Below are 57671 nucleotides of genomic sequence, written 5' to 3' on the forward strand. Positions count from 1 at the left end.
ATTTTAAACCATAAATTCAATATATTTAAATATGTTTCTTTTTTCTTATATCGCTATCCTAAGAATTAGTGAGATATAAAGAGAATATTAAAGAATAAAGAGGAAGTTGTTCTGTTCATGCGGGTTTGAGGGCTTTTGTTAATTTTTTAAGTAAAATAAAGGTAAGATTTAATACTTGAAAGGTTGTTAAGTATGATGAAATAGAATATGGTGTGAACAGTATTTATATAATGTTATGATAAGGGTGATTATGATGGTTTATTTAAGTGTTTTTACATTTCCAAATGATGATATAGAATTTGATTTTTTACTAGAGGAAAAAAGAACGTGCTACGACTCATTTTATCCATTTAAGATATTATCAAAACATAGTTTTGAAAGAATTGATTTTGAACCAGTTACGATTTTATATGGTGGAAATGGTTCGGGAAAATCAACGGCATTAAATGTGATAGCAGAAAAAACAGGGATCAATAGAGATTCTATCTATAATAAATCTAATTTCTATCCTGACTATGTCAATATGTGTGAGATGCAACTTGAAGATGACATCCCTAAAAATAGCAGAATTATAACAAGTGATGATGTATTTGATTATATGTTGAATATCCGAAACCTTAACGAAGGAATTGATCATAAACGGGAAAAACTTTTTGAAGAATACTTAGATGCAAAATATTCTCATTTCCAAATGAAGTCTATAGAAGAATATGAGCAACTAAAAAAAGTAAATACTGCTAGAAGTAAAACCCAGTCAAAGTTTGTGAGAAATGAAGTTATGGATAATGTAAGAGAGTATTCAAATGGAGAAAGTGCATTTCGATATTTTATTGAAAAAATTGGAGAAAACGGATTATACATATTGGATGAGCCTGAAAACAGCCTTTCTCCCAAACGTCAGATGGAATTAATGAAATTTATCGAGGACTCTGCACGGTTTTTAGGATGTCAATTTATTATATCAACACATTCACCTTTTCTCCTTGCTATGGGTGGAGCAAAAATATATGATCTTGATGAAAATCCAGTTGATGTGAAAAAGTGGACGGAATTAGAAAATGTGCGTTCATATTACGAATTTTTCAAAAGATATGAAAAGGAGTTTTGATGATGTAGAAGAGTAGATAGATGATTAGTATTCTATAGCCAATTTAATAAAAGGAAGGATTTCATAGTAAAAATCAGGGTGATTACGAAAATTTATGGTATACAGAAGAAAGAAAAGTTAGTGACGTCTAATAACTAATAGGAATTGCTTTTCAATTCTAGAGCAGGATAATAAAAAATATCCCGCAATAAAAAGCGGGATAAATTCTATTGGAAAATCATATTTGGTTTTTATGGCAATTAGACAAAATAAGTTTATCTTTTGCTCTATTTATGATATTTTCCTGTACACTCTACCATATCAAGCTCAATCACAGCTGTACCCTTAATCATTTTATCAGGAAGCTCTTTTCCAGCAAACTGCGGAGTGTACTTTTCAACTAGCTTATTTAACACTTCATGTTTATAATCCAAGTCCTCAAGTAGTGAAGCGTTTCCAAGAATTACGACGCTATTGTACTCTGCCTCGGTGTCACAGGCATTCTCGATATTGTCAGTCAAGAGACCAAATAATTCATCAACCTCAAAGCATACTTTGGGGTTTCTATTTATATTATCGATTTTTTGTCCCTTTGGTAGACCATGCATATAAATTTTGTTATTGTAATAAACAAAGTGCATGGCAACCACATATGGATAACCATTCTCATTGATAGTAGCGAATCGTCCGGTATCCGCACGATGAAGGAGCTCATCAATCTGCTCCAACGTTAATTGAAATTTCTTCATTCTATATTGCATAACTTAATTATCCTCCTAATCATGTAAACTTGATTTCTATTCAAGATATATATGTACTTGATATAGAATTAAACATATTATAGCATGGAAGTGAACCTGTTAAAAGTTACACTTATATGATATAATATAGGATACACTTTGGTATAAGGATGGTTATAATTATATGATTTATATTCAAGAAAATTCAAACGATCCAATGTATCTTCAAATTTATAATCAGGTGAAAAAAGATATTGAACAAGGAAATATTGAACATGGAGAACGGCTTCCAGGTATTCGTACACTAGCCCAAACATTAGGTATTGCACGCAATACTGTTAGTCAGGCTTATACCCAGCTTGCAGTGGAGGGATATATTCAAGCAAGACATGGGTCAGGATTTTTTGTTATGGATACTTCAAGTGAATTTACGGAGAAAAATTATGTTCCGCAAGATATAAATGCCTTATCTACCCAAAAATCAGAGCTGAAGAAACCTGTAATTCTATATGATTTTCAGTACGGTACACTTCCTTATGAGCAATTTCCTTTCAAGCTATGGCGAAAATACACATCTCAAGTTCTCCTATCATCGCAAAAGGAAGTAGTTAATCATTATCCAGATAAACAGGGTGATCTGTTTTTAAGAGAAGAAATCGGAAGACACCTGTACAAATCAAGAGGTATGGTTTGTAGTAAGGAACAAATTATCATCGGTTGTGGGCTACAATATTCCTTAAATATTTTGTGCACTCTTCTGCGTAAAGAAAATAACATCATTGCAATGGAGGAACCAGGATATAATGGAGCAAGGGATGTATTTATAAACAACAATTATAATGTGCATGCAATCCCAGCTAGTAAAGATGGACTTATCCTTTCATCAATTCACTGCTCTAATGCATGTGCTGCTTATGTAACACCTTCCCATCAATTCCCTTATGGAACTGTAATGTCAATTGTTCAGCGTAAGGAGCTCCTTAATTGGGCAAATGTTAACGATGCTTATATCATTGAGGATGATTATGACAGCGAACTCAGATATGATGCCAATCCAGTGCCAGCACTTCACTCTTTAGATGCCGAAGATCGTACTATTTATATCGGAACTTTTTCAAAGTCTCTTTCCCCTTCTCTGAGGGTGAACTATATGGTGTTGCCAGTACGCTTGCTAAAGAGGTATCATAGTTTATTCTGTTCTCATAGTTCTCCTGTATCATGGTTAACGCAACGTGTTTTAGCTACATATATGAGAGAGGGAAATTATGAGCGTCATATTCGAAAAATGTGCATCGCCTACAAAAGGTGTCATGATATATTTATGCAGGAAGCGACGAAAATGTTTGGCAAAAAAGTAATATTACATGGTCGTGGGTCAGGGGTGCATTTCGTTTTGGAGTTCCCGGGTGGTGAAGAACAAGATTGGCTTATTAAACAGGCAGAAAAAGTCGGAGTCAAAGTATATTCTATGATTCCATTTTGGAATGATAGGAATGATTGCCCCCGAAACATTATATTTGTAGGATACAGTTTACTGAATGAACAACAGATACGAGAAGGTATCGCATTGCTACACACTGCATGGTTCAATACATTAACATAATGAAAATTCAATGGTGAAATTTCGGAAGACATGGTAGGTAAAATAAAGGTACACTAAATATATAATATGGCAAGGCTGTTATTCATAAATAAATAGAAAAAGAAACTGAGGGTTTATTTGATAAAACATGGATAAAAATGCTTTTGATTAATTATATTGACATAATAATAAACCAATGCTATTCTTATAAAGAATTTAAAAATATAATATAGTATCTTATCAAGAGAGGCAGAGGGACTGGCCCTATGAAGCCCGGCAACCAAAGGTAGTTATTTTAAACTTTATGGTGCTAAATCCAGCAGGATTAACCTGGAAGATAAGAATTGGAAGAACATAACTTCTTGCATTATCTTTTAGGTAAGGCAAGAAGTTTTTTATTTTCAGATGCCTAAGATCACTAAATCTTATACAAAAAATTAAAACATTAATTAACTAAGGAGGAAAAAATGAAAGATAACTTGAAAAAGGGCAGTGCTATTGCTTTGTTACCATTATTTATTTTTATAGCAGTTTTTATGGGGATATCATTAGTTACAAAGGACTTTTATGCTATGCCTGTAACTGTACCATTTTTATTAGCAGCATTAGTAGCATTATTTATGAATAGAAAAGTATCACTAGATAAAAAGTTAGATGTATTTTGCAAGGGAGCAGGAGAACCAAACATCATTTTAATGTGTCTGATATTTATATTGGCAGGGGCTTTTGCAGAGGTTGCTAAAACTATGGGAGCTGTAGAATCTACTGTTAATTTAGGGCTAACATTTTTACCAAGTAACATACTAGTAGCTGGAGTTTTTATAATTGCATGTTTTATAGCAATATCTATAGGTACATCCATGGGAACAATAGTAGCCTTAGTTCCTATAGCTACTGGAATTGCGGCTAAGACAGGTATACCTATAGCTTTAGTGGTTGGAGCTGTTGTTGGTGGATCAATGTTTGGGGACAACCTTTCTATGATTTCTGATACAACTATAGCAGCTACAAGGACTCAAGGCTGTGAGATGAGAGATAAATTTAGAATGAATTTTACAGTTGTATTGCCAGCAGCAATAATAACAACTTTAATATTTACTTTTATAACATTGGGGCAAGATTCTAAGGTAGTAGGGGATTATTCATATAGTTTAGTTAAAGTTTTACCTTATGTAGGAGTATTACTTGCGGCACTTTTAGGGGTTAATGTGCTATTGGTGCTAGTTGGTGGAATCTTATTTGCAGGAAGCATAGGAATATTTACGGGAGCCTTTGATATAATAGGTCTACTGCAGGCCATAGGTAAAGGAATTGGGGGAATGTCTGAGCTTGTAATAATTTCAGTGATAATTGGTGGAATGGTTGAAATTATAAAATTCAATGGAGGAATTGAGTTTATACTAGGATTTATTACAAAAAGAGTTAACAGTAAAATAGGAGCTGAATTTGGAATTGCCACATTAGTTAGTTTAGTTGATATATGTACAGCTAACAACACTATAGCTATAGTTACTGTAGGACCTATAGCTAAAGATATATCTAATCAATATGATATTGAACCTAAAAGAGTAGCGGGTATATTAGATATGTTTTCTTGTGTGTCCCAAGGAATTATTCCTTATGGTGCACAACTTTTATCAGCATCAGCATTAGCTAAATTGTCACCATTTATCATAATGAAATATCTTTATTATCCATATTTAATGGGGATAAGTGCCCTTATAGCAATTGTATTTATACCTTATTTAAAACTAAAAATCAAAGAGAAGCTATAACATTATTCACTTGAAATCATATTTTATTATAAATACTTAGCAAAACAGGAACAGTTTTCTTTAAAGGTTGTTGTTATAATAAGATTAACTTATTAGAACGGGGCAGTTAGAGGTGACATTGAATTATAGTAAGGAATCGAAAATATTATTAGTACAAGGTCATTGTATAGTATGTCCCCAAATAAGTATTTATGATAAATCAAGGAAGAAAGGTGATAAATGATGTTAAGTTATTATGGTAGATTATCTTCAGAAGTATATGATATGGATAAGCCTATAGGGCATTCTTTTGGAGATGTAGAATTTTACATGAATAGATTAGAGTCTTGCAAAGGACCTATTCTTGAACCTGCAACAGGAACGGGGCGTATATTAATTCCGCTTTTAGAAAAAGGATTAAATGTGGATGCATTTGATATTTCAAAAGATATGTTAAATATATGTGAGCATAATTGTAAAGAAAGAGGTTTGAATCCTAAACTTTTTAAAGGTAAGATGGAGTCTTTTTCACAAGATACAAAATATGATGCTATTATAGTGCCAACGGGAACATTCCTTCTACTACATAATAGAGAAGATTCAATAAAAGCATTACAAAACTTTTATAGGCATTTGTCTAATGGTGGTAGACTAATTGTTGATATATTTTTGCAAACAGATATTTCAACAGGTACAGTTTCCACAAAAACTTGGGACTGCACTAATGGAGATATAATCACATTAGAAAATAAAATTGTAGAGGTTGACTATATAAATCAATATACCATTTCCCATGGGAGATATGAAAAGTGGCGTGAAGGGGTACTTTTACAAACTGAATTAGAGCGTTTCCCATTGAGATGGTATGGAGTAGAAGAGTTTAGATTAATACTTGAAAGTATAGGATTTAAAAATATTGTGATTTCTTCAGATTATAAATTTGGTCAGTATCCATCAAATTCTGAGCAAGTCGTTACATTTGAAGCTGTTGCTGTTAAATAGAAGTATCTTAATGTTCCCTCAGACTACGGTCTGAGGGATTTTTCCTTTAGGGAGTGATCAAATACGAAAAAGTAATAGCTTTGTGTAGTAGATATAAAAAATTATATTTAAATTTTTGATTAATTATAAATGTTAACGTAGATAAAAATTTACAAATAATATAATATTAATATATAATATTCTCGTATGAAGGTGAAATTTATGAAATGGTTACTAGAAAAATATAATGTGAAGACTATAAAACCATATTTATGGATATTTTCCATAGGAATAATTAGTATATGCTATTTTTTTATAAATAATTATCAAAATCCCAAATTACATTCCGTATATACAGATATAGATGATTTAATTCCTTTTGTAAGTGTATTCATTATTCCATATATGATGTATATGCCAAATTTAATAATCTCACTTATAATAATGTGTTATTGTGATGAGGAAAGATATTTCATTTCACTTTTGACTTTAAATATAGTTAATTGTATTTGTCTTATAATTTATCTAAATTTTCAAACCTATGTTCCAAGGCCAATAATAATCCATGATGATTTGCTATGCAATTTTGTAAAGTTTATATATAGTAGGGACAACCCCTATAATTGTTTTCCTAGTATTCATGTAGCAGCAACTTTTTCAGTTTTAAAGGGAATAAATAAGCTTAAAAATATGCCAACAAAATATAAGATTGGATTTAATATAGTTGGATGGTTAATTATAATCTCAACTCAATTTGTAAAACAACATGTGATTATAGATTTGTTGGCTGGATTAGTTTTAGTGGAGGCAGTTTATAAGATTATAGAATATTTATATTACAATAAAAACTACCTAAAGGGATTTATTAAAAATAAAAAGAAAGATGATGAAAAGGGTATGGCACAATAACTATGAAGTTGTGATATTGTCCCCTCTCAGGCTTATGTTTGAGAGGGGGCTTTTTATGGTGTCATTTTTCTTGTTCTTTTGTAAACATATTTTTAATTTTGTACTGGATAACCACAATATATCAAAGAAATCCATGTGATTAATTCCCATATTAAAGTTACAACTGGAAATATAATGAAATTTAATGTATAGGTAAATTCAATTAAATGGCAACTTTCTATTTGAAATTCAAATTAGACTGCCTTAAGTGTAAAAGCTATAATTAAGAGTATTGATGTATGGAGGGGAATTATGGGTACTAACATAAATATTATTTCGGGATTTTTAGGGTGTGGAAAGACAACCTTTTTAAATAAAGTAATTCCAAATATGCAAGGAAGCAATGCTTTAATTGAAAACGAATTTGGCAATATTGGCATTGATGGGGATTTAATACAACATAGTCTTCCAATTAAGGAGATTTATTCTGGGTGTATTTGTTGTACTGTTACAGAAAATTTTAATAAAGCCTTAGAAGAGTTAGTCTTAGAGTATAAACCAGATAATATATTTATTGAGCCTTCTGGTGTAGGTAGTTTATCAGATATACTAAAGGTTTGTAATAGAGTTTCCTTAAATTCAACCTTAAATATAAAGATTAGGGATGTTATTACCATTGTAGATGTAGATTCCTTCAATGATTACAGTGAGAACTTTGGAAGTTTTTATTTAGATCAAATAGAAAATGCTCAGATGATTTTTTTAAGTCATTTTGAGAATCTAGTGGATAGTGAAGTTGAAGAGATTATTGGGAAAATAAGTTTAATAAATCCCAAGGCTACAATTTTTAAAGAGCCATGGATTTCTTTATCAGGGGAAGAAATTGTTGAAACAATAAACAGTATGGAATCCTATGAGATTGAGTTAAAGGATAGGCCTGCCTTTTTGGCAGCTAATAAGATGTTTCAAACTTTTTCTATAGATAAGCTAAGGGCTTTTTCAGAGGAAGAAATAGATAAAATATTACTTTCTTTAAATCAACAGGAGGATGGTTTTATTGTAAGAGCTAAGGGAATTGTTCAGCTTTCTACAAAGAAACTGGTTTACTTTGATTATACCCCACACCATTATCATTGGGAGTATTTAGAAACGGTAAAAACTACAAAGGTAACCGTAATTGGCAGTAACTTAGATAAGAAAAAAATAGTAGGAATTTTTTATTAATAAATTAGGGGGTACCATGGGAAAAATAATTGATTATAAATGTACATATGGTAATGAACAGGGAATTAGTAAAGAAATTATTGAAAAAACCAATTTGAAATTTCCTGATGCTTATAAAAATTGGGATAGTATGGTGACACTTGCCAAGGAGCTTAAGGAATACTATAAGGCCAATGTTTGTACACTACCCTTCTGTCATACTGTGGAAGGGGAGGCACTAGGGGGAAAAGTTAATCTTGGGGATGAGAATATAGGACCAAGAGCCAAAGAATATATTTGTACAACCATAGAAGAACTGTTGTCTTTACCTAAAATTGATTTTTCAAAGGGAAGAATTTCCGAAGTATTAAAAGCCTGTAAGTCTTTGAGAGAACAAGGTGAAAATGTGGTTTTAAATGTTTCGGGACCATTTACAATAATGAATGTTTTAATTGAACCAAGAGTTGTTTTCAAAACCTTTAGAAAGAATCCAGAGTTAATTAGGGAAGTTTTTAATAAATTTCAACATGAAATAATTGAATTTATAGAAGAAGCACAAAAAGTAGGGGTGAACATCATTAGCTATGCAGACTCTTCTGGGGGAGTTAATATTCTTGGACCTAAGTTTGCAGAACAAGTAGTGGAAATGTTTACTTATCCTTTATTAAAAACAATGGATAAAATCATAAATGAAGAAATAATAATAGTACTTTGTCCGAAAACTACTTTTTCTTTACTAGGAACAGATAAAGCAGTGTGGAAGGATGTTTCCTTAGGAGGACCTTTAAACTATGAAGAAGGCTTCATAAAGGCTATAGGACTAGCAAAGTTTGTTGGACAAACATGCATGAAAAATAAAGATTTTCAGTTAAAAGATGGGGTTATTAAAACCCTTGAATTACTATAAATAAATAGCACCTTAAAAAAAGGAGATGGTTGTATATGCACAAGGATGATAAAATGACCCCAATTGAAAGGTTAAATGCCTTCATGACAGGAAAACCTATGGACAGAATACTTGCAATGCCTGTAGCTTGCTCTATGTCTGGACTAGCATTAGGAATGACCCACAAAGAGAAAAGAAGTAGTGCGTTAAATGAAGCTAAAGCACAGATAGCTTGTTATGAAAGGTTTGGAAACGATTTATTAGTGGTTGAATATGGATTACATGGTGTAGGTATTGCATTAGGTAGTAAGATGAATGATCCAGAGGAATCTGTACCAGCAATTATGAGTTATGTTTTAGAGGATTTAAATGATATAGATAAACTTGATATGTCAAAGTTAGAATTAAAAAATGATAAACTTTTCCAATTACATATTGAGGCTGCAGAAATATTAATTGATAAGTTAGGAAACGAGGTTCCAACAGGGGTTTTAATATCTGGACCTTTTACTGCAGCAGCAAGTATTTATAAAACAGAAAATTTTTTAAGAGCAACTAGAAAAAATCCCGAAAAAGTACATGAGTTAGTTAAGTTTTGTACAGAAGCATTAAAGATGATATGTAGAGAATTTATAAAACGAGGTGTTCTTATATTGCTATGTGACCCAATTGCTTCAGGAACAATTCTTAATAGAAAACAATATTTAGAATTTGTATTACCTTACACTATAGATTTAATGAAGGATATTCATGAGGCAAAAGGCTTAGTTTGTTACCATATTTGTGGAGACACAACATCAATAGTAGGGGACATGGTAAAGTCCGGTTGCGACATGTTAAGTATAGATAATAGAGTTGATTTAGCTTATACAAAACAAGTAGCAGGGGATAAAGTTCCAATTCTAGGTAATGTAGACCCAGTAGAAGTTCTAATTTTAGGAAGTACACAGGAGGTAGATTCTGCAGTAAAAACTTGCATGCAAAAGGCTTATGATAGTCCTTGTGGCTATATTTTAGCATCGGGTTGCGACCTTTCAGGAAATGTTCCTTTAGAGAATATTGATCAATTTATGGCATCTGCAAGAAAATATGGAAAGTGGCCAATAGATCCGAAAAATTTCATGTAAAAATATTTGTTTGAAAAATTTTGCAATTAAAATGGAGGAATAATAATGACAGCATCTAAGGAACAATTATTAAAAAGATTATCCGATGGCGTATTAGAGATGGAAGAAGAAGAGGTAATAGAAGCCTGTGAGGAATATGTAGAGGCAAAGTATAAAGCCTTTGATGGTATTATGGAAGGACTTGTAGATGGTATGAACCGTGCAAGTCAATTATATGAAGAGGAAGAATATTTCGTAACAGATGTATTACTATGCTCAGATGCAATGTATGAAGGGCTATCAATATTAAGACCTCATCTTCCTATAGAAGAAGAAGGAAATAGCAAGCCAAAGGGAGTTATTGGAGTTGTAGAAGGAGATACCCATGACATAGGAAAGAATTTAGTAAAAATTATGATGGAAACTGCTGGTTTTGAAATGATTGATTTAGGAAGGGATGTTTCGCTTAAAAGTTTTGTAGACAAAGCTAAAGAAGTTAACGCTTCTTTTGTATGCATGTCAACCTTAATGACAACAACTATGTCAGGAATGGGAAAAGTTATTGAATTATTAAAGGAAGCAGGAATTAGAGATCAAGTTAAAGTCCTTATAGGTGGAGGACCAATTTCTCAAAAATTTGCAGATACCATTGGTGCAGATGGGTACAGTTCCAATGCTGTGGAGGCAGTAAAATTAGCAAAAAAAATGCTTAATATAGCTTAGAAAGAAGGATGTAATATGATATCTCCAAGAGAACGATTAAATATGGTTTTCAACAGAGAACAGGTTGATAGAGTTCCATGTATTTGTCCTGGTGGCATGATGAACATGGTTACAACAGAAGTAATTGAAGACCTTGGAATAGATTTTTCAAAGGCTCATAGTAATGCGGAAACTATGGCTGATTTGGCTACTGCAGTATATGAAAAGGGCTGTTTTGAAAATTATGGAGTTCCTTTTTGTATGACCATTGAGTCTGAAGAGTTTGGAGCAACGGTGAATATGGGGTCAAACATATATGAACCTCATGTTGTGGAGTATGCGATAGATTCAGTAAAGGAATGGACGAAACTCCATGAGATTAATTTTCAGGAGGGAAGAACTAAAGTAGTTATTGATGCAATTAAATTATTAAAAGCAAAGGGAAGTAATGTTCCTATAATAGGGAATTTAACAGGGCCAATAAGCACTGCTAGTTCTGTTATGGAACCTGTAGTATTTTATAAAGAGCTGAGAAAAAATAATGAAGAAGCTCATAAATATGTTGATTATGTTACCGATCAATTAATTTTATTTGCAAAGAAACAAATAGAAGCAGGGGCAGATATAATTGCTATTTCTGACCCTAGTGGAACTGGTGAAATTTTAGGACCAAAGTTATTTGAAGAATTTGCTGTAAAATATATCAATAAGCTAGTGGATGCTATTCAAGAAGTACAGGGAAAAACTATTGTGCACATATGTGGCCAAATGAAAAATGTGTATAAAGAGGTAAATAAAATAAAAAGTGATGTTCTAAGCTTTGACTCTATTGTTAGTATGAGTGAGGCACGAAAGAATTTAGGAGATAGATTACTTATGGGTAATGTAAGTACCTATACAATTGAATTTGGAGAGCCTAAGAAAGTTTCAGAGTTGACTAAGAAATGTGTTAAAGATGGAGTGAACATAATTTCACCTGCCTGTGGACTTGGAATGAAATCTCCTCTTACAAATGTCAAAGCAATCCTTGAGACTTTAAAAAAGGAGATGCTATAGAAATGCCTAAGATTTTTATTAAACAGTTAGGTAAGGACTTTGAGTATATTCCAAAGAAAAACTTACTACAGCTTTTATTAGAAAATGATATTTTTGTAGACAATCCTTGTAATGGAAATGGTTCTTGTGGGAAATGTAAGGTCAGGGTGTTGGAAGGAAATCTTCCTCCACTTTCGCCAACGGAAAGAAAGCTATTGAAAGAAGATGAAATAAATGCAGACATAAGACTTTCCTGCTTGGTAGTACCAAAAGAAGATATTACAATTGAAATTCTGCAAAAGGAAAGAAAGCATAAAATACTTACTAATGGGTATGTACCTGAATTTGAGTTTAATCCTACAATTTCTAAAAAAATCTTTGAAATAAAAATGCCTACTTTAGAAACTCAAAGTCCTTTTGAAGATTCTTTATGTGAGGCCCTTGGGTCTAAAAAGGTCAACTGGAAGTTACTAAGGGACTATGAAAGCAGCTATGGAACTGTAACTGGAGTATTTAATGACAGCGAGTTAATTGCCCTTGAAGCAGGGGATACAACTGAGTTTCTTTATGGTGTTGCCATTGATATCGGAACTACAACGGTGGTTGCAGCATTAATTGATATGAACAATGGTGAGGAATTAGCTACAGCTTCAAGAATTAATCCCCAAAAGAAGTTTGGGCTAGATGTTTTAACTAGAATAACCTATGAATTAGAACATCCAGAGGGGTCAAAAGAAGAGTTACAGAAAACTATTGTACAGGCTATCAATGAAATGGTTGAAGAGTTATGTAGTGAGGGAAAAATAAAGAAAGAAAATATTTATGAAATTTCTATTGCTGCAAACTGTACCATGATGCATTTCCTTTTAGGTGTAGATGCAACATCAATTGGAAAATCTCCCTACGCTCCTGTATTTACAACGGCAAAAAACATATCAGCAAGTGACCTTGGTATAAAGGCTGCTAAGTGTGCAAGAGTATATTGCCTTCCTTCTGTATCCTCTTACATTGGAGCTGATATAGTGGCAGGTGCCTATGTTTGTGAATTACATAAAGCTGAGGAAAATATACTATTTATAGATATTGGAACCAATGGAGAGATAGTTTTATCTAAGGGTGGAAGATTACTTTCCTGTTCCTGTGCAGCAGGACCAGCATTAGAAGGAATGAATATAAGTTCAGGGATGAGAGCAGCAGAGGGCGCTGTTGAAGATGTGGAAATCACTGAAAATGGAATAGACCTTAAGGTTATAGGAGAGGAAGACCCTATAGGGATATGTGGAAGTGGGATACTAGCAGCAGTGAAAGAGCTTCTTAGAACAGGAATTATAAAAAACAATGGAGCATTTATAAAAAAAGAACAATTAGAGGAATCTGATTATCGATATAAGATGATACAATTAAATGGGAATAAAAGAGAATTTATTTTAAAAAGTACTCCAGAACAGCTACTAATAACTCAAGGAGATGTTCGTCAGGTACAATTAGCAAAAGGAGCTCTGCTTTCAGGATTTTATGCCTTGTTAAAACAGGCTACGATTGATATGAGTGAATTAGATAAGGTGATGATAGCTGGACAATTTGGCGCTCACCTACCAGCAGATAGCCTTGTAGGAACAGGAATTTTGCCAGAAGAGGTAAAGAATAAACTAGTATATGTAGGGAATTCTTCTAAAACTGGAGCATATATGGCACTTATGTCTGTTAGAGTTAAGAAAGAAATTGAAGATTTAGCAGGTGAAATGGAGTACATGGAACTTGGAGCCTCAGAGGGATATGAAAAATTATTTTCACAGTGTCTTATATTTGGAGATAAATAATAGATTTTATAAAACATATAAATAGAAGACATATGGAATAAAACATAGGTCACAAAATAAAAATATATGAATTATCTTTGGAAAAGCATAGGTAATTCATATATTTTTTTATTCTCATTTAAGTAGAGAACCCAAATCTATGATTTGGTGTGAATCACTTACTCAGCGAACGCAGTGAGTCGAGTTTCAATTATTAAGTTGTTAGCCCTCTATTTGCTGTGAAATAAATTGCTTAATTTTAGATAAGCCTCCATGTTTAAATTTTAAAGTATAGTAATCCTTTGAAATATTAATAAGTTCAATATCAATTATATCTAAATTTAACAGTGCTTCCTCTATTTTTTCTAAAGTTCCATCTTGGGAATTTTCAATAACTGCTTGCTTTGTTTTTAATCTTATCCATTCCATAAGCAGAGTATTATAGTTGTTTTTTATAAAATCCATATCCAAGCCTCCTTAAAGTAAAATTATAAAATATAAGAATGATCGATATTACTCCTTATATTTTATAAAACTGTGTTTTATACCTTTGGGAATAAATTTAATTGTATTTGGGTATAAATATAATTAAATATAATCATTTATATTTTAACATAATAATATGAAATATAATATAACTAATCAAAGTATAGTTTAACCTAACTTGATTAATTATAACTATATATATATAATGATATATAAGTGATAATAATTGAATAAGTCAAGGGTAAGTAGAAAGCTTAACTTGTGAATTAACATATTTAGATTTTAAATTAAAAGCAAATAGAAAGATCCTAAACATAAATGGGGGTAAATTTTAATGAATGATAATATGAGTGATAATGAGATTATGACTGTTAGTGAGGTGGCAGAATATTTCAAAATAAGTGAAGTTACTACATATAAACTAGTGCAAGAAGGGAAAATTCCAGCCTTTAAAATTGGTAGGCATTGGAGAGTAAAAAGAAGTGATTTAACTGAGTTTATTGAAAAGTTAAAACGAGGAGAAAGAATATAAACTTAGTTTATAATAGGAGGATATGTTTTGAAAAGTAAGATTAAAAATAAAATTAGGGTTATATCTCTAGGGGGACTAGGAGAAATTGGTAAAAATATAACAGCCATAGAATATAAGGATGAAATTATTGTAATAGATTGTGGAATTTCATTTCCAGAGCCAGATATGTATGGGGTTGATCTAGTTATTCCAGACGTAACTTATTTGCTAGAAAATAAGGATAAAGTAAAAGGTTTTTTCTTGACTCATGGACATGAGGATCATATAGGTGCATTACCTTATGTGTTAAAACAACTTAATGTTCCAGTGTATGGAACCCGTCTAACTTTAGGATTGGTGGAAAGTAAATTAGAAGAGCATAATATACTAAAAGATTGTGACCTTAATGTTGTAAAAGCTGGAAATACTATTAAATTAGAAAATATAAGTGTAGAATTTATAAGAAATAGTCATAGCATTGCAGATTCCTGTGCTATTGCAGTGCATACACCTATTGGTAGAGTTGTTCACACTGGAGACTTTAAAGTAGATTATACTCCAATTGATGGAGAGGTTATGGATTTACAAAGACTTTCAACTTTGGGCAAGCAAGGGGTATTATTGCTACTTGCTGATAGTACTAATGTGGAACGTCAAGGGTATACCATATCAGAAAAGGTAATTGGAGAATCCCTTAATAGGATTTTTGGTAAAGCAACAGGAAGAGTAATAGTGGCAACCTTCGCATCAAATATTCATAGGCTACAACAGATTGTAAATGCATCTATTTTCTATGAAAGGAAAATAGCCTTTAGTGGAAGAAGTATGGAAAAAATATCTCAAGTAGCAATGAATCTTGGGTATTTAAACATTCCTGAAGAGAGTATTGTTGGTATAAATGACATTGGTAAGTATGATAGTGAAAACATTACAATAATCACAACTGGTAGCCAAGGTGAGCCGATGTCTGCGCTTACAAGAATTGCTGCAGGAATACACCGAAGTGTACAAGTAGAAAAAGGTGATTTGGTTATTATATCTGCATCTCCAATACCAGGAAATGAAAAGTGTATATCCAATGTAATAAATGATTTATTTAAAAGGGGTGCTGAAGTTATATATAATTCCTTAGAAGAAATCCATGTTTCAGGGCATGCTTGTCAAGAGGAATTAAAGCTAATCCACTCTTTAGTTAAACCAAAATATTTTATGCCGGTTCATGGAGAGTATCGTCATTTAATGCAGCATGGATTACTCGCTGAGAAGTTAGGCATGGATAAGTCTAATATATTTGTATCCCAAGTTGGTGATGTATTGGAAGTGCACAGCAAAGCTGCTACCATATCAGGTAAAGTAAAAACAGGAGCAATAATGGTAGATGGACTAGGTGTAGGAGACGTTGGAAGTAGTGTATTACATGATAGAAAATTATTAGCACAAGATGGAATTCTAACGGTAGTAATTACAATTAAAAAAGATTCGTATACTATAGTAGCAGGACCAGATATAATAACTAGAGGTTTTGTTTATGTTAGGGAATCAGAAAACATCATTAATGATGCAAGAGACATTGTATTAAAAGAAGTTGAAAAGAAATTAGCAGCTAAAGATATGAGTAGAAGAAATATAAAATTTGCAGTTAAAAATTCTCTATCACAATTCATATATATGAAGATTAAAAGACGACCAATAATTATGCCAATAATTATGGAAGTTTAAGATTTAAAAACAATAATAAACAGAATTTTTTATTAAAAAACTTTAAGAAGATAATATAATAGAAATTAAATAAGCTTTGAATCTTGTGAATAAGATTCAAAGCTTATTTTAGTTTTGTATTTTATACGATTTGTTTTCACTAATTGTAAGTTGTCTTATTTAATTTAACTTCAAAAATAATAATTGCAAACATATTGACAGTTATCTATGTGTAGTCATATAATGGATATAGACAGTTATCTATATAGATTTTAAAATGAGTTAAGTAAAATAAAGTTCACTTTGTAATATTGGAATTAATTAAAGTTAAAAAATATAATTTAAGGAGATGGGAATGTGTTTGTATTTGAATGGTTAAATAATCAACTATTGAAAATGGAATGGCTTAGTAATTTAGTTACACTTATAGTAAAAAATTTATTTGGCCTAGATGTTAGCAGCAGAATTGGAGGAAGTATTCACTTCTTTATATATGATGTTATAAAGATATTCATACTACTTTCAGTATTAATATTCTTAATTTCATATATACAAAGTTTCTTTCCACCAGAGAGAACTAAGAAAATTTTAGGAAGATTTAATGGTATTTGGGCCAATATATTGGGTGCCTTACTTGGAACTGTTACACCTTTTTGTTCCTGCTCATCCATTCCTTTGTTTATAGGATTTACTAGTGCGGGTCTACCAATTGGGGTTACATTTTCATTCTTAATATCTTCACCTCTTGTAGATTTAGCTTCCGTTATTTTGCTTGCAAGCATATTTAACTGGAAGATTGCAATTGCTTATGTTGTTGTAGGTCTTATTCTTGCAGTTATTGGAGGTTCAATTATTAGCAAGTTGAAACTTGAAAAATATGTAGAGTCCTTCGTTTTTAACAATAAGATGATTGAAGTAGAGCAAGAAGATTTGACTAAAAAAGATAGGATGATTTTTGCTAAAAATCAGGTTTTGGACATTATAAAAAAAGTATGGCTATATATTTTAATCGGTGTAGGAATAGGAGCTGCAATTCATAACTGGATTCCAGAGAATGTAATTACTGCTGTTCTTGGTCAGGATAAATGGTATTCTGTTCTGATAGCAACTTTTGTAGGAGTTCCTATGTATGCTGATATTTTTGGAACTCTACCAATTGCAGAAGCATTGGTACTTAAAGGAGTAGGAATTGGTACAGCCTTATCATTTATGATGGGTGTAACTGCACTTTCCCTTCCATCTATGATTATGCTAAAGAAAGTAGTGAAACCAAAACTATTAGGTATATTCGTAGGAATTGTTACTATAGGAATCATTATCATAGGTTATGTCTTTAATGCCTTTGGGTATCTTCTACTATAAGATTACTTATTAAGATATTTTATAATTTTAATAGAATATATTTTATTTAGGTTTTAAAAAATAATATTTAAGGAGTGATATGTATGATAATTAAGATTCTAGGATCGGGATGTAAAAAATGTGTTACATTAAAAGAAAATACTGAAATAGCATTAAAAGAAACAGGTATGGAAGCTGAGATAATTAAAGTTATGGACTTTAAGGACATTATGGCTTTTGGAGTAATGACAACTCCGGCACTAGTTATTAATGAAAAAGTTGTTTCCTTTGGAAAGGTATTAAAACCAAAAGAAATTATAAAGATTCTTGAAAGTTCTAAATAAAAATTTCTTATGTCTTCATTGGAAAAAATTTATAGTTTATCTTAAGGAATAGTCTTGAAATAATAAATTAATATATTGGAGTGTATATAACACTAATAAAAGCTTCTGAGCAAGTTTTTAAGGACCTATGGGTTGCATACCTATTACCATTCTTCGTAATACATGTGATATGGTAGTTAGGTAACCTATAGGTCTTAGTTTGTTTGTTTATATTGGTTCATTTCTAATATAAATAAAGTTCTAAAAAACTTAATTGTAAAAAGAATTGTTAATTCAAGAAAATTGTAAGAACCATAAGATAAGACAATATATTTGAGTATAGCAGAGTATTTTATTATATTAATGATTTTATAATTAATGGATATTATGACATAATGTAAATTAGAGTAATAATGGAATAAATTGAAAAATATATGGATAATTCTCTTTAGCTTTTAGATTTTTTTAAAATTAATGTAAGATAATCAAATCAAAGGCGTCTTATATGTGAGGAGGTGATAAAGTGACGGAGTTTGAGGATATATATAAAAATTATTTTAAAGATATTTTTTTGTATATATATAGTTTATCTGGAGATAGGCATATAGCAGAGGATATTACAGCTGAAACATTTATGAAGGCAATAAAATCTATTGAAAGATTTAAGGGTAACTGTGATATACGAGTATGGTTATGTCAAATTGCAAAAAATTGCTACTTTTCTTTTCTGAGAAAGAAGAAAAAAACTGTACATTTAGATGAACTTTCTGAACAAAAAGATAATTTTAATTTTGAACAAATAATATCTTCAACAGAAGAATCTATGAAAATTCACGAAATTCTTCATAATCTTGACGAACCATATAAAGAAGTATTTTCACTGCGAGTTTTTGGAGAATTGAGCTTCAAACAGATTGCATGTTTGTTTGGAAAAAGTGATAACTGGGCTTGCGTTACGTATCACCGAGCTAGAAATAAGATCAAAGAGCGAATGGAGGATTATAAATGAAAGTAACTTGTAATGTGATTAGAGACCTTTTGCCTTTATATTTAGAAAATATTGCCAGTGATGATACTTGCATTATTGTGGAACAGCATATTAGTTTTTGTGAAGATTGTAGAAAGCAGCTTGATGAGATGAAATTATATAATAATCCACCTATAGATACAGATGTAGCCCCACTGAGAAATCTAAAGGCTACTTTGCGTAAGAAAAAACTCCAAACAATTATTTTTTCTGTTATGTTGACCATAGTTATTGCTTCAATTACAATTGCTTTTTTTACTGCGCCAAAGTATATTCCTTATAGTGAAGGCACAGTATCCTTAATAGAAAAGGATAATGGGTCGGTACTTGCTTTATTCAGTGATAAAGTATCAGGATATGATATAAGTAGTTTTCCTAATGATGACAACACAGGTTATGTTTACAATATAACTGCATGGGATAGTATTTGGAACAGAAGTATTGCTAAAAATCCTGCAAATAATACTATTTTGAATCCAAATGGTGAAGTGGTAGATTCCGTGTACTATTATATGACTAATGGAAGTGAAGATAGATTAATATATGGTAATGACCAAAATCCTGGTGGAGGTGTTTTCACATTGCCAAGACTTGTTTTGGCATATTATTTAATTATTGACTTAGCATTGGTAATGCTTTGTGGAATAATTATGTTTGTATTCCGGGGATATGAAAAAGTAAAAAATGTGACAATAAAAATTCTCTTTTTGCCTATATCATATTTTTTAGGTCATCTTTGTATTAAAGGATTTACAACGTCATCATATTCTGCAGCAAGGGATTTTTTTGCAATCTTGCTAGTGATGATTCCACTATACATTGGATTCCTATCTGCTATCAGTTTAATGAGAGAATATAGAAATGGTAAAAGGGACTAATATTTAAGTAGGTTTTTAAAAATTTAATTTACTGGTAACAGAAACGCACGATATATCTTCTATTACAAAATTTCGAGGGTCTAATTAATATTGGGAAATTAAATATTATGTGGTATAATAAGAAATAGTAGGAATGGATTGTGAAAAAATAAATAAATAAAATTTCAAATAAAGAATTTAAAATTAGGGGGAATAAAAAAATGGTAAGATATCGTTGTTCAGTATGTGGCTATATTCATGAAGGGGAGTTGCCAGAAGGTTTTAGATGTCCTAAATGTAAACAACCAGCCTCAGTATTTGTTAAAATTGAAGAAGAAAAAGAGATTAAAAATATTTACGCAGGAACAAAGACAGAAAAGAATTTGATGGAAGCTTTCTCAGGCGAAAGCCAGGCGAGAAACAAATACACATACTTCGCCAATATTGCACAAAGAGAAGGATACGATCAGTTAGCTGAAATTTTTCTAATGACAGCTAGAAATGAACAAGAGCATGCTCGTATATGGTATGAAGAGTTGGGTAATTTGGGAAATACTGCTGAGAATCTTTTACATGCAGCTGAAGGTGAAAACTATGAGTGGACAGACATGTATGATGGTTTTGCAAAGGATGCAGAAGCGGAAGGATTTAAGGAGTTAGCTGAAAGATTCCGTAGAGTGGCTGCTATTGAAAAATCCCATGAAGAGCGTTATCGTAAATTACTAAAAAATATTGAAATGCAACAGGTATTTGAAAAAGGTGAAGAAACTATGTGGGAATGTCGTGTTTGTGGACATCTTGTAATGGGAAAAAAAGCTCCTAAAGTTTGTCCTGTATGTAAATATTCTCAAAGTTATTTCGAAGTTAGAAAAGAAAATTATTAATTTTAAGCCGTCACTTATTGTGGCGGTTTTTTTATTTTGCATATTAATATCGATGGATAGTTCTTTATATAATTCAAAGTAATAGTTTATAAATATGTAAACATTATAATTTTTATTGACAATGGATAATATTTTTGTTATTGTTTAAAAGTATGAAATTTGTGTGAACTTATATTAGGAGGATATTATGCAAGAAACAAAGGTTAAAGTAGTAGTAGCTGATCCGTCGGCAATAGGTTTATTTGGACTAGCAATGGTAACATTAGTAGCATCATCTCAAAAGTTAGGATTAACAGAGGGAGTATCTTTAGTATTACCATGGGCAATATTTTTAGGAGCAACAGCACAATTGTTGGCTTGTTTAAATGATTTTAAGCATAACAACACTTTTGGAGCAACTGCTTTTGGTGCTTATGCATTCTTTTGGTATGGTGTTGGTTTTACTTGGTTAATTCAAAATGGAGTGTTTGGACCAGCCCTAGCAGCTAAAGCTGACATAAATCAATTAGGAGTTGCTTATTTAGGGTATTTAATTTTTACAATATTTATGACTATAGGTGCTATGGAAACTCATAAGGTGTTATTTACAATATTCCTATTGATAGATTTCCTATTCTTAGGATTAACACTAACAACTTTTGGAATAATGGAGCATGGAACGCATATGCTAGCTGCTTATTCTGAGTTAGCAATAGCTTTAGTATCTTTCTATGGTTCAGCAGCAGCAGTATTAAATACTCACTTTGGAAGAGTATTTTTACCTGTTGGAAAACCTTTTGGAATATTTAAGAAGTAATATTTAGGTGATGAATTTTTTCATCACCTTTTGTATATTCATGATATACAAAATTAGATTCTAATTTTTATAGTGGTTATAAAGGTTTAAAGCCTCCAAGGATAGTTTATAAGCTATCTAAGGAGGCTTTTATATTTATATAAGAATTACACTAGTATTTAATTTCTATTTAGAAATATTTATTTTTTTACCTTCTTTACGCCACTTACTAAATTCAGCTGTTGCTGTGAAAAGTGCATCTGTGGATGAGTTAAGTGCAGTTTCAGCAGAATCTTGAATAACACCTACGATAAAACCTACACCAACTACCTGCATAGCAATGTCACTTGGGACTCCAAATAAGCTACATGCTAGAGGGACAAGTAATAGTGAACCTCCGGCTACTCCAGAAGCTCCACAAGCACTTACCGCAGAAAGTACACTAAGAATTATTGCTGTACCAATATCTACTTGGATACCAAGAGTATGAACAGCTGCAAGAGTTAAAACAGAAATAGTAATAGCTGCACCAGCCATGTTAATTGTGGCACCTAAAGGAATTGATACTGAATAAGTATCTTTATCTAAACCAAGTTCTTCACATAAACTCATATTTACCGGAATATTAGCAGCAGAACTACGTGTAAAGAATGCTGTGATTCCACTTTCTTTTAAGCATTTAAATACAAGTGGGTATGGATTTTGACGAATAGCTACGTACACCATAATTGGATTTACAACTAGGGCTACAAAAATCATACTTCCAAGTAGAAGTAAAAGTAATTTTCCATAGCTAAGAAGTGAAGCTATTCCACTTGTAACGATAGTATCAACTACAAGTCCCATGATTCCTAAGGGTGCAAAATTTATTACCCATACAACCATTTGAGATAATGCATCAGAAACATTGGAAATTATTAATTTTGTAGAACTTGCAGCATTTTTTAAGGCAAAACCAAGAATTACTGCCCAAGCTAATATACCAATGTAGTTAGCATTGAAAAGAGCCTTTACTGGATTATCAACTAGGTTTAATAGTAATGCTTTAAGAACTTCTACTACACCGCCAGGAGGAGTAATGTTTTCTACCCCAGCTACAAGGGTTAGGCTTACCGGGAACATAAAGCTTGCAATAACAGCTACAAGTCCGGCTAAGAATGTTCCTAAAAGATAAAGAATAATAACGGTTTTCATATTGGTTTCATGACCACTTTTGTGTTGGGAAATAGCACTGGTTACCAAAAATAAGACTAGGATAGGTGCAATGGCTTTTAAAGCACCTACAAATAAAGATCCAAAGATTGATAATGGTTTTGCTACATTAGGAATGGTTACGGCTAATATAATACCTATGATTAAACCTATGATTATACGTTTTACTAAACTTAATCCATTCCATTTCTTCATTAGATTCTTCATAATATTTTCCTCCTATAACGTTAAATAAAAAAAAGTGAGTTTCTGTGGCTTTAAATTTGTTACTAGGAAATTCTTTGGTAAAAATAAGTTTATCATGAATCTTCACTAATGTGAAGTGGAAAAGCATAATGAATTTTCAATTAATTAATGGTCACCTTTACATAAATAACCTATATAATAAACAATTTGAAAATAAAATTTGTTTTGAAATTATGTCTTAAAGCCTATAAATACTTAAATTATGGGGTGTATAAATTAAAATTAAAATATTTATAAAGTCGATTCAATTGCAAGAAAAAAAATTTTTCAAGCATTATGAAAAGATGCCAAGACATATCTCTATACTATTTTGGGATAACAGTTCTATAATTATTCACTGAAAATAAAATTTTAATTGAGAATACAGATTTTACTGAAGTTAGAGTTATTGGATTTTTACTAGAATATGTGTATTATGTAAATAGTAAATATAAAAGTGAAGTTACTGTAAAAATTAGTGGCAAGAGAAAATTTCTAAGGAGTTCAAAGTGTTATAGAATAGGATTATTTTGCATGAGTATTTGGAGGTAGAAGTATGGGAAATGTTATATATAGAAAATTAGAATTAGAGGAATGTGAGTATATAAACAAAATGAATCCATCTCAATATATAGGAAAAGCATGGAGAGATGTGGATGGTAAACGTAAATTAGTGGAAATAAATTACCGAGATTGTGATTGGCCAAACGGCTATGAATACCATCTCAGAAATTTGAAAAAAACTATCTTAAGTGGTGGAAGTGCCATTGCTGCTTTTGATGATAATAATAAATTACTGGGGTTTTCAACAATTAATCGTGAATTTTTTGGTGAAAAATTTAATTATGTTTTATTAGATCAACTTTTCATAACCTTAGAATGTAGAAATAAAGGAATAGGAAAAAATTTATTCATACTTTCTGCAAATGTTGCAAGAGAGTGGAAAGCAGATAAAATTTATATTTGTGCAGGTTCTGCTGAAGAAACAATTGCTTTTTATTTTTCAATAGGCTGTAAAGAAGCAGAGGAAATAAATAAAGAACTATATGAAAATGACCCAAGAGATTACCAATTAGAGTTTTCATTATAAAAATAACACATATATAAACCAATAAAGGATTAACTAACTAACCAATAAAAGTATAACTTTGAAAATTAAGATAAATAACTATTGAAACAGTTTATATTAAATGATAATATTTAAATGTTATAATTTAAATTGGATTAAAATACAAGGGAAACTGTGAAGTACATATTTAGCTTGGGCATCTTATATGTATGGAGTTAGTGATGCAACCGACCCTATATTCATAATTTTTATGAATATAGGGTTTTAATTTTATAATGGATGAATTATTCCATAACTAAACATAGGAGGTATATTAAAATGAATATTTTAATTATTGATGATTCTACTTTTTCTCAAAAAATAATAGGTAACTTAATTGTAAAATATTTAGATGACGTAAACACTTATTTTGCAAAGGATGGAGAGGAAGGATTAGAAAAATACAAAAGTATTAAACCTGATTACACATTTGTAGATTTATTAATGCCTAAATTAAATGGAGGAGAATTAATAAAATTAATAAATGAATATGATTCTAATGCAAAAATAATTGTAGTTTCAGCAGATGTTCAAAAAAGTATAAAGGAAGAAATAGATTCATATGGTGTAATAGAATTTATAAACAAGCCCTTTACTGAAGAAAAAGCAAAATCTATATGTGAGATAATAAGGAATGTTCAAAATGAAGAATAATGTAGAAAGAGAAGATATATTAAAAGAGTTATTTAATATAAGTGTAGGTAAATCAGCGAGTATATTGTCTGAAATAATAAATAAAAAAATATTATTAAATGTACCAAATTTGAAAATCTTAGATTTGAACGAAAAAGCAATAGTAATAGATGATTATCTTCCGCAAGTAATGCAAGGAACTATTATGGTATCCTCTATAGCATTTGAAGATGAACTTAGAGGAAAGGCAAGCTTAATATTCCCAGCGGATAAAATGAGAACATTTATAAACCTATGTTTAAATGAAAATGATGAAAATCAACTATGTAATATGAATTTTACTGATATAGATTTTGATATTATAAAGGAAATTGGAAATATAATATTAAATTCAATAATTGGCGAAATAGGAAATTATCTAAAATTAAAATTAAATTATACTTTACCAGAAGTTAACGTATTTAATAAAGTGGATTTTGAAAAAAATATAAAGAACAAAGAGTACGAGCATATTTTGATGCTATATATAACCTTTAAAATAGACGATTCGGAAATAGCGGGTGCTATAATAATTAATCTTACTTTAAGTTCATTAAGTCAATTATTAAATAAAGTAGGAATGATAGAAGATGATTTCTGTGGATAGAATTTTATATGATATATTAGATAATATAAACGAAGGAATAATCATATTAGACGAAGATTTTAAAATTTTATTTTGGAATAATCATATGGAATGTTTAACCCATATTAGTGAGGAAAAAGTAAAAAATAGTTGTATATATGATGTTATTCCTAGTCTAAATAAAGGTTATTTTAAAGATACAATAAATCGTATAATCAATGATGGAAGAAAAATGTTTTTTTCGGCAGCTATGCATAAAGATTTGCTAAGTAATAATAAAAATTTAAATTTAAAGATAAGTAGAATAGAAAAAGATAATTTGAATTTTATACTTATTGAATTTATTGATGTGACTAATCAATTTTTACGTATTGATCAACTAAAAAAATATGTGAATGAATTATATATTTTAAATAAAGAATTAAAGGAAAAGGAAAAAACTATTAATAAATTAGCTTATTATGATGGACTGACAGGTTTAGCGAATAGAACATTGTTTTATAAAATGGCAGATGAATTTTATAATAATGCTAAAAGAAATAATAGTCTTTTAGGACTTATGTTTATAGATGTTGATAAATTCAAATATATAAATGATACATATGGACATAAAAAAGGAGATGAGGTTCTCATTCATGTAGCTAAAATACTAAAAGAATCTACTAGAAATGGGGATATAGTTGCTAGGTTTGGTGGTGATGAATTCTTAATATTACTACCTTTTATAAAAAGTTACCATGAATGTGAAGCTGTAGCCTCCAGAATTACTAATCTTACTGAAGCTATATATTGTAAAGAAGAGCAAATAAAAATATCTTTAAGCATAGGTATTAGTATATTACCCAATGAGGTTAATGATATTGATGAACTAATATTAGAAGCAGATAGGGCAATGTATAAAGCTAAAAAAACAGGTGGAAATGGATATCATTTATTTAAATAATAGTAAAAACAAGGATGCTATGTAAAAATTACAAGTATCCTTGTTTTATGTAGCTTAGCTTAGGATTTATTTTTTTCCATAAATGCAGGAATACTTTCTGCAAAAAATCTCACAAAGGTGTTTTTGAATTCTTGATCTTCCTGTTTTAAAACCCCTAGGGAATATTGCATTGCAACACCATCTAGAGCTGCTATTAAAATAGTAGCAAGACTTTTTTTGCAGTTTTTATTTTCGATACCAAATGCGTAAAAGTACATATCTGCTACCTTATTTATTATTTCATTATAATCTTGTTTAAGGCTTTCACTAAGAGAGCCACCTTTAGATAATACGTAGCCTATTAATAAAACTAAAAGGCGTTGCTCATTAACCTTAGACATACGTTCTCTAACTTTATTACTAATTTCATTTAACATATTTTCAGTGCTTTTAAGATTACTACTTTCATCTTTTTCAGAAAGTTTTTGAGCAAAGTACATAGCTTCCTTTACTGCGTGGTAGAATAGCTCGTCCTTGTTCTTAAAATGATGATATATTGCACCAGTAGTAAGCCCAGCAGCTGAGGCTATTTGACGCATACTTGTTTCTTCAAAGCCATTTTCTATAAATACACTAATTGCAGCATCTAAAATATGTTGCTTTCTTTCATTAGGTTCATTAGCGTTCATTTTATTCACCCCATTTAAAAATAGTATATCATATTTTTACAACATCATGATTCACATATTATAGGACCATTATATTAAAGACATAATAGTCTGCATTTTCATAACATATTTATTATTTCGAATGTTAATTCATTGACAAAGGTAGGTGCGTATTATATTATAAACATAACAACTGTTATGTTATATTGTGGAACGGTTGGTAATAATATATTGTAACCTACTTCAATAAAGTAACCTAAATTAAATATGAAATGGGGGAGAGTTTACATGGAGGCATTTAAAGTTTTAGAAATTAAGCAAAGTGTTTTTGACAACAATGATCATCAGGCTGAGCTACTTAGAGAAGAATTGAAAAAAGATGGGGTCTTTTTATTAAATCTTATGTCATCACCTGGTTCAGGGAAAACAACAACTGTTTTAAGAACAATTGAAGCTCTGCAAAATGAAATGAACATTGGTATTTTAGAAGCTGATATTGATTCAGACGTGGATGCACACAAGGTTTCACAGACTGGAGTTAAAGTAATTCAACTGCATACAGGAGGAATGTGTCATCTTGATGCTGATATGACTAGACAAGGTTTAAAAGGTCTTGGAACAGATAACATTGATTTTGCAATATTAGAGAATGTTGGGAACTTAGTGTGTCCTGCAGAATTTGACACTGGTGCATCAAAAAATGCTATGATTCTAAGCATACCAGAAGGAGATGACAAGCCTTTAAAATATCCTTTAATGTTTTCAATAGTTGATGTTTTATTAGTGAACAAAATAGATGCAGCGGACTATTTTGAATTTGATATGGAGGCAGTAAAAGAGAGGGTAAAAAAACTGAATCCAAATATTAAAGTTATCCCAATTTCAGCTAAAACTGGAGAGGGGATTGGAGAATGGGCTGACTGGATACGTGGACAAATAAATAATTGGAAAAATAAATAACTTTAAATAATTCATAACATTAAAAGTATTATAAACTTACTTTAAAATATTTTGACTATATAATAATCAGTTTCTTTCGGTTACTTTTGTTTTAATAACTTAATAAAACCTAAAAGTGCTGATTATTTTAATATAGTTAATATTAATAATGAGTCTTGCCATCTTTGCAATTCATTGTAAACACTGGTGTTTATAGTTTTGTTTATGATGACATATAATTATTTTGGGGAGGGATAATATATGGTCAAGGAAAAGGTACTTGATCTTGCAAATCACATCAGTAATAAGAAGCGTGGCTCGAAAAATGAAATCAAAGCTACAGATCCCGAGTATATGATTCTTGAACCTGTTGTTTCAGAAGAAATGGCAGAAGTTGTACTTTGTATGGAAATACGTAAAAAGGTTACTGCTAAAGATGTTGCTCCTTTATGTGGCAAATCTGTAGAGAAAACAACAGAACTTTTATTAGAATTAGCAGATGCAGGGGTTTGTTTTGTAAATGAAATTGATGGAGTAGATACATTTTGGTATGAGACCTGGGTTCCAGGTATCATGGAAATGATGGTTAACAATAAGGAGAATGTTAAAAAGTATCCTCAGATTCCTAGGGCTTTTGAAGCCTATGGAAGAGTAAGGGGACCTAAGACAGCAGGAAGTTTTCCTGTAGGAGTAGGTCTTATGCGTGTTATACCTATAGAACATGCCATTGAAGGTGAAACTAGAAGAGCATCCTATGAGGAAGTTTCTAAGTATCTTAATGATAATGATATATTTTCAGTTGCTGATTGTTCATGCCGTACAGCAAGAGAAGCTATGGGAGAAGGCTGTGGTCACCTCAAGGAAGACATGTGCATTCAGATGGGGCATGCTGCAGAATACTATATACGTACGAAGAGAGGTAGACAGATTACTCGTGAAGAAGCCTTTGAAATTATTAAGAGAGCAGAAGAAAACGGTTTAATGCATCAAATACCTAACTTAGATGGTTCTGGTAAAACTCATGCTATTTGTAATTGCTGTGGATGTTCTTGTCTGGCTTTAAGAACTGCTAGTATGTTTATTAACGCTGATATGGTACGTTCAAATTATGTTTCTAAAGTGGACAAAGAGAAATGTGTTGCCTGTGGAGAGTGCGTTCAAAATTGTCCTGTTAATGCACTACAATTGGGGCAAAAATTATGTTCCAAAACACCAGTAACTACTGAGATAAAGAGAATTGATACTCCACGAGATACTGAGTGGGGTCCAGATAAATGGAATCCTGAATATAGAACCAATAGAAAAGATGTAGTTGATACAGGTACAAGTCCTTGTAAAACCAATTGTCCAGCTCATATTGCAGTTCAAGGTTATATTAAACTTGCTTCTCAAGGAAGATATAGAGAAGCTCTTGAACTTATCAAACAAGAAAATCCGTTTCCTGCAGTATGCGGACGTATTTGCCCAAGAAAGTGTGAAACAGATTGTACTAGGGGAGATATTGACGATCCAGTTGCTATTGATGAAATCAAAAAATTTATTGCTGAACAAGATTTAAATACTGATCATAGATATGTGCCTAAACGTAAGCACGAGTACGGTAAAAAAATTGCTGTTGTGGGAGCAGGGCCTTCAGGTCTTAGCTGTGCATACTACTTAGCCATTGATGGGTATAAAGTAACTGTGTTTGAAAAAGAAAAGGTTCTTGGTGGAATGTTAACTTTAGGAATACCTTCATTCAGGCTTGAAAAGAATGTAATAAATGCTGAAATTGACATACTGAAAGAATTAGGCGTTGAATTCAAGATTGGCGTTGAGGTTGGAAGAGATATAAGTCTTAATGAATTAAGGAATCAAGGGTTTAAAGCCTTCTATATTGCAATTGGTGCGTGTATGGGAAGGAACCTTGGCATTGAAGGTGAAGATGTAGAAAATGTTATAACCGGTATAGATTTTATGAGAGATGTTAACTTGGGTAAGGAGTTAAAACTTGAAGGCAATGTAATCGTAATCGGTGGTGGTAACGTTGCTATAGATGTTGCGAGAACAGCTACTAGAATTGGAAATACACAAATTAAAATGTACTGTTTGGAAAGTCGTGAACAAATGCCTGCACTTCCAGAGGAAATTGAGGAAGCATTATCAGAGAATATTGAAATTAATAATTCTTGGGGACCAAAGAGAGTAATTGTTGAAAATGGTCGTGCTACAGGAGTAGAATTCAAGAAATGTATTTCTGTATTTGATAAAAGTGGAAGATTTAGTCCATCTTATGATGAAAATAACACTATCATAGTTAAGGCTGATACTGTACTGCTTTCAATAGGTCAGGGAATGAATTGGGGAGAACTTTTATCAGATAGCAAAATTGAACTAAATAGAAATAATACTATTAAAGCAGATCCATTTACATTACAGACAGGTGAGCCTGATGTTTTTGCTGGTGGTGATGCATTAACAGGACCTAAGTTTGCAATAGATGCTATTGCTTTAGGTAAGGAAGGTGCAACTTCAATTCATCGTTATGTTCAACCAGGACAAAGTTTGATTATTGGTCGAGATAGAAAAGAATATCATGCATTAGATAAGAAAAATATAGAACTTAAAGGATATGATAGTACTCCTAGACAAAGTGTAGGTCATGTAGATGGAAGCAAATCAAGGAAAACATTTAAAGATTTACGTGAAACATTTACTGAAGACCAGATAAAAAGGGAAACAGAACGTTGTCTTAGCTGTGGTGCAACGGTTGTAGATGAATTCCTGTGTGTAGGATGTGGTCAATGTACCACTAAATGTAAGTTTGATGCTATTTCCCTTGTAAGAAAATATGATGGTGAGGGTGTAGCCTATGAGGATCTAAAACCTGTAGTTATAAAGCAAATTCTTAAACGTAAAGTGAAAATTACAACTAAAAAAGTAAAGAAACTTTTTAAATAAATTAGTTAACTATAAAAGATTTTATAAAGTAATTTTAAATTTAAATAGGGGTAGAGGGTGAATAAAATGTTTGAATTTAATTATGTTGAAGGAGCAACAATGTTTTCTGCATGGGGAATGTGGTTTGTAGTTTTTGCAGGTTTGTTTTTATTCAATGAGTTTTCTAGAAGACAGAAGTGGGCAGGATTTTTTAGTTTTGTTATTTTGCCAATTATTTTAACAGTTGTTTGGATGACTGTTTTAAAGGATGTTACCTATACTGACTGGTTCCATCTAGCTAAAGTTTATTCTGCAACAGCAGGATGTATTGGATTTTGGTGTATTCGTCATATTGAGAAAAAGGATAAAATTACTGGTGAGGTTGTTTGGAGACTAGCTGATAATAAAATTGCACTATGCTTTCCACCGTTGATTCTAGCTATTAACATTATAGAAGCAGTGGCAAGAGATATTGAAGTTGGATCCATTTATTGGATGATAAATTCAGGAGCTATTGAAGGTGAAGTAGTAGGTGTAATGGGTGGTCCTTGGAATTATATGAATGCAGCGGCTGGTATACTAAATATCATTGCTATAACTGGTTGGTTTGGAATAGTAATTAGAAAACAAACTAGAAAGGACAAAAGTAAGGATATGCTATGGCCTGATATGCTTTGGTTCTGGATTATTGCATATGATTTATGGAATTTTGTATATACTTATAATTGCATACCTACTCATTCTTGGTACGCAGGCTTAGCATTACTTATTGCGCCAACTCTATGTGCATTTACTGTTGGAAAAGGTGCTTGGCTACAGCATAGAGCTCAGACCTTAGCTATATGGTGCATGTTTGCTCAAACTTTTCCAAATTTCCAGGATACAGGAATGTTTGTAGTTAAATCGACTTACAATACTACTATTTATACAATTTTAGGAGCTATAGCTCTTGCAAGTAATATAGCTGTATTTGTTTATATGATATATAAAATAAGGAAAACTAAGAGAAATCCATACAAGGGAGAACTTTATACTGATCTTGATGAGTTTAAAGAAATTAAAATGATGATGTAAAGCGATATATTATGATTATAGAAGGCAAAAAAATAGGCCTATAGGCCTATTTTTGCTATCTAGAACTACTAAGATAACACAATATACAATAATTAAGTTCTAATACGTATCTATTAATTGAAAATAATAGACTATACACTTATTGGTTATTGCTGTTTACAAATTTAGATACTAAATAAATTATTATTGCTGATATAATAGCTATGCCAGCAAATAAAAATCCTATTGGTATAAGAAAGAATGGTTCAGATAGAGTTCCATCTGGCAAGACTTCGGAACCAACTACATTAAATATCGTAAAACACGCTATACTAGCTACTACTAAAAGAATACTAAATAAATATTTTTTCATTTTTAAATTTCCTCCTATAAATTTTTGTACTTCAGATTAATTTTTTATTTGCAATTAAGTACTTTATAAATTCTGTACCTTTTAATATCATTTTATACTTGGAAAATAGAAATGTCAATAAATATTTATTGATTTACAATAAATATTTATTATTAATACAACCTAGTTGGTGTTGAAAGGGTTGCGTTTCGATTTACAACTGAGGAGATAAATTAGATGGTTTTAAATGCTTGACTTTGGGGAGCATTTTATTTTGTAGAGGAGTGGATATTATGCATATGGCTGATGCTTTGATTTCACCAGTGGTGGGAGGAACTATGTTGGCTGCTACTACTGGAATTACAGCTTATTCAATTAAAAAAATACAGAATGATATGGATGAAAAGAAAATTCCCTTAATGGGGGTAATGGGAGCATTTGTTTTTGCTGCACAAATGATTAATTTTTCAATCCCTGGTACTGGTTCTAGTGGACACATTGGAGGAGGAATACTACTTGCAATATTATTAGGGCCCTATGCGGGATTCTTAACTATGGCTTCTATTTTGTTAATTCAAGCACTGTTCTTTGGAGATGGTGGGTTACTTGCCTATGGTTGCAATGTATTTAATCTTGGATTTTATACTTGTTTTATAGCATATCCTTTAATTTATAAATGGTTTACACGTAAAGGGATTACTACTAAGAAGATCTTTAGCGCCTCAATGGCATCTACTATAGTTGGTCTTCAAATAGGAGCTTTTAGCGTTGTACTTCAGACTCTTATGTCCGGAAAGACTGAATTGCCTTTTGGAACCTTTTTATTGTTAATGCAACCAATACATCTAGCAATCGGAGTAGCAGAAGGGTTTGTTACATCAGCAATTGTTACTTTTGTATGGAAGGCTAGACCAGAAATTCTAGAAAAGGCAGCTAAAGGAGAAGCTCTTGGTAATATATCTATGAAAAAGATACTTACTAGCCTGGTAATTGGAGTAGTTTTAGTTGGTGGAGCGCTTTCTTGGTTTGCCTCTTCAAATCCTGATGGATTGGAATGGGCTATGGAAAAAACTTCAGGAACAGCAGAATTTGAAACACCAGATGGAATTCATAATATATTATCAGAAATACAAAGTAAGATAGCTTTTTTGCCTGATTACAGTTTTAAGGCAAAGGAAGATGAAAGTGAAGAAGAAACAGCTGTAGAAGTTGAAGAGCAATGGCCTGCAGTTAGTGCTGGAACAAGTGTTTCAGGTATTGTTGGTGGAGTATTGACACTTGCACTGGCAGCATTCACAGGATTTGTTATCAGCTTAGTTAAAAAAAGAAAAGAAAAGTTTAATAATAAAAATAAGCTAGGTGGTAATGAAACCACCAGTAAAATTCTGCAATAAGGATTTGATTTTACATGGCAAAAGTAATAAATTCTCTTTATAATATGAGACTTCTAGATGATTTAGCAGGGAAAGAAACCACAATACATAGGCTTCATCCCATTACAAAGTTATTAACTACAATTGTTTATCTAACTGTAGTTGTATCATTTGGAAGATACGAAATTAGTAGTCTTTTGTCTTTTATTTTCTATCCTGTGGTTATTTTTGTGTTAGCAGAGTTGCCAGTTGTTCCAATCCTTAAAAGACTATTACTTGTAGAGCCTTTTATTATTGGAATTGGTATATTAAACCCCTTATTTAATCATCATACAATGGCTCTAGGAGGTATTGTTATTTCAAGAGGATGGGTAATATTTTTATCTATTTTTATAAAATGTGGGTTAACGGTGACTGTTAGTATTTTATTAATTGCAACTACAGGGATGGATAAATTGGCTGTAGCATTGCGTATGCTGAAAGTTCCTAAAATCTTTGTATTACAGTTATTATTAACATATAGATATATATCTGTGCTTATAGAAGAGGTTTCTAGAATGATGAGAGCATATTTCCTTAGGGCGCCTGGACAAAAGGGCATACATAGAAATGTTTGGGGTTCTTTTGCAGGACAGTTGATACTTAGGACATTTGATAGGGCACAGAGGGTGTATCAATCTATGAATATGAGAGGCTTTACAGGAGAGTATAATACAGGACATATTGAAAAATTAAGCTTTAGTGATTTTGCGTATTTAACAGGTTGGAGCATATTTTTCATTTTAGCAAGAATTTATAATATACCTATGCTTATAGGTTCATTAATTACGGGGGTGATTAAATAGATGAGTTGTCACAAACTTGAGGTAAGGAACTTATATTTTTCCTATCCTGATGGACATGTAGCAGTAAAAAATATATCATTCACAATCCATCACGGTGAATCTGTGGGAATTATTGGTGCCAATGGTGCAGGAAAGTCTACAATATTGATGCTTTTGATGGGAGTTCTCTTTCCAAATAACGGAGAGGTGGTCATAGGAGATGTGAATGTAACAAAAAAAACATTACCCTTGATACGCCAGAGATTAGGAATGGTTTTTCAAGACCCTGATGATCAGTTGTTTATGGCAACTGTATATGATGATGTGGCCTTTGGACCACGAAATTATAACTTTGATGAAAAAGAAGTTGAAATCAAAGTTACAAAGGCTTTAGAGTTAGTAGGAATATCTCACTTGAAAGATAGAGCACCCTTTAAATTATCAGGTGGAGAAAAGCGAGCTGCTGCAATTGCATCAGTTCTATCAATGGAACCAGATGTATTAGTTATGGATGAGCCAACAGCAGCTTTAGATCCTAAATCAAGACGAAGATTAATCAATTTATTAAAAGGCTTTCAGCATACAAAGATAATAACTAGTCATGATTTAGATATGGTATTTGATACTTGTAAAAGAATTATTGTGATAAAAGAGGGTGAAATTGCTGCAGATGGAAACACAGTAGATATTTTAAGTAACGCGGATTTACTAAATGATTGTGGATTAGAAATACCTCTTTCACTTCAAAATTGCCCAATCTGTGGAGCTTCAAAAAAATCATTTATTGAGGAAGGTTTTTCTACATAGATGCAGAATAGTAAATAGAGACAAAGATTTACTTGTAGGAGGTAAATGAAATGGCAGAAACACAAGGTATATTAACATGGACACTAGTATCTGAATGTCCAATTCCAAATGATGTTAGTGATTTATTGGTTGAAGGAGAGGTAGCGATTGCTGCTTATAAAACATTCCGAGATAGTGCAATTTTTACTAATAAAAGACTAATTGTAAGAGATGCACAAGGGCTTACTGGCAAGAAAGTAGAGGTGTATTCTTTACCGTATTCTTCTATTAACATGTGGTCTACTGAAAATGCAGGGAAGCTTTTTGATCTTAGTGCAGAAGTTGAATTATGGACTAGAGCAGGTCAAATCAAAGTAAATCTACAAAAGGGAGTAGATATCCGTAAATTGGATATGTTAATAGCCAACGCACTTTTAAAATGATAATCATAGACATATGTAAAGTGAATAAGTTTTAAATTTTATTTAGTGATTTATTCCATATCATAGGTTGCAGTGATACAATTCTGATATTTAATAAATAGCCGTTACTTATGTTTTTAAGTAGCGGCTTTAACTTTTATAACCTTACTTTGAGATTCGTCATCCATAAACTAGATTGTATCCTGTGTTGCATTCTTATGGGAATTAATGTAAAATAGTATTAGGGGGTGATTAGATGGAAGAAGACATGAAGTTGAAATCAACACCAATACAAAGGAATGAATATGATGTTGCCATTGAATTAACTAATTTATACTTTTCATATCGAACAGATTCACCAGAAGTTGAAGAAATTCAACAGGTTTATGCTAGATTTTATGCTGTAGTTTGTGGAATGGATGTTAAATTTAGAAATGGTATACCTGTAAACAAGATTGAAGAATTATTACCAGAAGCATTAAAAGAAAAATAAGTTTATTGAAGAACTCTCATTTTGAGGGTTCTTTTTTAAAGTATTTTTTAATAGAGTAGCATTTTAATGAAAAAATAGTGATTTAATCATTTAAATATGTAGAATTATTATGTATAATGTAGCTAAATGGAATAGAATTTTATATAAAAACAAAGGAGGAAGGTGATTATTATTAGGAATAAAAGAATTTGTATTTTCATTGTAATTATGACTGTAATGATGCTTTGTTTAACTACTTATAGCGAAAATATAATAATGGCTAAGTCTAAAGATGATGAATTAATTAGTAATAAAATTAAAGCGCCTTTTTATCCATGGGATAATGAATTACCCAATATAGAAACACCAGAGGGATTTCAATGGAGAGAATTTCAAGGTACTACCCTTAATTTTGTGGTAGAAAATAATATAAATGCTAATATTCTTTCTAGGGAGTGTAGAAATTTTACTGAGAAAACTGGTATTAGAGTAAACATTAGACCAATGGATTATAGTACAATGATAAATAAGATAAATAACGATTTTATATCTGAAAGAGGAAAATTTCAACTTGTTTATGTAGATCCATATCAAACTCTTAACAGGTTTCATAATAATCTAGAGGATTTAAATTTATATAATAATGATCCTAGAATGCCTCATATACCAGGTGGTATGGAGGATTTCTTTGATGATCAGGTAAATATTTTATCTTACTTTGGTGATAAAACTAAGTTATGTGCCATACCTTTTGATACTACAACTATGATTTTCTTCTATAGAAAGGATATTTTCGAAAAGTATAGAGAACAGTTTATGGCTGAAAATGGATTTGATTGGACTCCAGGACAGAATACTTTTACTTGGGAAAGGTATTGCATTGTTTCAAAATGGATTGATGAAAATGTTCCAGATGAAGAAGTTAAATATGGGAGTGCACAAATGGCTCAATTACATAATTCAGTATATTGCGATTTTTCTAATGTACTTGAATCCTATGGAGGGGATTATTTTGATGATCCCCATGTTAATACATTAGGAGTAGAAAAACCCAAAATGGTTTCAGTTAAAAATCATAACCTTGAAGATGGATTAAGTATGTACAAGCAGATGGTAGAAGTGGGTGCACCAGATAGTATTAATTGGAATTGGACGGATACTGCAGAGGCTTTTAAAAATGGTGAAATTGCAATGATGGCAAACTGGGATGAAAATGGAGCTGTAGTAGAAAATCCTAATTTATCTAAAGTGGCAGGTAAGGTTGGTTATAGTATCTTGCCCTATGGAAATGTGAGAAGTGCCAATATATATGGAGGAGCAGGAATAGGAATTAATAGTAATGCTTCAGAAATTGAAAAGAAGGCTGCCTGGTTATTTATAGTTTGGGCAACTGCACCTCAGACTCAAAGTATGGTTTTATGGGAACCAGAAGGTGGAAGCATGCCGCCGAGAAAATCTGTATATAATAGCAAGGATGTACAAGATATTATAGAAAATGTAAAAAGTAATACAAATGAAATAAGTAATTTAAACCACTTACCTGCACTACTAGAGGTCTGGAAAGAGGATAATGTATATTTTAGATCTAAGATTAGTAATTTCTATTTTGTAGAGCAAATAATTATTAATAATGTAAGAGATATGGTTAAGAATGATTTAGATCCTAAGGTAGTAGCAAATAAAATTTTAAAAGAGTTGAGTTTGCTACAATGAAGAGCGGGGATAAAATGAGAACTTCATGGATTAGAAAGAGCTTTAGAAATAAATTGCTAGTTATTTTTATTCTATTAATATTTATACCTATTGGATTTATATATATTATTTACAACAATGTAATGAAATCAATTATTACTACAAAGTATAGTGAATCTGCAAAACAATCTGTATATGAGGCAGGAAGCAATATTGATTTTATAATTGATAGCATTGCTGACCTGTCAGACATGGTTGTTACCAATAGAGATTTTATTGAAAGCTTGAAAAGCTCATCAACTGAAAGTCATGAGGAATTAAATAATATACTGAGAAATTTTTGTACTACAAATGAAGAGGTGGAAAGTATATACCTTACAACTAAACATAATATTTATAATGTAGGGGCTAGCAAAACCTATGTTAAACAGGGAATTGATATTAATGATATCGATAAGACTCATGGTGAGTTAGTTTGGTTTGATACAATTCCTGTTAGAGTTAAGATATTGTCGGGAGAAATTCCTAAGAACTATTTTTCTTTAGGAAGAAAGATAATAGACTTAAATAGCTTAAAGGATATGGGAACAATATTTATTGATGTAGATGAAACCATATTAGAGGATTCTTATAAAAGTCTAATTACAGAGGAGAATAGTGAATTATTTATTTGTAATGAAAAGGGTCAAATAATTAGCCATCCTAATAAAGAAATTATAGGAAAAAATATAGAAGAAAAAAATTATGCAAAAGAAGTTCTATCAGCTAAAATAGATATGGGTTCAATAGAGTTTACTGATGATAATGTTGAAAAGGTATGTATATACTCTAATATTACATCAACAGATTGGAAGATTGTAAAGATAGTAACTAAAGAGTATCTATACAAAGAAATTACAAATATGCAACGATATATGTTAATAGGTGTAATAATTTATGTAGTTATAACTATAATAATTTGTTTATTCTTTTCGTCTCAAATTTCAAAACCCATGGTGAGTATGAGAAATATGATGAAGAAGGCTGAAGATGGGGATTTACATGTGCGCATAAATATAGATAGAATTGACGAGTTAGGGGAACTTGGAAACAGCTTTAATAATATGATAGGGAAGATGAATGAAGTTGTTGATAAGTTAGTAGAAGAAGAAAGAATAAAAAAAGAGTTAGAACTTGAGACATTGCATGCTCAGATTAATCCACACTTCCTGTATAATACACTAAATACTATAAAATGGATGGCAAAGATACAAGGGGATAAATCTGTAAGTAATGCAGTAACTTCACTGATAAAACTTCTAAGGGTAAGTATAAACTTAGGAAAGGAAATGATTACCCTAGAAGACGAGATCGATTACGTTAAGAATTATATTAAAATACAAAATCTAAGATTCAATGAAAAAGTTAACATTATTTATAATATTCATGAACACTGCCTTAATTGCTCAATACCGAAATTAATTTTACAGCCCATTGTAGAGAATTCTTTGATATATGGAATTAGGGAAGATGAAGAAGAGGAACCATTGGAAATATCTATAAAGGCATGTATAGAAGGTAAAAACTTAATTATTCTTGTAGAAGATAATGGACCTGGTATCAGTGAAGAGGATTTAGAAAAAATCTTTACTAAAGAAAAGGATGTAAATAAATTTAGTAAAGTTGGATTGAACAATGTTAATGAAAGAATAAAGCTTTATTGTGGTGAAGAATATGGAATTAAGATAGGAAATAGAAGTGAAATAGGTACCTATGTTAAGGTGACCATTCCTAGGAGTATAATGAGGAAAACTACTGGTGAATTTTTAGTAGATAAAGAGGGTGATGAAAGTTTATAAGGTTTTAATTGTAGATGATGAGGTTCTTGTAAGAGTAGGATTAAAATCCACAATAGATTGGAATAGCATAGGCTTTACAGTTATAGGTGAGGCTCCAAATGGTGAAAAGGCCTATGAGATGTATAAGCTATATAACCCAGATGTTATTATAACAGATATAAAAATGCCTAAGAAGGATGGTTTATGGTTAACTGAAGAAGTAAGAAAAGAAGATAGCTCAACTCAAATACTGGTATTAACCTGCTATGATGATTTTACAAATGTAAGACAAGCTCTAAAATGTGGAGCTAATAATTATATTCTTAAATCAGAGGTAGAGGATGAGGAACTTATAAGTACCATGCTAGAGGTAAAAAGAAATTTAGATAATATGGATAAGGATGCACTAGGTAAGGATAAGGCTAGTGAAACCTTAATGAAGACTAAAAATCAGCTTATAGAATATCTTATAGATGGTTCAAATTCCTTTGATGAAGTAGATTTTGAGGGGTTTAAACAGATAGACTTTAATATTTATGAAGGAAAATATTCTATTTTAGGTTTCTTCCCTGAAGCTAATGATATTATTGTTTCCATTAAAGAAAGAGAAAATGAAAATGTGAAAAATGCTATGATAGAGCTTATAACGTGGATATTTTCTAAAGAAAAAATACAATGTCTTTTGAAGGAACAGGAGGATGGACTTATATATTTTATATCCAAGGAAGATATTAAATATGGTGAAGTACAAGAGGTAATTGAATATATAAAGACCACTGTAATGCAATATTTTAATATTAAGCTAGATGTAATATATACACCTATGTTTAGTGAGCTTAGAGAATTTCCAAATTATTTTAAGGAATATATAGAAAGAACAAAAGATATATTCTATTTGCCTTTGGGTTCTGTAGTAGAAACTAGAGAAAATAAAGAATTGAAGGATATAAATATGCTGAAGTTCGAAAAACAATCTAAGAGTATTCTTATAAACTTTATAGAAGAAGGAAATCTAGAGGGTGGAAAAAGTCATATAGAGAGTATAGAGAAGAAAATAAATGGTTGTAAAATATCAGAGTTAACATGTAAGCTTATGTATTGTAATATTATTGTTAGTATATTAGAAAAGTATGAAGAATATTTTCAAGGTAATGATTATGATACCTTATATCAGGGGTATTACAATAAAATTATGGATTCTACAAGAATTATGTTTATATCAAAACTAATGAGTAAATTTTTAGAGGAGATATGTCAGTTAGTTCTAAGAATAAGGGATGATCAGAATTCTAAATATATTATAAATAAAGTTGTGGAGTACATTGAAAAAAATTATTCAAGTAAAGTTACCCTAGAAGATATCTCTACTCATATTAATCTATCTAAACAATACCTATCATTTTTATTTAAAAAAGAGACAGGAATAAATATTTCTTCTTATATTATTAATCTACGTATAGAAAAAGCGAAGGAAATGATTAATAAAGGTGAAGACAGTATGAAAGTTATCTATCAAAGGGTCGGATTTACAGATCAACAGTATTTTTATAAGACTTTTAAAAAAGTAACAGGATTAACTGTAGGTCAATATAAAGATACCATACAAAAATAGATAAAGTGTAGCACATTAATACTATTTAACTATGTTAAGTAGTATTTTTTTTATATAAAATTAAGATTAATGAAAAAAATGTAGAAAGATATATAATTGTGTTGCACAAATGCATTAATATATTACACAAAAATATTAATATATTACACAAAGAACTTTGTGAAAAATTAGGCGAGAATAATTTACACAAAACTAAGGTTATTTTCCATTATAGGTTAATAATTTTTTTATTATAATTATGCCATAGAATGAAATTAAAAGTTTACAAGGGGGGATAAAGGTGGAGAGCAATATACCAAAGCTAGAATTAAAAGGTATACAGAAATTTTTCCCAGGAGTAACTGCCTTAGCAAATGTAAGTTTTTCTGTTAAAAAGGGAACGGTTCATGTGCTTTGTGGAGAAAATGGAGCTGGTAAGTCTACACTTATGAAGATAATAAATGGTATATATCAGCCTGATGGTGGAAGTATTCATATAGATGGAAAAGAAGTTAAGATACAGAATCCTATTGAAGCTCGTAAGCATGGTATATCTATGATATTTCAAGAGCTAAATTATATACCTGAGATTACTATTGAAGAAAGTATATTTTTAGGAAGAGAGCCTGTAAATAAATTAGGGAAAATTAATTGGAAGAAGATTAGAAAAGATACAGAAGACCTTTTAAAACAAGAAAATTTACCCTATTCGCCAACAACACAATTTAAAGATCTTACAGTATCAGATATACAAATGCTAGAGATACTAAAGGCTATGTCTTATAATTCACAGGTTATTATCATGGATGAACCTACATCTGCAATTACTAGAAAAGAGGTAGGAATTCTCTTTGATAAGATTGCTGAATTAAAAAGTAAGGGTGTAAGTATAATATACATATCTCATAAGATGGAAGAAATCTTTAAAATAGCTGATGAGATAACAGTTATAAGAGATGGTGTTGTTATTAATACTAAGCCAGCTAGTGAGTTAGATATAGACAAGGTTATTTCTCTTATGGTAGGCCGTAAAATTACCAATGCATATCCTAAGGAAGATATTAAAATCGGAGAAACCATGTTAGAGATTAAAGAACTAACTGATGGAAAACACTTTGAGGATATTAATTTCCATGTGAAAAGAGGAGAAATTGTAGGTTTTGCAGGTCTTATGGGAGCAGGTAGAAGTGAAGTGGCTAGAACAATATTTGGACTAGACCCATACCTATCAGGTGAAATTAAAGTTAAGGGTAAGGAAGTAAAAATAAAAAATGTAAAAGATAGTATTAACAATGGAATAGTTATGCTATCAGAAGATCGTAAGAGATATGGAATAGTAGGAATTAGAAGTATAACTGAAAATGTATCCATATCTAATTTAGAGAAATTCTTTTATAAGGGTCATCTACATAGTAAAAAAGAGATTAGTAGTGTATCAAATATATGTGAAAGAATGAAGGTAAAATGTCCTAATTTAGAAACCTCTATTGATTCTCTAAGCGGAGGAAATCAACAGAAGGTAATATTTGCAAAGTGGATGCTTAGAAATCCAGATGTTCTTATACTTGATGAGCCAACAAGGGGAATCGATGTAGGAGCAAAGTACGAAATATATAAACTTATTACAGAACTTGCAAAAGAAAATAGAGCAGTAATAATAATAAGTTCTGAATTACCAGAGCTCATAGGTATGTGCGATAGAATCTATGTTATGGCATCTGGAAAAATTACTGGAGAAATAGATAGAGAAAAGGCTACACAAGAAGCTATTATGAAGTTAGCTACAAGGGGGGAATAGAAGGATGAAGATGATAGATATTAGACATAAATGGTCAAAAACCTCAAGTAAATATAGTATTTACGTTGTATTACTTGCTATGTTTATGGCATGTTCTTTAATCAGTCCTGTATTTTTATCAGGAGAAAACTTAACCAATATATCAAGACAAATATCAATAACCACTATTATTGCTTTTGGTGAAACAATTTTAATTATATGTGGACTTATAGATTTATCAGCAGGTTCAGTTCTGGCTTTATCAGGTCTGCTTTCTGTTGCAGCCTTTAAGGCAACAGGTTCTTTGGAAATAGCAGTGCTAGTTGGAGTGCTTGTAGGTGTTATTTGTAACTTTATCAATGGGATAATGGTAACTAAGTTTAAAGCACCTCCATTTATTGCCACATTAGCTATGCAAACTGTAGCAAGAGGAGCAGCCTTATTATTTACAAATGGTCAAAATATTTATCAAATAGGAGATTTTATTGTACTAGGACAAAATTCTATAGGATTTATTCCTATTCCGGTAATATTCATGACTGGAATTACTCTTTTAACTTGGTACATCTTAAAACATACAAAGCTAGGTAGATGTGTTTATGCTGTAGGTGGTAGTGAAGAGGCTTCAAGAGCTTCAGGAATAGATGTAAATAAAACTAAGATGAAGGCTTATCTTATAAATGGTATATTTGTTGGAATCGCAGGTGTGTTATTTATGTCTCGTGTTAATGCTGGGCTTCCTAATGCTGGTATAGGAGCAGAATTTGAAGGAATGACTGCTGCAATCATTGGTGGAACAAGCTTTACTGGGGGAATAGGAACTGCAGGTGGAACCCTTGCAGGAGCATTCATTATGGGATTCTTAAACAATATAATGAACCTAGTAGGAATACAATCTTATATGCAACAAGTAGTAAAGGGAGTAATTATTGCATTTGCAGTAATTTACGATATAAAATCTAAGAACAAAAGAGAAAGTAAAAAACTAGGTAGTATTACTGATAAAACAAAAGACAAAACCCTAGTGAAAACCAAAGGAAGTTCTGTTTAAACTAAATCAAGTTAAGTAAAAATCAAAATATAATAAAAATAATATTATTAGGGGGAGAAAATGATATGAAAACAAAGAAAATATTAGCTTTAGCCATGTCATCGTTACTAGCATTATCACTTACTGTGGGATGTACTAATACTTCAAAGGAGGAACCAGCTGCAGAAGGTGAAAAGACTTATAAAGTTGCATATATTGCAAGAGCACAAGGAGATTCTTTTGCTGCTTGGCTTGCAAATGCAGTAAAGGATGAAGTAGCTGCAAACTATAAGGATGTACAGGTAGATATATTTGATGGAGATAGCAAGAATGAAGTTATAGCATCTCACATTGAGAATGCGGTTACAAAGAAATATGATGCAATTCTTCTTCAACCATTTGATTCTGAAGCACAAGTAGCACCAGCTATGGCAGCTATGGATAAAGGGGTTAAGGTTATTACAGTAAACAACCGTATTAATGATAATGATAGAGCAGCTGCAGTAGATGCAGACCCAGTTGATCAAGCTGCTAAAAATGCAAAACTTGCTTTAGAGCAAGTTCCTCAAAATGGAAAAGTTGTAGTTCTTATGGGACCAGCAGGTAATATGCACTCTGATAAGAGACGTGAAGGATGGGAAAAAGAATTCTTTGCAAAGAGACCAGACGTTAAAATCTTAGATGAGCAAATTGCAAATTGGAATAAAGATGAAGCGATGAGATTAATGGAAGACTGGATTCAAACTCATGGAGAAATTGATGCAATAATATCTATGAATGATAACATGTGTGTAGGAGCTCTTGAAGCAGCTAAAGCAGCAGGAAAGACAAATATATTATCATATGGTGTTGATGGAACAGCAGAAGCTTGTTTAGCTATAAAAAATGGTGAAATGACATCAACTACTCTTCAAAGTGCTTACGAGCTTGCAGAAAAAGCTGTTAAGTTAACATATGATGTTATGACTGGTAAAGTAGAGCGTGATACTATAATGGTAGATTGTCCATTAATAACAAAGGATAATGCTGATGAGTTTATAGAAATTCATAAAAAAGCAGGTAATATAGACTAATAAAAAGATAGACCTTGTACAGTTTTGTGCAAGGTCTATAATTGAACTTAATTTAGGAGGAATAAAGATGATAAACAAGGCAGTATATATGTGTGGAACTCATAATATGGAAACAAGAGATATTGAGGTTTCAGCTCCAAAGGATAAAGAAGTACTTATAAAATTAGAATATGTAGGAATATGTGGTTCAGATGTACATTATTATGAGCATGGTAGAATAGGAGACTTCATAGTAGATGGAGATTTTATTTTAGGTCATGAATGTGCCGGAGAAATAGTTCAAGTAGGCCCTGGAGTTAAGAATTTAAAAGTTGGAGATAGAGTTGCTTTAGAACCAGGTCAAACTTGTGGTCAATGTGAATTTTGTAAAAGTGGTAAATATAATCTATGCCCAGAGGTTGAGTTCCTAGCAACACCACCATATCATGGTTCGTTAATGAACTATATAACATATCCAGAAAATATGTGTTTTAAACTACCAGACAATGTATCAACTAAGGAGGGTGCTCTAGTTGAGCCTTTAGCAGTAGGATTACATGCTGTATCACAAGGAAGTGTGAAATTAGGGGATACAGTTGTAGTTTTAGGTGCAGGCTGTATAGGTCTAGTAACTTTATTAGCTTGTAAGGCATATGGTGCTACAAATGTTATTGTTGTAGATGTTATAGATAAGAGATTAGACTATGCCCTAAAATTAGGTGCAACTAAAGTTATAAATGCTAAAAATCAAGATGTACTAGCTGTAATAAATGAGATTACAAACAATGCTGGTGCAAATGTGGTTATTGAAACAGCAGGATCTGAGCATACAATAAAGCAGACACCTTACTTAGTAAAAAGAGGTGGAGCTATTGTATTAGTAGGACTTGCACCGAAGGATATAATTGAGTTTGATTTCATGCAAATTATGACTAAAGAGGTTGAAATAAAAAGTGTATTTAGATATAGAAACATATATCCAGCAGCTATAGGAGCAATTTCTGATGGGAAAATTGATGTTAATGGAATAGTTACCCATGAATTTGATTTTAGTGACACAAAGGAAGCCTTTGACTATGTTATAGAAAATAAGAATGATGTAGTAAAGGCAGTTATTAAGCTTTAATAATTTTGATTGGAGTGGCTAGAAGATGAAGTACTTATTAGGCATAGATATTGGAACCTCAGGTACTAAAACAGTGCTATTTGATAGGGGAGGAAATCCGATTTCCTCTTCTACAGCAGAATATCCATTATATCAGCCAGAGATTGGTTGGGCAGAACAAGACCCACAAGATTGGTGGAATGCAGTATGTATAACAATTAATCAGGTTATAAAAGATAGTAATATAAATCCGGAATCCATCAGTGGTATTGGCTTATCTGGACAAATGCACGGTTTAGTTATGTTAGATGGAGATGGAAATGTATTAAGAAAATCTATTATATGGTGTGATCAACGTACAGCTAAGGAATGTGTTGAGATTACAGAAAAAGTTGGAGAAAAAAGATTAATAGATATTACAGCAAATCCTGCTCTAACAGGATTTACAGCATCTAAAATACTTTGGGTTAGAAATAATGAGCCTGAAATATATGAAAAATGTAGGAAAATATTATTGCCTAAAGACTATATAAGATATATGCTTACAGGTGAATTTGCTACGGAGGTATCTGATGCTTCAGGAATGCAGCTTTTAGATATTAAAAATAGGTGCTGGTCTAAGGAAGTCCTTAATGCTTTAAATATTCCTATAGAGTATTTAGGGGATGTACATGAATCAATTGTAGTCAGTGGAAAAGTTCATAAAAAAGCAGCGGAGGTTACTGGGCTTAAAGAGGATACACCTGTAGTAGGTGGAGCAGGAGATCAGGCAGCTGGTGCAATAGGAAATGGCATTATAAAAAGTGGACAAATATCCTCCACTATAGGTACTTCAGGAGTAGTATTTGCACATTTAGATGAACCTATAATTGATGAGAAAGGAAGAGTACACACCTTTTGTCATGCAGTGCCAGGTGCATGGCATATGATGGGAGTAACCCAAGGTGCAGGACTTTCTTTAAAATGGTTTAGGGATAATTTTTGTAATAATGAAATTGAAGTAGCAAAAGGTATGGGAATTGATCCATATGTACTTATGACTAAAGAAGCAGAAAAAGTGCCTGCAGGTTCAAGGGGAGTAATATATCTTCCATATCTCATGGGAGAGCGTACACCACATTTGAATCCTAAGGCAAAGGGTGTATTTTTTGGACTTTCAGCTGCTCATACAAAAAATGAAATGCTAAGAGCTGTAATTGAAGGAGTATCCTATTCACTTTTAGATTGCATGGAAATCATTAAAGACACAGGAATGAATCCTACTAATGTGATGGTGTCAGGTGGAGGCGGAAAAAGTGAACTATGGCGTCAAATATTAGCAGATATGTTTAACTGCAAAGTATCTACAAATAAGTCTTCAGAAGGGCCAGCCTTAGGAGTAGCATTACTAGCAGGAGTTGGAACTGGTGTATATAAGGATATAGATGAAGCTTGTAGCATAGCAATTTCTGAAAATAGTGTACAATTTCCAAAAGAAGAAAATTCCCTAGTATATAAAAGATATTATGAGATTTATAAGAAGATATATGATGATTTAAAAGGAACTTTTGAATTATTATAATAGATTAATTATATTATAATTTATTAAGTTAAGGATGAGCACTCTTAGGGGTGCTCATTCTTATTTAACACCACAAGTATTAATAACTTTGTTTATATATTTTAGAATTTTATATATAATATTTATAGAAACTTATTTAGATATAAAAACAACTGGTAAAATATTCGATATATGTTTTTAAAATATGCATTTAGTGAAATGGAGTTAATTTTAATGGTTGAATTACTAAGAAATCTTACGAATAATTTAGGGTATATAATCCTTATTGCTTTCTTTGTTTCAAGACTAGGGAGCTTTAAGAAAATAGTACAGAAGGATAAATTTAAAAAGAAAGATCTAATTGTGCTTTCAATAATTTTTGGAGCCTTTGGAATTTTGGGAACCTACACAGGAACAGAGGTTAATGGAGCCATTGCTAATACTAGAATTATTGGTGTAATGACTGGGGGAATACTATGCGGACCTTTTGTAGGGACAATGGCAGGTATTATAGCTGGAGTTCATAGATTGCTTGTAGATATTGGAGGTATTACATCAATACCATGCACAATAACTACTATAATTTCGGGAATAGTTGCAGGTTTAATATATAGTAAATCAAATGAAAATAACAAGTGGTTTTACGGGTTATTTGGAGGACTTTTAATTGAAATTTTAGAAATGATTCTAATACTTACAATGGCACATCCCTTTAGCAATGCCTTAACCATTGTAAAGAGCATATATTTTCCTATGAGTTTTGCTAATGCTATTGGAATTGCAATTCTAATATTGATAATTCAAAAAATACTTAAAGAAAAGGAAGAAATTGCAGCAAAACAAGCACAAATCGCTTTGGAGATTGCAAATAAAACCTTACCGTATTTTAGAGAAATGAATGAAAATTCCTTAGAACAGATATGCGGAATAATAAGGGAATCAATTAATGCAGATGCAGTATCTATAACAAATAAAGAAAATATATTAGCTCACGTAGGAGTAGGAGCTGACCACCATATAAAGGGCCAGAAAATTATAACAGAGGCTACAAAAAAGGTTATTAGAGGAGGGAATTTGCTTTCTCTAACAAATGCAAATCAGATTGAGTGTCCTAATTTAAATTGTAGTTTAAAATCTGCAATTATTGCTCCTTTAAAAGAAGGGGATGAAGTAATTGGTACATTAAAAATATATTATTGTACTGATAATGCTATTTCCTTTAGAAATATAAATTTAGCTGTAGGCTTATCCCAAATTATTTCTACCCAGCTAGAAATAAGTAAGCTTGGAGAACTGAAAAATATGGCAAATAAGGCTGAAATAAAGGCGTTGCAATCCCAAATAAATCCTCACTTTCTATTTAACGCACTAAATACAATAATTTCCTTTATTAGATTTAATCCCAATAAAGCAAGAGAGTTAATTATTAATTTATCTACCTACTTAAGGTATAATTTAGATATAGGGGAGAACCATGTAGATATTTATAAAGAACTAGAGCAGGTTAAAGCATATGTAGAAATAGAAAAGGCAAGATTTGGAGAGAAACTTCATGTAGTTTATAATATTGAAGATGATTTAGATGTTAAAATCCCAAGTCTTATAATTCAACCAATAGTTGAAAATTCCATAAAACATGGTATTTTAAAAGGTAAAGGTGAAGGGACAGTAATAATTGAAGTTAAAAAAGTTTCTAAGGACAACATTATGATAACAATTGAAGATGATGGAATTGGAATTTCAAAAGATATTATAGAAAAAGTCTATGAAGATAAAATGGAAGAAAATAAAATAGGCATATCAAATGTTCATAATAGATTAAAATATATTTATGGTGAAGGATTAAAGATAGAAACATTGAAAAGCGGTACTAGAATCAGTTTCAATGTAAGTAAGATAAGGGAGTGATGGTATGAATTGTATTATTGTTGATGATGAATCTCCTTCAAGAGAAGAACTAAAATATTTTATAAACAATTTCAGTAATATAAAAATAGTGAATGAGTTTGATGATTCTATTAAGGCTTTAGAATATATTGAAGAAAATAAACCAGATATTATTTTCCTAGATATTAATATGCCAAAACTAGATGGCATTGCATTATGTAAAATTATTAATCATTTTCCAAAGCAATCCCTTGTAATTTTTATTACTGCCCATAAAGATTATGCTGTAGATGCCTTTGAAATTCAAGCTTATGACTACATATTAAAGCCTTATTCAGAAGAACGAATAGTTAGTACATTAAAGAAAATTGATAAACTTTCAGATAAAAAGAGTATAAATAATAAAATAACCCTTTGGAAAGATAATAAGATGATTGTAAAAAATATAATAGATATTTCCTATTGTGAAGCAAAGGAACGAGAAACTTTAATTTATATTAATGGAGTACAATATAATGTAAACTGTAGTATTTCAGAATTTTATAAAAAACTTCCCAAAGAACTCTTTTATAGAAGTCATAGATCATATATTATTAATACTGATAAAATTACAGAGATAGTTCCGTGGTTTAACAACACCTTTATGTTAAAATTACAAGGTGAGAAAGTTGATATACCCGTAAGTAGAAATAATATAGGTGAGTTTAAGCATATAATGGGCATATAAAAGCACTTGATGTGCTTTTTTTGTTTTTTCATGTATGAAACCGTATAAACCCCTAAAAAACATATTATAATTTTGTTAACAAATAATTAATTAGGAGGGGTCCAAATGGTATCATTTATTTTAGCGATTATTGCTCTTATTATAGGTTATTTTATTTATGGTGCAATTGTGGAAAAGGCTTTTGGAGCAGATGAAAAAATTCAAACTCCTGCTGTAAGGCTAGAGGATGGTGTAGACTTTGTAAAAATGCCTGCATACAAAATTTTCTTAATTCAATTTCTTAACATAGCAGGTTTGGGACCTATTTTTGGTGCAATTGCAGGTGCAATGTGGGGTCCATCAGCATTTTTGTGGATTGTATTTGGATGTATATTTGCAGGTGGAGTTCACGATTATTTTTCTGGTATGCTTTCAGTAAGGCATGATGGGACAAGTATTCCTGAAGTTGTAGGTCAATACCTTGGAAAAGGCTTCAAAAACTTTATGAGAGTATTCTCAGTAATACTTTTAGTTCTTGTAGGAGTTGTATTTGTAACTGGACCAGCAAGTATATTAAAAGGATTAACAGGATTAAACATTACATTATTAATATACCTTATATTTGCGTATTACATTATTGCAACAATAGTTCCTATAGACAAGCTTATTGGAAAGATATATCCTATTTTTGGAGTTTGTTTATTAGTTATGGCCATTGGAGTTGGAGGTGCATTAATTTTTGGTGGATTTGATATACCAGAAATAATACCAGCTAATTTGGTTAATATGCATTCAAACCCAGATAAAAACCCAATATTTCCAATGCTATTTATAACTATTGCCTGTGGAGCTATTTCAGGGTTCCATGCGACACAATCACCTTTAATGGCAAGATGTATAACTAGTGAAAAACAGGGTAGAAAAATATTCTATGGTTCAATGATAGCAGAAGGTGTAGTTGCATTAATTTGGGCAGCTGCAGCAATGAGCTTCTTTGGTGGAGTAGCTGAATTAAATGCTACTATGGCAATAGAAGGTCATACATCAGCTTGGGTAGTAAATGAAATTTGTGGAAGCCTACTTGGAAAAGTTGGTGGATTACTAGCTATACTTGGAGTTGTAGCATGTCCTATAACTTCTGGGGATACAGCTTTCAGAAGTGCAAGATTAACTATAGCTGATATATTTAAATTTGACCAAGGTCCTATTAAAAATAGATTTATAATTAGTATTCCTTTGTTTGTGATAGGTTTCATATTAACTAAGATGGATTTTGGAATAGTATGGAGATATTTTGGATGGTCTAATCAAGCTTTAGCTACAATAGTATTATGGACATCAGGCATGTACTTAGTTACTAAAGGTAAAAAGCACTGGATTGCTACTATACCAGCAACATTTATGACAGCAGTATGTACATCTTACATTTTAATTGCACCAGAAGGCTTTAAGCTTTCTCAAAGTATTTCATATCCAATAGGAATTGTAAGTGCAATTGTAGCAATGGTAATTTTCTTAATAGCAGCAAAAAAAGTAGAAACAAAAGCAAAAGGTAAAATTTAAAATTCTATAAAGTTCATTATAAAAATACTAATGGAATAAAAGTACTTATAGGCTAGATACACAAAAAGTGTTTAGCTTATAGGTACTTTTTTATATATTTTTATAAGAAAGAAAAGTACAGCATTAATAAAATTATAAGCAGTGATTTAAGACGAGCTGTTGAAACAGCTAAGGAGATTGAAAGTAAATTAAATATACCAGTGAAGTATTGTAGTGATTGGAGAGAAATAAATAATGGAGTTCTGGCAGGAATGGAAGAAGATAATATAATGATTCTTACTCATGGTGGAGTAATAAATGTTTTATACTATATATTAAATAATATAAAGTGGACAAATAAGTCACCTAAACTATCGCACAAAATTGAGCATATAGAAGGAAAATGGGAAATAGTTATGAGCAATAGTGTTGAGCATTTATATTATAATAGGGAAATATAAACCTAGATCTATAGAGAAATAGGAGTATATAAAACTATATGTCTATATAAATATTTAAATAGGAAAATATTTATATATGAAACTATATAAATATAAAACTATATAAATAGTTGTGCTGTTCATGGGGGTTTTGGAGCTTTTTAAATATTTGACCAAAGAGTCAATATGTAATATAATTACTAAGATAACAGATAAAGATATTTAAACTTTAAATATTTACATATCTTTGCTTGTTATGAAGAGACATAATAGAATTATGTCAAATGTTATTTTTAGGGGGAAATATTATGGGCTTTTTTTATGAGTCAACGAATTTTACAGGTTGGGCTATTTGGCTTTTTATTCTTTTTGCCTTAATGGCTTTTAATGAGCTTGGTCGTTCAACAAAATGGGGCGGAATTATACTTTTTTTAATTGTTCCTATAGGTTTAACTATTTTTGTTTGGCCAACAACTGCAGCTCCAGGAAATGAATATGGAACAGGTACTTGGTTTAACTGGGTAAAAACTTACTCAGCACTGGCAGGGTGCCTTGGATTTATGGCTATTCGCTATATTCCATCACTTGCTAAAAAGAAGTGGGTATTATGCTTTCCACCACTTATTTTGGCAATTAATATTCTCGAAGCAGCTATTCGTGATTTTCAATGCTTTACATATGGTGCATGGAACGGAGCATATGTAGACAATCTTTGGGTAATGTCAGGATCATGGAATATCATGAATGGTATAGCTGGATTACTAAACATTATTGCCATTTGCGGATGGGTTGGTATTTTTATTTCTAAAGATAAAACAAAGGATATGATATGGCCTGATATGATATGGCCTTGGATTATAGCATATGATTTGTGGAATTTTGCCTATACATATAATTGTATAGCAGACCATTCATTTTATTGTGGTTTGGCACTGTTACTTTCTTGCACCATACCTGCTTTCTTTATCAAAAAAGGAGCATGGTTACAGCATCGTGCACAGACACTTGCCCTATGGATTATGTTTGTTATGACAGTACCTTCCTTTGCAGATCGTATAGCACCTGTAGCTACTACACATAATCCAAAAGCGTTTTTTATTTTAAGTTTATTATCTTTAATAGCAAATGTAGCATTAGTAATTTATCAGTTTAATAAGATTTATAAAAATAAACTTAATCCACTAAAAGACGAAATTTTTGTAGAAACAAAAGCCTATAAGAAGGTAATTGAAGAAAATAGATAATATAAAAAGTATAATAATTTCATATGATATAGGAGATTATATTTTTGGAATTTATGGGCATAATACCTTTAAGAAATTAAATTTTCTATTAAAGGAGGAATTCTTATGCCAGATAATAATGAGGTAAGAAAAGAAGGTTCTAGTGGAAATAGTATTTTAAGATGGGCAGGAAGATTGATATTAGTTGCAATTATTTTAGGTATAACATCATTTTTAACTCCAGGATTTAGTATTTATGGATTATGGTCATATCTAATTGCAGCAGTTGTAATAACTGCATTAGACTATTTCGTAGAAGCATTCATGGGAGTTGATGCATCACCTTTTGGAAAAGGAATAAAAGGCTTTATTATTGCAGCTGTAATAATATATGTAGCACAATTTTTAGTGCCAAATATGAGGGTATCTCTTCTAGGCGCAATATTAGCAGCTTTAGTTATTGGTGTAATAGATGCTATATTTCCGTCAAGAGCAATGTAATTTTAAATACATCATGTTGAAATTATTAAAGGAAGAACTCTAGAAATAGGGTTCTTTTTATTTATGTAAAAATGGAACATTAACATAAATACTTAATAATATAAATAAAGTGTGCAATGATATATGATTTATTTAAGTTTGGAGGATAGAAGCATGAAAAGAAAGATTTACAATGTTTTATCTAATATGATATTACGTGGAGATAACGTATCTAGAGTGAAAGTAAAGGTAGGTATTTCAAGGGAACTTCCCTATGAAGTTGAGGTTATTGCTGAAAATTTATATGTACCTTGGGCCATAGATATAAGCAATGAAGGTAAATTATATTTTACAGAGCGGTCTGGAGCAGTTAGAATCATTGAAGGTGGTAAACTTCTGCCACAACCACTGATTAGATTTAGTGCACCCTTTGTAAGCCAAGGGGAAGAGGGATTGATGGGAATTGTATTAGATCCAAATTATTCTCAAAACCATTATATATATGTTATGCATTCATATGCAGAAGGTAATCAACTTCACAATCGTGTTGTGAGATTGATTGAAAATAATAACAAGGCATCTATTGACAGAGTGCTTATTGATAAAATTCCTGGTGGGCGGATTCATAATGGAGGTAGGATAAAGATAGGGCCGGATGGAAAATTGTATATTACAACGGGGGATGCAGGTAATTCTGCATTGGCACAAAATATCACAAGCACAGCAGGGAAAATACTGCGAATAGAATTAGACGGTAGTATTCCTGAAGATAATCCAAATGTAAATTCACCTGTTTATAGCTTAGGTCATAGAAATCCTCAGGGTTTAGCCTGGAATTCAAGAAATATATTGTATGCCTCTGAGCATGGGCAGACCGCTCATGATGAAATAAATATTATACAGCCAGGAGCTAATTATGGATGGCCTCTGGTTCAAGGAAATGAAGACTCTAAGGAAGTTATAGTGCAAAAGCCATTAATACACAGTGAAGAAGAAACGTGGGCGCCTTCTGGTATAGCCTTTGTAGAACAAGGACCGTTGCAAGGGAAATTACTAGTTGCTACTTTACGTGGCGAACAACTACTTACTATTTCATTGAATGGAAAAGGAACGAAAGTAAATAGCGTAGATTCATGGTTGAAGAATAGATATAGGCGCTTACGTGAGATTATTCAGGGGAAGGATGGAGCGATTTACCTAACAACAAGTAATAGAGATGGAAGAGGTAATCCTAATATAGGTGATGATAGAATTATTAGGATTATTCCAATTAGGAGCAGCCAGCAAAAATGAACATAAGATTTACAATAATAATAACTCTTACTTTCATAATATGATATATATTTTTGCCTATTGCTGTACAGTGTGTTTTCCTTTATATAAGAAATTTTTGCTAAAGTCTATTGACATGAATTAGAGGTGAGAATACAATATTTATATGAACATATGAATAAGTATTCATATAAATGATATTAGTAGAAAGTAATTTTAAAGGTGGGAATAATTATGGGGTTAATAGAGATAGTTTCATTTACATTACTATGTATATTTGGTATTTCATATATGGGTAAACTAATAATATTATCAAAGAAAAACAACATTAAAGCTAATGTTTTTGGTAAAGGTACTAAAAGTAAAGAAAGTCTTATTATTGAAAGGTTTCTAAAAGCAATGACTTTTGCAGGGATAGGGATTTGGACTATTAGTGCTTTATTTCCATCATTTACAGAAAAGTGGTTTGTTGGACTTGGGAAAGGCTTTACAGTAAGCATTATTGGAGTGGTTATTACATTAATAGGAGTTTCACTCTTTATATTGGCTATGGTTTTCATGAAAACTTCTTGGAGAGCTGGTATAGATAAATCAACAAGAACATCACTTATAACTTCAGGACTTTATAGATTCAGTAGGAATCCAGCCTTTGTTGGAATGGACTTGATGTTTATTGGAGCTGCAATTACCTATGCAAATCTTATTATCGTAATTGTAGGTTTATTAGTTGTAGTTGGTATACATCTACAAATACTTCAAGAAGAAAAACATATGGAAGAAGTATTTAAAAAGGAATATAATGAATATGCAAATAAAACACCAAGATATCTGTTATTATAGAAGTATAATGATGTTTTGTAACAAAAATAGGGTCAATATTAAATGTTAATTTTACTTTTTCAGATGGAAAACTAGAAATGAAAGCTCAATTTAACTTAAAATAGTATTTAATTTATGATATAAATCTAAAGGTATATGAATTGAAACAAATATAAATAAAAGACTAGGGAAACCTAGTTTTTTATTTATTTTAAGGGTTGAGTTTATGCAAATAAATTTTTAAAGAGGATATTGTTTATTTATCTTAGATACTCTAAAGTTTCTTCAACAGGCTTATGATTGCATTTACTAAATAGAAGAAATTTTTTTATTTATACATGAACAAAAAGTAGAAATTCATATATTATGTAGTATAAGGTCTCACTAACTATAGTTTAATTAGATAAAAAATGGGGGAAATGTTATTATGAATGACAATAAAATAAATGCAAATAACAATAGATGTGTAGGAAACTCTTGTGCAACAGATTCTTGTGCAACTGTTACTACCCAAGTACAATCACTAACTGAACAACTTCCTATAACTCCGATTGTTATTGCACCTGGACCTGCATTTGTTAAGATTCCAGTTGTGTTAGCAGAAGTAAATATAACCATTCCGGTTGAAGCTACTATCACACTAGACCAACCAGCTATAGAAATTAAACGAATTAGAAAGAATGTATATTTAACTCAATCCCGTATTATTCCATTTTCTCAAGATGATCAATTTAATACTGGAATACTATTTATAGCAGGTTTTATAAGAAAGAATATCGAGTATGCAACTAAAACTTGTAGGACAGCTGGAACTCCAAATGTTTGTGGAGATATAAGACATTGTACAGTTGAAGTACCTTTTAATTTCACAACAAGAATTGCTTTCCTTAGACCACCAATTTTTATTGAAAATAGCATTCCGAGTGAATTAGAATTTTTTACAGATAAACTTCAAGGTTGCGATGCTTGTTCAGATAGAGTAATTGGACGTAATCCTTGCGATCAGAGTTCCTTCTTTACAGAGTTCTTTAACGAAAAACCTTTTACTGAATTAGTAAGAGCGGATATTGCTGAAGTTGATATTCACACAAATCCAACTATAAATTGCGCAGTTCCTACAGAGCAAGTATTTACTCAACTTACAGAAAAAGTAGTAGTAAATTTAACACTAAAAGTATTACAAGAACAACAGGTAGAAATTACAGCAACAGAAGCAACACAAGCAACATGCAGGAATTAAATTGAAAAATTAATCTTATTTAAATGATATATTGCAGACCTAAAGCTTACTAAGAGAGGTTTTGGGTCTGTTTTTAAGAGAAATATTATCTTTATCAAGCATGACAATACTTAATATAAGATTCATCGGAAGCATGAGATATCTTTATATCATGAATCCATAGCAATGTTTTTCCTTTGGATGTTTTGATTGGCTTTGCGATTCAATTATAACAGAAAAAAAGGGGGCATTGATATATATATATAATTTTAAAAAAGAAT

53 protein-coding genes and 2 riboswitches are annotated in these 57671 nt (G+C 31.2%); of the genes, 48 read left to right on the forward strand and 5 right to left on the reverse strand.

Features of this window, described 5'->3' with window-relative positions:
• Positions 1–253: 253 nt before the first annotated feature.
• A complete protein-coding gene (locus ACTNBA_RS12155; RefSeq protein ID WP_441074536.1) occupies positions 254–1108 on the forward strand; it encodes an AAA family ATPase in 855 nt (284 codons plus the stop codon).
• Positions 1109–1374: 266 nt separating this feature from the next.
• Here ACTNBA_RS12155 and ACTNBA_RS12160 read toward each other — a convergent pair whose 3' ends face one another.
• Positions 1375–1848 carry a pyridoxamine 5'-phosphate oxidase family protein gene (locus ACTNBA_RS12160; RefSeq protein ID WP_343827788.1) on the reverse strand — a complete coding sequence of 158 codons (474 nt, stop codon included), beginning with the start codon at positions 1846–1848 and terminating at the stop codon, positions 1375–1377.
• A 163-nt stretch (positions 1849–2011) separates the two neighbouring features.
• Between ACTNBA_RS12160 and pdxR the strand changes: the two genes are divergently transcribed.
• From pdxR to ACTNBA_RS12210, 10 genes are all read left to right on the forward strand, one after another.
• A complete protein-coding gene (gene pdxR / locus ACTNBA_RS12165; protein ID WP_441074372.1) occupies positions 2012–3430 on the forward strand; it encodes a MocR-like pyridoxine biosynthesis transcription factor PdxR in 1419 nt (472 codons plus the stop codon).
• A gap of 213 nt (positions 3431–3643) precedes the next feature.
• Positions 3644–3753: riboswitch (SAM riboswitch) on the forward strand.
• Between the two features lie 123 nt (positions 3754–3876).
• Positions 3877–5184, forward strand: a complete 1308-nt coding sequence (locus tag ACTNBA_RS12170; protein ID WP_441074374.1) for a Na+/H+ antiporter NhaC family protein — start codon at positions 3877–3879, stop codon at positions 5182–5184.
• A gap of 219 nt (positions 5185–5403) precedes the next feature.
• Positions 5404–6165 (forward strand): class I SAM-dependent methyltransferase, encoded by a 762-nt coding sequence (locus ACTNBA_RS12175; RefSeq protein ID WP_441074375.1) that lies wholly within the window; start codon positions 5404–5406, stop codon positions 6163–6165.
• A gap of 201 nt (positions 6166–6366) precedes the next feature.
• Positions 6367–7053, forward strand: a complete 687-nt coding sequence (locus ACTNBA_RS12180) for a phosphatase PAP2 family protein (protein WP_441074376.1) — start codon at positions 6367–6369, stop codon at positions 7051–7053.
• Positions 7054–7344: 291 nt separating this feature from the next.
• The gene (locus ACTNBA_RS12185; protein WP_441074378.1) at positions 7345–8256 is read left to right on the forward strand and encodes a CobW family GTP-binding protein; all 912 of its coding nucleotides are present in this window, start codon (positions 7345–7347) and stop codon (positions 8254–8256) included.
• 16 nt (positions 8257–8272) lie between these two features.
• Entirely contained in the window at positions 8273–9142 is an 870-nt protein-coding gene (locus ACTNBA_RS12190; protein ID WP_441074380.1) for a uroporphyrinogen decarboxylase family protein, read from the forward strand.
• Positions 9143–9177: 35 nt separating this feature from the next.
• Positions 9178–10248: a uroporphyrinogen decarboxylase family protein gene (locus ACTNBA_RS12195; protein WP_441074381.1), complete on the forward strand. Its 1071-nt coding sequence runs from the start codon at positions 9178–9180 to the stop codon at positions 10246–10248.
• Positions 10249–10293: 45 nt separating this feature from the next.
• Positions 10294–10950 (forward strand): cobalamin B12-binding domain-containing protein, encoded by a 657-nt coding sequence (locus ACTNBA_RS12200; protein ID WP_035130288.1) that lies wholly within the window; start codon positions 10294–10296, stop codon positions 10948–10950.
• A 15-nt stretch (positions 10951–10965) separates the two neighbouring features.
• Positions 10966–11985 (forward strand): methylcobamide:CoM methyltransferase MtbA, encoded by a 1020-nt coding sequence (locus tag ACTNBA_RS12205; protein ID WP_441074383.1) that lies wholly within the window; start codon positions 10966–10968, stop codon positions 11983–11985.
• A gap of 2 nt (positions 11986–11987) precedes the next feature.
• Positions 11988–13784 (forward strand): ASKHA domain-containing protein, encoded by a 1797-nt coding sequence (locus ACTNBA_RS12210; protein WP_441074385.1) that lies wholly within the window; start codon positions 11988–11990, stop codon positions 13782–13784.
• 201 nt (positions 13785–13985) lie between these two features.
• Here the strand turns inward: ACTNBA_RS12210 and ACTNBA_RS12215 are convergent, their stop codons facing one another.
• Positions 13986–14228, reverse strand: a complete 243-nt coding sequence (locus ACTNBA_RS12215) for a hypothetical protein (protein WP_441074387.1) — start codon at positions 14226–14228, stop codon at positions 13986–13988.
• A 355-nt stretch (positions 14229–14583) separates the two neighbouring features.
• Here ACTNBA_RS12215 and ACTNBA_RS12220 point away from each other — a divergent pair, with 355 nt between their 5' ends.
• The 8 genes from ACTNBA_RS12220 (at position 14584) to ACTNBA_RS12255 (ending at position 21686) form a co-directional block, all read left to right on the forward strand.
• Positions 14584–14781 (forward strand): helix-turn-helix domain-containing protein, encoded by a 198-nt coding sequence (locus ACTNBA_RS12220; protein ID WP_198028608.1) that lies wholly within the window; start codon positions 14584–14586, stop codon positions 14779–14781.
• A gap of 27 nt (positions 14782–14808) precedes the next feature.
• On the forward strand, positions 14809–16479 hold the full coding sequence (locus tag ACTNBA_RS12225) for a ribonuclease J (RefSeq protein ID WP_441074388.1): 1671 nt from the start codon (positions 14809–14811) through the stop codon (positions 16477–16479).
• Between the two features lie 336 nt (positions 16480–16815).
• The gene (locus ACTNBA_RS12230) at positions 16816–17820 is read left to right on the forward strand and encodes a permease (RefSeq protein WP_441074391.1); all 1005 of its coding nucleotides are present in this window, start codon (positions 16816–16818) and stop codon (positions 17818–17820) included.
• Positions 17821–17903: 83 nt separating this feature from the next.
• The gene (locus ACTNBA_RS12235; RefSeq protein WP_441074394.1) at positions 17904–18143 is read left to right on the forward strand and encodes a thioredoxin family protein; all 240 of its coding nucleotides are present in this window, start codon (positions 17904–17906) and stop codon (positions 18141–18143) included.
• 502 nt (positions 18144–18645) lie between these two features.
• Positions 18646–19131, forward strand: coding sequence for an RNA polymerase sigma factor (locus ACTNBA_RS12240; protein ID WP_441074396.1), 486 nt, complete (start codon positions 18646–18648; stop codon positions 19129–19131).
• On the forward strand, positions 19128–20027 hold the full coding sequence (locus ACTNBA_RS12245; RefSeq protein WP_441074398.1) for a zf-HC2 domain-containing protein: 900 nt from the start codon (positions 19128–19130) through the stop codon (positions 20025–20027). The genes ACTNBA_RS12240 and ACTNBA_RS12245 overlap by 4 nt, the downstream gene beginning before the upstream one ends.
• Before the next feature lie 200 nt (positions 20028–20227).
• Positions 20228–20890, forward strand: coding sequence for a rubrerythrin (gene rbr / locus ACTNBA_RS12250; RefSeq protein WP_441074400.1), 663 nt, complete (start codon positions 20228–20230; stop codon positions 20888–20890).
• 187 nt (positions 20891–21077) lie between these two features.
• The gene (locus tag ACTNBA_RS12255) at positions 21078–21686 is read left to right on the forward strand and encodes an acetate uptake transporter (RefSeq protein ID WP_035130633.1); all 609 of its coding nucleotides are present in this window, start codon (positions 21078–21080) and stop codon (positions 21684–21686) included.
• A gap of 165 nt (positions 21687–21851) precedes the next feature.
• Here ACTNBA_RS12255 and sstT read toward each other — a convergent pair whose 3' ends face one another.
• Positions 21852–23084, reverse strand: coding sequence for a serine/threonine transporter SstT (sstT, locus tag ACTNBA_RS12260; protein WP_346846402.1), 1233 nt, complete (start codon positions 23082–23084; stop codon positions 21852–21854).
• Between the two features lie 574 nt (positions 23085–23658).
• On the opposite strand from sstT, the gene ACTNBA_RS12265 reads away from it, so the two are divergent.
• From ACTNBA_RS12265 to ACTNBA_RS12280, 4 genes are all read left to right on the forward strand, one after another.
• Entirely contained in the window at positions 23659–24192 is a 534-nt protein-coding gene (locus tag ACTNBA_RS12265) for a GNAT family N-acetyltransferase (RefSeq protein WP_441074403.1), read from the forward strand.
• Positions 24193–24329: 137 nt separating this feature from the next.
• A riboswitch (cyclic di-GMP riboswitch) is annotated at positions 24330–24412 on the forward strand.
• A 77-nt stretch (positions 24413–24489) separates the two neighbouring features.
• Positions 24490–24864: a response regulator gene (locus tag ACTNBA_RS12270; protein WP_441074405.1), complete on the forward strand. Its 375-nt coding sequence runs from the start codon at positions 24490–24492 to the stop codon at positions 24862–24864.
• Entirely contained in the window at positions 24854–25489 is a 636-nt protein-coding gene (locus ACTNBA_RS12275) for a chemotaxis protein CheC (RefSeq protein WP_441074407.1), read from the forward strand. The genes ACTNBA_RS12270 and ACTNBA_RS12275 overlap by 11 nt, the downstream gene beginning before the upstream one ends.
• Complete coding sequence (locus ACTNBA_RS12280; RefSeq protein WP_441074409.1) at positions 25482–26411, forward strand: diguanylate cyclase domain-containing protein; 930 nt, start codon at positions 25482–25484, stop codon at positions 26409–26411. Before ACTNBA_RS12275 ends, ACTNBA_RS12280 begins: the two co-directional genes overlap by 8 nt.
• 59 nt (positions 26412–26470) lie before the next feature.
• On the opposite strand, the gene ACTNBA_RS12285 is transcribed toward ACTNBA_RS12280, so the two are convergent.
• A complete protein-coding gene (locus tag ACTNBA_RS12285; protein WP_441074411.1) occupies positions 26471–27079 on the reverse strand; it encodes a TetR/AcrR family transcriptional regulator in 609 nt (202 codons plus the stop codon).
• A gap of 267 nt (positions 27080–27346) precedes the next feature.
• Between ACTNBA_RS12285 and hypB the strand changes: the two genes are divergently transcribed.
• The 3 genes from hypB to ACTNBA_RS12300 all read left to right on the forward strand — a co-directional run bounded on the left by hypB (position 27347) and on the right by ACTNBA_RS12300 (position 31990).
• Positions 27347–28018 carry a hydrogenase nickel incorporation protein HypB gene (gene hypB / locus ACTNBA_RS12290; RefSeq protein ID WP_441074538.1) on the forward strand — a complete coding sequence of 224 codons (672 nt, stop codon included), beginning with the start codon at positions 27347–27349 and terminating at the stop codon, positions 28016–28018.
• Between the two features lie 240 nt (positions 28019–28258).
• Positions 28259–30937: an FAD-dependent oxidoreductase gene (locus ACTNBA_RS12295; RefSeq protein WP_441074413.1), complete on the forward strand. Its 2679-nt coding sequence runs from the start codon at positions 28259–28261 to the stop codon at positions 30935–30937.
• Positions 30938–31003: 66 nt separating this feature from the next.
• Positions 31004–31990, forward strand: a complete 987-nt coding sequence (locus ACTNBA_RS12300; RefSeq protein WP_441074415.1) for a DUF5692 family protein — start codon at positions 31004–31006, stop codon at positions 31988–31990.
• A 139-nt stretch (positions 31991–32129) separates the two neighbouring features.
• Here the strand turns inward: ACTNBA_RS12300 and ACTNBA_RS12305 are convergent, their stop codons facing one another.
• Positions 32130–32342: a DUF3955 domain-containing protein gene (locus tag ACTNBA_RS12305; protein WP_441074417.1), complete on the reverse strand. Its 213-nt coding sequence runs from the start codon at positions 32340–32342 to the stop codon at positions 32130–32132.
• A gap of 272 nt (positions 32343–32614) precedes the next feature.
• Here ACTNBA_RS12305 and ACTNBA_RS12310 point away from each other — a divergent pair, with 272 nt between their 5' ends.
• The 22 genes from ACTNBA_RS12310 to ACTNBA_RS12415 all read left to right on the forward strand — a co-directional run bounded on the left by ACTNBA_RS12310 (position 32615) and on the right by ACTNBA_RS12415 (position 57411).
• Positions 32615–33715, forward strand: coding sequence for an energy-coupling factor ABC transporter permease (locus ACTNBA_RS12310; protein ID WP_441074418.1), 1101 nt, complete (start codon positions 32615–32617; stop codon positions 33713–33715).
• 14 nt (positions 33716–33729) lie between these two features.
• Positions 33730–34539, forward strand: coding sequence for a cobalt ECF transporter T component CbiQ (cbiQ, locus tag ACTNBA_RS12315; RefSeq protein ID WP_441074419.1), 810 nt, complete (start codon positions 33730–33732; stop codon positions 34537–34539).
• A complete protein-coding gene (locus ACTNBA_RS12320) occupies positions 34540–35325 on the forward strand; it encodes an energy-coupling factor ABC transporter ATP-binding protein (RefSeq protein WP_441074420.1) in 786 nt (261 codons plus the stop codon). It begins immediately after the preceding gene.
• A gap of 50 nt (positions 35326–35375) precedes the next feature.
• Positions 35376–35747, forward strand: a complete 372-nt coding sequence (locus ACTNBA_RS12325; RefSeq protein ID WP_441074422.1) for a PH domain-containing protein — start codon at positions 35376–35378, stop codon at positions 35745–35747.
• A 235-nt stretch (positions 35748–35982) separates the two neighbouring features.
• Positions 35983–36219 (forward strand): hypothetical protein, encoded by a 237-nt coding sequence (locus ACTNBA_RS12330; RefSeq protein WP_346846414.1) that lies wholly within the window; start codon positions 35983–35985, stop codon positions 36217–36219.
• Positions 36220–36381: 162 nt separating this feature from the next.
• A complete protein-coding gene (locus ACTNBA_RS12335; RefSeq protein WP_441074424.1) occupies positions 36382–37911 on the forward strand; it encodes an ABC transporter substrate-binding protein in 1530 nt (509 codons plus the stop codon).
• Positions 37908–39728, forward strand: a complete 1821-nt coding sequence (locus ACTNBA_RS12340; protein ID WP_441074425.1) for a sensor histidine kinase — start codon at positions 37908–37910, stop codon at positions 39726–39728. The genes ACTNBA_RS12335 and ACTNBA_RS12340 overlap by 4 nt, the downstream gene beginning before the upstream one ends.
• On the forward strand, positions 39715–41319 hold the full coding sequence (locus ACTNBA_RS12345) for a response regulator transcription factor (RefSeq protein ID WP_441074426.1): 1605 nt from the start codon (positions 39715–39717) through the stop codon (positions 41317–41319). Before ACTNBA_RS12340 ends, ACTNBA_RS12345 begins: the two co-directional genes overlap by 14 nt.
• A 280-nt stretch (positions 41320–41599) precedes the next feature.
• Entirely contained in the window at positions 41600–43096 is a 1497-nt protein-coding gene (locus tag ACTNBA_RS12350) for a sugar ABC transporter ATP-binding protein (protein WP_441074427.1), read from the forward strand.
• Positions 43097–43109: 13 nt separating this feature from the next.
• A complete protein-coding gene (locus ACTNBA_RS12355; RefSeq protein WP_414632291.1) occupies positions 43110–44126 on the forward strand; it encodes an ABC transporter permease in 1017 nt (338 codons plus the stop codon).
• A 65-nt stretch (positions 44127–44191) separates the two neighbouring features.
• Positions 44192–45178 carry a sugar ABC transporter substrate-binding protein gene (locus ACTNBA_RS12360; RefSeq protein WP_035130662.1) on the forward strand — a complete coding sequence of 329 codons (987 nt, stop codon included), beginning with the start codon at positions 44192–44194 and terminating at the stop codon, positions 45176–45178.
• 67 nt (positions 45179–45245) lie between these two features.
• Positions 45246–46283: an NAD(P)-dependent alcohol dehydrogenase gene (locus ACTNBA_RS12365; RefSeq protein WP_035130664.1), complete on the forward strand. Its 1038-nt coding sequence runs from the start codon at positions 45246–45248 to the stop codon at positions 46281–46283.
• Positions 46284–46308: 25 nt separating this feature from the next.
• Positions 46309–47823: a xylulokinase gene (gene xylB, locus ACTNBA_RS12370; RefSeq protein WP_441074428.1), complete on the forward strand. Its 1515-nt coding sequence runs from the start codon at positions 46309–46311 to the stop codon at positions 47821–47823.
• Positions 47824–48036: 213 nt separating this feature from the next.
• A complete protein-coding gene (locus tag ACTNBA_RS12375) occupies positions 48037–49710 on the forward strand; it encodes a LytS/YhcK type 5TM receptor domain-containing protein (RefSeq protein ID WP_441074430.1) in 1674 nt (557 codons plus the stop codon).
• Between the two features lie 4 nt (positions 49711–49714).
• Complete coding sequence (locus ACTNBA_RS12380; protein WP_035130670.1) at positions 49715–50416, forward strand: LytR/AlgR family response regulator transcription factor; 702 nt, start codon at positions 49715–49717, stop codon at positions 50414–50416.
• Positions 50417–50521: 105 nt separating this feature from the next.
• On the forward strand, positions 50522–51958 hold the full coding sequence (locus ACTNBA_RS12385; protein ID WP_441074432.1) for a carbon starvation CstA family protein: 1437 nt from the start codon (positions 50522–50524) through the stop codon (positions 51956–51958).
• Positions 51959–52080: 122 nt separating this feature from the next.
• Entirely contained in the window at positions 52081–52398 is a 318-nt protein-coding gene (locus ACTNBA_RS12390; RefSeq protein ID WP_441074540.1) for a histidine phosphatase family protein, read from the forward strand.
• Positions 52399–52685: 287 nt separating this feature from the next.
• Positions 52686–53621, forward strand: coding sequence for a DUF5692 family protein (locus ACTNBA_RS12395; RefSeq protein ID WP_441074434.1), 936 nt, complete (start codon positions 52686–52688; stop codon positions 53619–53621).
• A gap of 105 nt (positions 53622–53726) precedes the next feature.
• Entirely contained in the window at positions 53727–54101 is a 375-nt protein-coding gene (locus tag ACTNBA_RS12400) for a phage holin family protein (RefSeq protein WP_035130676.1), read from the forward strand.
• A 153-nt stretch (positions 54102–54254) separates the two neighbouring features.
• Positions 54255–55373, forward strand: coding sequence for a PQQ-dependent sugar dehydrogenase (locus ACTNBA_RS12405; protein ID WP_441074436.1), 1119 nt, complete (start codon positions 54255–54257; stop codon positions 55371–55373).
• A gap of 213 nt (positions 55374–55586) precedes the next feature.
• Positions 55587–56192, forward strand: coding sequence for a methyltransferase family protein (locus tag ACTNBA_RS12410; protein ID WP_441074437.1), 606 nt, complete (start codon positions 55587–55589; stop codon positions 56190–56192).
• Between the two features lie 406 nt (positions 56193–56598).
• Positions 56599–57411 (forward strand): CsxC family protein, encoded by an 813-nt coding sequence (locus ACTNBA_RS12415; RefSeq protein ID WP_441074438.1) that lies wholly within the window; start codon positions 56599–56601, stop codon positions 57409–57411.
• The last annotated feature ends 260 nt before the right edge of the window (positions 57412–57671 follow it).

This window comes from Clostridium sulfidigenes (assembly GCF_052067195.1).
GTDB classification, from domain to species: Bacteria; Bacillota; Clostridia; order Clostridiales; family Clostridiaceae; genus Clostridium_J; species Clostridium_J sulfidigenes.

Bases quoted from the DNA above. Each gene is read 5' to 3' on its own strand.
- ACTNBA_RS12190 (WP_441074380.1), top strand. From the start codon at position 8,273: ATGGGAAAAATAATTGATTATAAATGTACATATGGTAATGAACAGGGA.
- ACTNBA_RS12405 (WP_441074436.1), top strand. From the start codon at position 54,255: ATGAAAAGAAAGATTTACAATGTTTTATCTAATATGATATTACGTGGA.
- ACTNBA_RS12235 (WP_441074394.1), top strand. From the start codon at position 17,904: ATGATAATTAAGATTCTAGGATCGGGATGTAAAAAATGTGTTACATTA.
- hypB (WP_441074538.1), top strand. From the start codon at position 27,347: ATGGAGGCATTTAAAGTTTTAGAAATTAAGCAAAGTGTTTTTGACAAC.
- ACTNBA_RS12340 (WP_441074425.1), top strand. From the start codon at position 37,908: ATGAAGAGCGGGGATAAAATGAGAACTTCATGGATTAGAAAGAGCTTT.
- ACTNBA_RS12320 (WP_441074420.1), top strand. From the start codon at position 34,540: ATGAGTTGTCACAAACTTGAGGTAAGGAACTTATATTTTTCCTATCCT.
- ACTNBA_RS12305 (WP_441074417.1), bottom strand. From the start codon at position 32,342: ATGAAAAAATATTTATTTAGTATTCTTTTAGTAGTAGCTAGTATAGCG.
- ACTNBA_RS12160 (WP_343827788.1), bottom strand. From the start codon at position 1,848: ATGCAATATAGAATGAAGAAATTTCAATTAACGTTGGAGCAGATTGAT.
- ACTNBA_RS12255 (WP_035130633.1), top strand. From the start codon at position 21,078: ATGCAAGAAACAAAGGTTAAAGTAGTAGTAGCTGATCCGTCGGCAATA.
- ACTNBA_RS12360 (WP_035130662.1), top strand. From the start codon at position 44,192: ATGAAAACAAAGAAAATATTAGCTTTAGCCATGTCATCGTTACTAGCA.
- ACTNBA_RS12330 (WP_346846414.1), top strand. From the start codon at position 35,983: ATGGAAGAAGACATGAAGTTGAAATCAACACCAATACAAAGGAATGAA.
- ACTNBA_RS12180 (WP_441074376.1), top strand. From the start codon at position 6,367: ATGAAATGGTTACTAGAAAAATATAATGTGAAGACTATAAAACCATAT.
- ACTNBA_RS12295 (WP_441074413.1), top strand. From the start codon at position 28,259: ATGGTCAAGGAAAAGGTACTTGATCTTGCAAATCACATCAGTAATAAG.
- ACTNBA_RS12400 (WP_035130676.1), top strand. From the start codon at position 53,727: ATGCCAGATAATAATGAGGTAAGAAAAGAAGGTTCTAGTGGAAATAGT.
- ACTNBA_RS12210 (WP_441074385.1), top strand. From the start codon at position 11,988: ATGCCTAAGATTTTTATTAAACAGTTAGGTAAGGACTTTGAGTATATT.
- ACTNBA_RS12395 (WP_441074434.1), top strand. From the start codon at position 52,686: ATGGGCTTTTTTTATGAGTCAACGAATTTTACAGGTTGGGCTATTTGG.
- ACTNBA_RS12325 (WP_441074422.1), top strand. From the start codon at position 35,376: ATGGCAGAAACACAAGGTATATTAACATGGACACTAGTATCTGAATGT.
- ACTNBA_RS12215 (WP_441074387.1), bottom strand. From the start codon at position 14,228: ATGGATTTTATAAAAAACAACTATAATACTCTGCTTATGGAATGGATA.
- ACTNBA_RS12380 (WP_035130670.1), top strand. From the start codon at position 49,715: ATGAATTGTATTATTGTTGATGATGAATCTCCTTCAAGAGAAGAACTA.
- sstT (WP_346846402.1), bottom strand. From the start codon at position 23,084: ATGAAGAATCTAATGAAGAAATGGAATGGATTAAGTTTAGTAAAACGT.
- ACTNBA_RS12410 (WP_441074437.1), top strand. From the start codon at position 55,587: ATGGGGTTAATAGAGATAGTTTCATTTACATTACTATGTATATTTGGT.
- ACTNBA_RS12170 (WP_441074374.1), top strand. From the start codon at position 3,877: ATGAAAGATAACTTGAAAAAGGGCAGTGCTATTGCTTTGTTACCATTA.
- ACTNBA_RS12155 (WP_441074536.1), top strand. From the start codon at position 254: ATGGTTTATTTAAGTGTTTTTACATTTCCAAATGATGATATAGAATTT.
- ACTNBA_RS12270 (WP_441074405.1), top strand. From the start codon at position 24,490: ATGAATATTTTAATTATTGATGATTCTACTTTTTCTCAAAAAATAATA.
- ACTNBA_RS12385 (WP_441074432.1), top strand. From the start codon at position 50,522: ATGGTATCATTTATTTTAGCGATTATTGCTCTTATTATAGGTTATTTT.
- ACTNBA_RS12220 (WP_198028608.1), top strand. From the start codon at position 14,584: ATGAATGATAATATGAGTGATAATGAGATTATGACTGTTAGTGAGGTG.
- ACTNBA_RS12365 (WP_035130664.1), top strand. From the start codon at position 45,246: ATGATAAACAAGGCAGTATATATGTGTGGAACTCATAATATGGAAACA.
- rbr (WP_441074400.1), top strand. From the start codon at position 20,228: ATGGTAAGATATCGTTGTTCAGTATGTGGCTATATTCATGAAGGGGAG.
- xylB (WP_441074428.1), top strand. From the start codon at position 46,309: ATGAAGTACTTATTAGGCATAGATATTGGAACCTCAGGTACTAAAACA.
- ACTNBA_RS12415 (WP_441074438.1), top strand. From the start codon at position 56,599: ATGAATGACAATAAAATAAATGCAAATAACAATAGATGTGTAGGAAAC.
- ACTNBA_RS12200 (WP_035130288.1), top strand. From the start codon at position 10,294: ATGACAGCATCTAAGGAACAATTATTAAAAAGATTATCCGATGGCGTA.
- ACTNBA_RS12310 (WP_441074418.1), top strand. From the start codon at position 32,615: ATGCATATGGCTGATGCTTTGATTTCACCAGTGGTGGGAGGAACTATG.
- ACTNBA_RS12245 (WP_441074398.1), top strand. From the start codon at position 19,128: ATGAAAGTAACTTGTAATGTGATTAGAGACCTTTTGCCTTTATATTTA.
- ACTNBA_RS12345 (WP_441074426.1), top strand. From the start codon at position 39,715: ATGAAAGTTTATAAGGTTTTAATTGTAGATGATGAGGTTCTTGTAAGA.
- ACTNBA_RS12185 (WP_441074378.1), top strand. From the start codon at position 7,345: ATGGGTACTAACATAAATATTATTTCGGGATTTTTAGGGTGTGGAAAG.
- ACTNBA_RS12275 (WP_441074407.1), top strand. From the start codon at position 24,854: ATGAAGAATAATGTAGAAAGAGAAGATATATTAAAAGAGTTATTTAAT.
- ACTNBA_RS12205 (WP_441074383.1), top strand. From the start codon at position 10,966: ATGATATCTCCAAGAGAACGATTAAATATGGTTTTCAACAGAGAACAG.
- ACTNBA_RS12265 (WP_441074403.1), top strand. From the start codon at position 23,659: ATGGGAAATGTTATATATAGAAAATTAGAATTAGAGGAATGTGAGTAT.
- pdxR (WP_441074372.1), top strand. From the start codon at position 2,012: ATGATTTATATTCAAGAAAATTCAAACGATCCAATGTATCTTCAAATT.
- ACTNBA_RS12195 (WP_441074381.1), top strand. From the start codon at position 9,178: ATGCACAAGGATGATAAAATGACCCCAATTGAAAGGTTAAATGCCTTC.
- ACTNBA_RS12285 (WP_441074411.1), bottom strand. From the start codon at position 27,079: ATGAACGCTAATGAACCTAATGAAAGAAAGCAACATATTTTAGATGCT.
- ACTNBA_RS12375 (WP_441074430.1), top strand. From the start codon at position 48,037: ATGGTTGAATTACTAAGAAATCTTACGAATAATTTAGGGTATATAATC.
- ACTNBA_RS12175 (WP_441074375.1), top strand. From the start codon at position 5,404: ATGATGTTAAGTTATTATGGTAGATTATCTTCAGAAGTATATGATATG.
- ACTNBA_RS12300 (WP_441074415.1), top strand. From the start codon at position 31,004: ATGTTTGAATTTAATTATGTTGAAGGAGCAACAATGTTTTCTGCATGG.
- cbiQ (WP_441074419.1), top strand. From the start codon at position 33,730: ATGGCAAAAGTAATAAATTCTCTTTATAATATGAGACTTCTAGATGAT.